This is a genomic window from Catenulispora yoronensis, assembly GCF_039531695.1.
Classification (GTDB): Bacteria; Actinomycetota; Actinomycetes; order Streptomycetales; family Catenulisporaceae; genus Catenulispora; species Catenulispora yoronensis.
Genome location: NZ_BAAAQN010000020.1, coordinates 57672 through 115342, shown reverse-complemented (window position 1 = coordinate 115342; position 57671 = coordinate 57672). Strand labels below are relative to the sequence as shown.

At 71.5% G+C, this 57671-nt stretch carries 44 protein-coding genes (2 of these 44 cut by a window edge); 28 read left to right on the top strand and 16 right to left on the bottom strand.

Annotation, left to right across the window (positions count from 1 at the left end; translation table 11 throughout):
* Positions 1 to 1000, top strand: the 3' portion of a protein-coding gene (gene araD, locus ABD481_RS18540; RefSeq protein ID WP_425559209.1) for an L-arabinonate dehydratase. Its footprint begins 761 nt before the window's first position; the window shows 1000 of its 1761 coding nt (coding positions 762–1761); its start codon lies beyond the left edge, outside the window; the stop codon is at positions 998 to 1000.
* Positions 1001 to 1062: 62 nt separating this feature from the next.
* Here the strand turns inward: araD and ABD481_RS18535 are convergent, their stop codons facing one another.
* The 4 genes from ABD481_RS18535 to ABD481_RS18520 all read right to left on the bottom strand — a co-directional run bounded on the left by ABD481_RS18535 (position 1063) and on the right by ABD481_RS18520 (position 9934).
* Positions 1063 to 2490: a serine hydrolase domain-containing protein gene (locus tag ABD481_RS18535; RefSeq protein ID WP_344666937.1), complete on the bottom strand. Its 1428-nt coding sequence runs from the start codon at positions 2488 to 2490 to the stop codon at positions 1063 to 1065.
* 359 nt (positions 2491 to 2849) lie between these two features.
* A complete protein-coding gene (locus ABD481_RS18530) occupies positions 2850 to 6239 on the bottom strand; it encodes a carbohydrate binding domain-containing protein (protein WP_344666936.1) in 3390 nt (1129 codons plus the stop codon).
* Positions 6240 to 6468: 229 nt separating this feature from the next.
* The gene (locus ABD481_RS18525) at positions 6469 to 8844 is read right to left on the bottom strand and encodes a beta-xylosidase/alpha-l-arabinosidase (protein WP_344666935.1); all 2376 of its coding nucleotides are present in this window, start codon (positions 8842 to 8844) and stop codon (positions 6469 to 6471) included.
* A gap of 61 nt (positions 8845 to 8905) precedes the next feature.
* Complete coding sequence (locus tag ABD481_RS18520) at positions 8906 to 9934, bottom strand: LacI family DNA-binding transcriptional regulator (RefSeq protein WP_344666934.1); 1029 nt, start codon at positions 9932 to 9934, stop codon at positions 8906 to 8908.
* Between the two features lie 141 nt (positions 9935 to 10075).
* On the opposite strand from ABD481_RS18520, the gene ABD481_RS18515 reads away from it, so the two are divergent.
* From ABD481_RS18515 to ABD481_RS18500, 4 genes are read left to right on the top strand one after another with little or no spacing between them, the layout of a single operon-like run.
* Positions 10076 to 11455 carry an extracellular solute-binding protein gene (locus tag ABD481_RS18515; protein WP_344666933.1) on the top strand — a complete coding sequence of 460 codons (1380 nt, stop codon included), beginning with the start codon at positions 10076 to 10078 and terminating at the stop codon, positions 11453 to 11455.
* Positions 11452 to 12369: a carbohydrate ABC transporter permease gene (locus ABD481_RS18510; RefSeq protein WP_344666932.1), complete on the top strand. Its 918-nt coding sequence runs from the start codon at positions 11452 to 11454 to the stop codon at positions 12367 to 12369. Before ABD481_RS18515 ends, ABD481_RS18510 begins: the two co-directional genes overlap by 4 nt.
* Positions 12370 to 12376: 7 nt before the next feature.
* Entirely contained in the window at positions 12377 to 13255 is an 879-nt protein-coding gene (locus ABD481_RS18505; protein ID WP_344666931.1) for a carbohydrate ABC transporter permease, read from the top strand.
* A gap of 17 nt (positions 13256 to 13272) precedes the next feature.
* Positions 13273 to 14811, top strand: coding sequence for an endo-1,4-beta-xylanase (locus ABD481_RS18500; protein WP_344666930.1), 1539 nt, complete (start codon positions 13273 to 13275; stop codon positions 14809 to 14811).
* Between the two features lie 197 nt (positions 14812 to 15008).
* Here the strand turns inward: ABD481_RS18500 and ABD481_RS18495 are convergent, their stop codons facing one another.
* Entirely contained in the window at positions 15009 to 15620 is a 612-nt protein-coding gene (locus ABD481_RS18495) for an FAD-dependent monooxygenase (protein ID WP_344666929.1), read from the bottom strand.
* A gap of 80 nt (positions 15621 to 15700) precedes the next feature.
* On the opposite strand from ABD481_RS18495, the gene ABD481_RS18490 reads away from it, so the two are divergent.
* From ABD481_RS18490 to ABD481_RS18460, 7 genes are all read left to right on the top strand, one after another.
* On the top strand, positions 15701 to 16213 hold the full coding sequence (locus ABD481_RS18490; RefSeq protein WP_344666928.1) for a hypothetical protein: 513 nt from the start codon (positions 15701 to 15703) through the stop codon (positions 16211 to 16213).
* Between the two features lie 117 nt (positions 16214 to 16330).
* Positions 16331 to 17926 carry an iron uptake transporter permease EfeU gene (efeU, locus tag ABD481_RS18485; protein ID WP_344666927.1) on the top strand — a complete coding sequence of 532 codons (1596 nt, stop codon included), beginning with the start codon at positions 16331 to 16333 and terminating at the stop codon, positions 17924 to 17926.
* Between the two features lie 78 nt (positions 17927 to 18004).
* On the top strand, positions 18005 to 19231 hold the full coding sequence (gene efeO / locus ABD481_RS18480; RefSeq protein ID WP_344666926.1) for an iron uptake system protein EfeO: 1227 nt from the start codon (positions 18005 to 18007) through the stop codon (positions 19229 to 19231).
* A 44-nt stretch (positions 19232 to 19275) separates the two neighbouring features.
* On the top strand, positions 19276 to 20757 hold the full coding sequence (gene efeB, locus ABD481_RS18475; protein ID WP_344666925.1) for an iron uptake transporter deferrochelatase/peroxidase subunit: 1482 nt from the start codon (positions 19276 to 19278) through the stop codon (positions 20755 to 20757).
* Between the two features lie 263 nt (positions 20758 to 21020).
* The gene (locus ABD481_RS18470; RefSeq protein WP_344666924.1) at positions 21021 to 22247 is read left to right on the top strand and encodes a cytochrome P450; all 1227 of its coding nucleotides are present in this window, start codon (positions 21021 to 21023) and stop codon (positions 22245 to 22247) included.
* Between the two features lie 5 nt (positions 22248 to 22252).
* Entirely contained in the window at positions 22253 to 22537 is a 285-nt protein-coding gene (locus ABD481_RS18465; RefSeq protein WP_344666923.1) for a ferredoxin, read from the top strand.
* A 139-nt stretch (positions 22538 to 22676) separates the two neighbouring features.
* On the top strand, positions 22677 to 23333 hold the full coding sequence (locus ABD481_RS18460; protein ID WP_344666922.1) for a PRC-barrel domain-containing protein: 657 nt from the start codon (positions 22677 to 22679) through the stop codon (positions 23331 to 23333).
* A gap of 163 nt (positions 23334 to 23496) precedes the next feature.
* On the opposite strand, the gene ABD481_RS18455 is transcribed toward ABD481_RS18460, so the two are convergent.
* Complete coding sequence (locus ABD481_RS18455) at positions 23497 to 24999, bottom strand: NAD-dependent succinate-semialdehyde dehydrogenase (RefSeq protein ID WP_344666921.1); 1503 nt, start codon at positions 24997 to 24999, stop codon at positions 23497 to 23499.
* A 102-nt stretch (positions 25000 to 25101) separates the two neighbouring features.
* A complete protein-coding gene (locus tag ABD481_RS18450; RefSeq protein ID WP_344666975.1) occupies positions 25102 to 26088 on the bottom strand; it encodes an AI-2E family transporter in 987 nt (328 codons plus the stop codon).
* Between the two features lie 776 nt (positions 26089 to 26864).
* On the opposite strand from ABD481_RS18450, the gene ABD481_RS18445 reads away from it, so the two are divergent.
* Positions 26865 to 28067, top strand: coding sequence for an MFS transporter (locus ABD481_RS18445; protein ID WP_344666920.1), 1203 nt, complete (start codon positions 26865 to 26867; stop codon positions 28065 to 28067).
* Between the two features lie 5 nt (positions 28068 to 28072).
* On the opposite strand, the gene ABD481_RS18440 is transcribed toward ABD481_RS18445, so the two are convergent.
* A complete protein-coding gene (locus ABD481_RS18440) occupies positions 28073 to 28801 on the bottom strand; it encodes a helix-turn-helix domain-containing protein (protein ID WP_344666919.1) in 729 nt (242 codons plus the stop codon).
* Positions 28802 to 28973: 172 nt separating this feature from the next.
* On the opposite strand from ABD481_RS18440, the gene ABD481_RS18435 reads away from it, so the two are divergent.
* The 9 genes from ABD481_RS18435 to ABD481_RS18395 all read left to right on the top strand — a co-directional run bounded on the left by ABD481_RS18435 (position 28974) and on the right by ABD481_RS18395 (position 39751).
* Positions 28974 to 31214, top strand: a complete 2241-nt coding sequence (locus ABD481_RS18435; protein WP_344666918.1) for a molybdopterin-binding protein — start codon at positions 28974 to 28976, stop codon at positions 31212 to 31214.
* Positions 31215 to 31230: 16 nt separating this feature from the next.
* On the top strand, positions 31231 to 32514 hold the full coding sequence (locus ABD481_RS18430) for a S53 family peptidase (RefSeq protein ID WP_344666917.1): 1284 nt from the start codon (positions 31231 to 31233) through the stop codon (positions 32512 to 32514).
* Between the two features lie 589 nt (positions 32515 to 33103).
* Positions 33104 to 33979, top strand: coding sequence for a transketolase (locus ABD481_RS18425; RefSeq protein ID WP_344666916.1), 876 nt, complete (start codon positions 33104 to 33106; stop codon positions 33977 to 33979).
* Positions 33976 to 34923 carry a transketolase family protein gene (locus ABD481_RS18420; RefSeq protein ID WP_344666915.1) on the top strand — a complete coding sequence of 316 codons (948 nt, stop codon included), beginning with the start codon at positions 33976 to 33978 and terminating at the stop codon, positions 34921 to 34923. Before ABD481_RS18425 ends, ABD481_RS18420 begins: the two co-directional genes overlap by 4 nt.
* Entirely contained in the window at positions 34920 to 35732 is an 813-nt protein-coding gene (locus ABD481_RS18415; protein ID WP_344666914.1) for a hypothetical protein, read from the top strand. The genes ABD481_RS18420 and ABD481_RS18415 overlap by 4 nt, the downstream gene beginning before the upstream one ends.
* Positions 35729 to 36391: a D-sedoheptulose-7-phosphate isomerase gene (locus ABD481_RS18410; RefSeq protein ID WP_344666913.1), complete on the top strand. Its 663-nt coding sequence runs from the start codon at positions 35729 to 35731 to the stop codon at positions 36389 to 36391. The genes ABD481_RS18415 and ABD481_RS18410 overlap by 4 nt, the downstream gene beginning before the upstream one ends.
* Entirely contained in the window at positions 36388 to 37500 is a 1113-nt protein-coding gene (locus ABD481_RS18405; protein WP_344666912.1) for an MFS transporter, read from the top strand. The genes ABD481_RS18410 and ABD481_RS18405 overlap by 4 nt, the downstream gene beginning before the upstream one ends.
* 29 nt (positions 37501 to 37529) lie before the next feature.
* The gene (locus ABD481_RS18400) at positions 37530 to 38906 is read left to right on the top strand and encodes a glycosyltransferase (RefSeq protein WP_344666911.1); all 1377 of its coding nucleotides are present in this window, start codon (positions 37530 to 37532) and stop codon (positions 38904 to 38906) included.
* Entirely contained in the window at positions 38903 to 39751 is an 849-nt protein-coding gene (locus tag ABD481_RS18395; RefSeq protein ID WP_344666910.1) for a phytanoyl-CoA dioxygenase family protein, read from the top strand. Before ABD481_RS18400 ends, ABD481_RS18395 begins: the two co-directional genes overlap by 4 nt.
* Positions 39752 to 39761: 10 nt before the next feature.
* On the opposite strand, the gene ABD481_RS18390 is transcribed toward ABD481_RS18395, so the two are convergent.
* Complete coding sequence (locus ABD481_RS18390) at positions 39762 to 39935, bottom strand: hypothetical protein (protein WP_344666909.1); 174 nt, start codon at positions 39933 to 39935, stop codon at positions 39762 to 39764.
* Positions 39936 to 40144: 209 nt separating this feature from the next.
* On the opposite strand from ABD481_RS18390, the gene ABD481_RS18385 reads away from it, so the two are divergent.
* Positions 40145 to 40441 carry a hypothetical protein gene (locus ABD481_RS18385; protein ID WP_344666908.1) on the top strand — a complete coding sequence of 99 codons (297 nt, stop codon included), beginning with the start codon at positions 40145 to 40147 and terminating at the stop codon, positions 40439 to 40441.
* Here the strand turns inward: ABD481_RS18385 and ABD481_RS18380 are convergent.
* On the bottom strand, positions 40438 to 42462 hold the full coding sequence (locus ABD481_RS18380) for a serine/threonine-protein kinase (protein ID WP_344666907.1): 2025 nt from the start codon (positions 42460 to 42462) through the stop codon (positions 40438 to 40440). The genes ABD481_RS18385 and ABD481_RS18380 overlap by 4 nt on opposite strands.
* Positions 42463 to 43036: 574 nt before the next feature.
* On the opposite strand from ABD481_RS18380, the gene ABD481_RS18375 reads away from it, so the two are divergent.
* Entirely contained in the window at positions 43037 to 45127 is a 2091-nt protein-coding gene (locus ABD481_RS18375; protein WP_344666906.1) for a putative Ig domain-containing protein, read from the top strand.
* A 726-nt stretch (positions 45128 to 45853) separates the two neighbouring features.
* Entirely contained in the window at positions 45854 to 47881 is a 2028-nt protein-coding gene (locus ABD481_RS18370; RefSeq protein WP_344666905.1) for a putative Ig domain-containing protein, read from the top strand.
* A 91-nt stretch (positions 47882 to 47972) separates the two neighbouring features.
* On the opposite strand, the gene ABD481_RS18365 is transcribed toward ABD481_RS18370, so the two are convergent.
* Both ABD481_RS18365 and ABD481_RS18360 read right to left on the bottom strand, forming a co-directional pair.
* Positions 47973 to 48911, bottom strand: coding sequence for a siderophore-interacting protein (locus tag ABD481_RS18365; protein ID WP_344666904.1), 939 nt, complete (start codon positions 48909 to 48911; stop codon positions 47973 to 47975).
* A 3-nt stretch (positions 48912 to 48914) separates the two neighbouring features.
* Positions 48915 to 49979: an ABC transporter substrate-binding protein gene (locus ABD481_RS18360; protein ID WP_344666903.1), complete on the bottom strand. Its 1065-nt coding sequence runs from the start codon at positions 49977 to 49979 to the stop codon at positions 48915 to 48917.
* Positions 49980 to 50526: 547 nt separating this feature from the next.
* Between ABD481_RS18360 and ABD481_RS18355 the strand changes: the two genes are divergently transcribed.
* From ABD481_RS18355 to ABD481_RS18345, 3 genes are all read left to right on the top strand, one after another.
* Positions 50527 to 51504, top strand: coding sequence for a FecCD family ABC transporter permease (locus tag ABD481_RS18355; RefSeq protein WP_344666902.1), 978 nt, complete (start codon positions 50527 to 50529; stop codon positions 51502 to 51504).
* Between the two features lie 5 nt (positions 51505 to 51509).
* Positions 51510 to 52571 (top strand): FecCD family ABC transporter permease, encoded by a 1062-nt coding sequence (locus ABD481_RS18350; RefSeq protein WP_425559213.1) that lies wholly within the window; start codon positions 51510 to 51512, stop codon positions 52569 to 52571.
* 71 nt (positions 52572 to 52642) lie between these two features.
* Positions 52643 to 53533 carry an ABC transporter ATP-binding protein gene (locus ABD481_RS18345; RefSeq protein WP_344666901.1) on the top strand — a complete coding sequence of 297 codons (891 nt, stop codon included), beginning with the start codon at positions 52643 to 52645 and terminating at the stop codon, positions 53531 to 53533.
* Here the strand turns inward: ABD481_RS18345 and ABD481_RS18340 are convergent.
* The 4 genes from ABD481_RS18340 to modA all read right to left on the bottom strand — a co-directional run.
* Positions 53515 to 54684, bottom strand: a complete 1170-nt coding sequence (locus ABD481_RS18340; protein WP_344666900.1) for a porin PorA family protein — start codon at positions 54682 to 54684, stop codon at positions 53515 to 53517. The genes ABD481_RS18345 and ABD481_RS18340 overlap by 19 nt on opposite strands.
* Before the next feature lie 183 nt (positions 54685 to 54867).
* A complete protein-coding gene (locus tag ABD481_RS18335; protein WP_344666899.1) occupies positions 54868 to 55980 on the bottom strand; it encodes an ABC transporter ATP-binding protein in 1113 nt (370 codons plus the stop codon).
* The gene (locus tag ABD481_RS18330) at positions 55977 to 56957 is read right to left on the bottom strand and encodes an ABC transporter permease (RefSeq protein ID WP_344666898.1); all 981 of its coding nucleotides are present in this window, start codon (positions 56955 to 56957) and stop codon (positions 55977 to 55979) included. Before ABD481_RS18330 ends, ABD481_RS18335 begins: the two co-directional genes overlap by 4 nt.
* A gap of 11 nt (positions 56958 to 56968) precedes the next feature.
* On the bottom strand, positions 56969 to 57671 hold the 3' portion of the coding sequence (modA, locus tag ABD481_RS18325; protein WP_344666897.1) for a molybdate ABC transporter substrate-binding protein. It continues 179 nt past the right edge of the window; the window shows 703 of its 882 coding nt (coding positions 180–882); the start codon falls outside the window, past its right edge; the stop codon is at positions 56969 to 56971.

Below are 57671 nucleotides of genomic sequence, written 5' to 3'. Positions count from 1 at the left end.
GGCCCGGGAGGGGGTCGCCCCGTCCACGATCCTGAGCCGCGAGGCCTTCGAGGACGCGGCGGCCACGGTCCTGGCGCTGGGTGGATCGACCAACGCCCTGATTCACCTGATCGCCATGGCGGGCCGGGCCGGAATCCCGTTGGCGCTGGAGGATTTCGACCGCATCGGCGCCCGGATTCCGGTTCTCGCCAACATACGGCCGGTGGGTCGCTACTTGATGGAGGACTTCTACTACGCCGGCGGCCTGCCCGCCCTGCTGCTCCAGCTCTCCAAGGTGCCGGGGGCGCTGCATCCCGACCGGCCAACGGTGACCGGCAAGCCGTTCGGCGAGTACTACCGCGACGGCGCCACCCACGACAACGACGTCATCCGCACCCCGGACAACCCGGTCGCGCCGACCGGCGGCGTCGCGGTGCTGCACGGGAACCTGGCCCCGGACGGCGCCGTCATCAAGCATCTGGCCGCCGATCCCCGGCTGCTGACCCACACCGGCCCGGCCGTCGTCTTCGACTCCTACGCCGACCTGCGCGAGCGCATCGACGATCCGGAGCTGGACGTCACCGAGGACTCGGTGCTCGTGCTCCGCGAGGCCGGGCCGCTCGGCGGACCGGGCATGCCCGAGTACGGCATGCTGCCGATCCCCGGCCGCCTGCTGGAGAAGGGCGTCACCGACCTGGTCCGGATCTCCGACGCCCGGATGAGCGGCACCAGCTACGGTGCCTGCGTGCTGCACGTCGCCCCGGAGTCGCACACCGGCGGCCCGCTCGCGCTGGTCCGCACCGGCGATCGGATCACCCTCGACGTGCCAGGCCGCCGGCTCGTTCTGGAGGTCGACGACGCCGAGCTGGCGCGCCGCCGAGCCGCCTGGACGCCGCCGGAGCCGCACTTCGAACGCGGATACGGCGCGCTGTACTCGGCGCACATCACACAAGCGAATCAGGGCTGCGACTTCGACTTCCTCGCCCGACCGGGCCGCAACCCGCTCCCGGATCCGCACTAGCGATCTTCGGGGGCTGAGGTTGTGCGCTTGGGTGATGGCGGGCCGCCGTCGACCGCCGGCCCTTACCCGACGTCCGGTCGTGTCATCAGCGGCGAACGCACGTGCGTTTCCAGGTCGGGACCGGTCAGGGGCACGGTGCTCCAGGTCGCCGTCGCGGTCCCCGCCTCGGTGTCGACGGCCAGCCGGACGCGGTGCGGGGTGGTGACGACGTAGAGATCGGCGACGAATGTGCTGCCCTGCCAGGCACCGGACGCGACGATGGGCCGACCGAGCGGGGAACTCTCCCGCCAGACGCCATGGCCGACCTCCACGTCGAGGAGCGACTCGAACCGTACGAGCCATCCGCCGTCAGTGGCATCGACGAGCACCGTCGTTCCGTCGGGCAGGGCCGAGCCCTCGGCGGAGGCGTCGAGCCGCACGCCGGCCGAACGCCCCGGGTCGGCGGAACCCGGCACCGGCAACAGGGATAGTCGCCGCAGCCGATCGGCGAGGATCTCATCATCCTCAGTGCTTCCCGCCTGGCCCACGCCGGGCAGCAGACACTCCCACAGGGCGTCGAGCACCTCCTGAGCCTCCCCTTGGGCGGTCACGGCGACCACGAGATCGTGCGACGGGACCACCACGCACTGCTGTCCGAAGGAGCCATGGCCGTGGTATCCGTGGCGGGACATCCAGAACTGGTAGCCGTAGCCGCAGGAGAAGTCGGCATCGTCGGCCCCGTCCCTGAACGGCACGCTGTCGATGTGCCGACTGGTCGCGAGTTCCACCCAATCGCGCGGGACCAGTTGCCGGTCACCCCACAGGCCGCCGCGCAGCAGCAGTTCGCCGAAGGCTGCGATGGCCTCGGTCGTGAGGTGCAGTCCGTGGAAGCCGAAGGCGGCACCGCTTTTCACCCGGTCCCATTCGGCGTGCTCGACGCCCATCGGCTTGAAGAGGCGCTCGTCGAGGAACTCCGGCAGACCGCGACCCGCTACCCGTTCCACCATCCGGGCCAGGACGAAGCCCGCCGAGTTGTCGTAGACGTGCCGCGTTCCCTCGGCCGCGGCGAACGGCAGGCCCAGGAAGCCCTTCACCAAGTCGTCGGGTTCCAGCTCCCATGCCTCGGCGAGACTGTCCGTGGGATGCCCGGCCGTCATGGACAGCAGGTGGTGAACGGTGATGCGGCGTGCCTGCTCCGAGACGTCGGCCGGGACGTGGTCGGGCAACACCTGCACCACCCGGTCGTCCAGCGAGAGCAGCCCATCGGCGACTGCGAGCCCCACGGCGATCGACATGAACGACTTGGTCAGCGAGTAGAGAAGACGCGGACGCTCGGCCGAGTACGGAGCCCACCAGCCTTCGGCGACGATGTGACCGCGGTGCACGACCATGATGGAGTGACACTCGACCGATCGTGCTTCGAGCCGGTCCAGCAACGCGGCGATCGAACGGGATGAGATACCCGAGGCAGCCGGTGCCGACCGTGGAAGCAGGGCGCGTTGACCAGACATTCCGACTCCCTGACAGATGCACGCGGATCCGGTTCGACCGTGAGTCGGACGTGGATCGATGACAGCGATGCGCACGGAGCTGGGCCTGTCAGCCTGCGTATGCTACGGCGAGGTCGAACGACGGTTCCAAGAGGTTTCTTCACGGGTCGATGGCGGCCAGGAAGGATCGCTGGCGGCCCGCACCACCCCTGGCGAACAGCACCGGGATGCTCGCCGAACCGGACCATTGCCCGGCGAGCATCCCGATCACCGCATGGTCGGCGGATGGGCCGCGACCAGCGACTGGTGACCTGTCAGAGCACTACTCCGACCTGTCAGAGCGCTACTCCCACCTGCCAGGGAACTGCTTCACAGTGTCGCTATTTCAGATACGGACCGTCGGTACCGATCTTCCCCGGTGCCGGATTACCGGGCAGCGACAGGACGTAGACCCTCATATCTCCCTTGGCATTCACGGTCGCCGTGAGGGTGCCGCTCGTCACGGTCTGCACGTCGCCGGTGACCGCGTCCGTGTAGGTGCCGTTGGGAATCCCGGTGAAGGTGGAGGAGCTGGACACCGTCACCAGGGCGAAGCTGTCCACCGATCCGTTGGTGTAGCGGCGTTTGTAGGCGATCGGACCGGTGACGCCGTCCGTCGAGTACTGGCCCATCTCCAGCGCCGGGACCGCGCGGCGGATCAGGTTCAGGCGTTCGACGTGTTTCACCAGCGGCATCGACAACGTCGTCGCCACCGCTCCGCTGGCGCTGCCCACGACGCCGAAGTCGGACGCGGTGACCGTGCCTTCCAAATGGTCGCCGTAGTAAGCGCGACCGGTCGTGGCCAGCGGACAGCTGGGACCGCAGTCGATCGTCTTGCCCGCTTGGAACTCGATCTCGGACCCGTAATAGAGAGTCGGGACGCCGCGGAATGTCCACATCAGATCCATGTTCTCGGCCCAGGCATCGGTGCCGCCGGTGTAGCGGACCGAGGATTTGTTCGGGCCGTAGTCATGCGAGTCGACGTAGACGACGTTGTAGGTGGCGTCGTTCGTACTGTCGTCGGAGTCCTTTCCGTTGCGGAAGGCGTTCCCGGCGTCGCCGAAGTTCATGTGCATCCGCATGTCGATGATGTTCATACCGGAGAACTGGGTGTGGTCCGGCGCGTGGTAGTCGTTGCCGACCAGGAAGGCGTTCGTGCTCGTGGGCTGGTTGCCAGGGCCCTGCTGCTCCTCGTAGTTGTACTGGTCCAGGGCCGCCTGCTGGTCGTCGGTGGTGTAGGTGCGGCGCTCCTTCCAGGTGTAGAACTGCGCCGAGTGGTTCACCGAACCGCGGTTCCACTTGTCGTTGACGAACGCCGCGACCTCGCCGAAGACGAAGAAGTCCTGAGCCTTCGTGGCGCCGTACTTGTCGACCAGGTGCTGCTGGAGCGCCGGCAGGAAGCGGCGGTTCCAGGTCACGCGGGGGATGTGGACCGCGGTGTCGACACGGAATCCGTCGACGCCCATGTCGATGTACTTGTTGTAGGCACCGATCAGGTAGTTCTGCACGACCGGGTTCTCGGTGTTGAAGTCCGCCAGGTCGTCGGCCAGCCAGCAGGAACGCGAGTCCTCACCCTCCCAGTTGCCGATCCAGCACTGGTGGTACAGCGAGGCCGGGAACATGCCGGAGGTCGGGCTCGGCCACTGGCAGTTGTGCAGGGTGAAGCCTTCCGGGCTGTACTGGCCGGTCGGTGTCCCGTAGTTCGCGCAGGTGTTGCCCGGCGGAGCTGTCGTGCTCCACAAATCGCCATTGTAGGGGCGGCCCTGCGCGAGCTGGTTCTGCTGCGGGGTCATCGACGGGTCGTTGCCGTGGAACTCGACCATCGGGTCGTAGGTCTTGCCGGGGACCTTGGTGCTGTACATCCAGTCCCACTGGCCGTCCTTGGCGCCCCAGACGGTCGGGACGAACAGGCCGTTCGCTCCCCAGCGGGAGCTGTGGTTGTAGACGACGTCCTGGTAGATCTTCAGGCCCTTGGCATGGGCGTCATTAATCAGGTCCTGATAGCCGGCGCCGACCGATTCCAGCCGGTCGTCCACCCGGTAGAAGTCCCAGCCGTGGTAGCCGTGGTAGTCGTAGTCGGAACGGTTCAGCACAACCGGCGTGATCCAGATGGCCGAGAATCCCAGAGCCTTGATGTAGTCGAGCTTGTCGATCAGGCCCTTGAAATCGCCGCGGAACATCGGATCGTCGTTCGCGGCGTTGCCTGAGGAGACGTCCTGGCTGCCGCCACGATTGTTGGAGGTGTCGCCGTCGTAGAACCGCGCGGTCAGGACGAAGTAGATGCTGTCCTTGCGTGCGTCGCCGCCGAGCATCGTGCCGCCGGGCGGTACCGGCGGCGTGGTGCCGGTGGTGACGGTGACCGGGGCGCTGGCCGCCGAGAGGTTGCCCGCCGCGTCGACCGCCTTGATCGAGTACGTATACGCGGTCTGCGCAGCCAGGCTGCCGTCGATGTAGGTGTTGTACGCGGTGCTCAGCACCACCGGGCCGCCGGAGCCGCCGGTGCGGGTGATCTGATAGCTGGTCACGCCGCGGTCGTCGGTGGCCGCGGTCCACGCCAGGGTGATGGTGACGTGGTCCGCCGTGCCGGTGACGTTGGCCGGGACCGACGGCGGCGTGGTGTCCGGCGGCGTCGCGGCGCACGGATCGGTGGCGCCGGACTTGACGACGCCGTTGGTGACCGTCGAGGTGCCGGCCGGGATCCGGTAGTTGGTGCCGTTGTTGTTGTCCCAGGCCCCGGAGCCGTTGTTGAACACGGCCTGCATGGCGGTCGCGGAGCCGAGGCTGACGGTCTTCTTCACCCAGCCGGTGCACGCGATCTCGTCCATCGGCACGCCCGGCACGGCGGTCCACGCGTCGCCTTCCGGGGCGTAGTGGATGTTCACCGTGGACCACGTCTTGCCCGTGGTGTTGTAGAACACCGCGGCGCTGTTGCCTCCCGGCGTCGGCGGAACCACCGCGCACGGATCGCCAGTCCCCACCACGCCGTTCCGGACCGTGATGATCCCGGTCCCGGCGCTGTAGTTCTTGCCGTTGTTGTTGTCCCACGTCCCGGAGCCGTTGTTGAACACCAGTTGCAGACCGGTCGCGGAGCCGAGGTCCACGGTGCGGGTATACCAGCCCGCGCACGCGGCAGCCGCCATCGGCACGCCGGGAACAGCGGTCCAGGAGCCGCCGTTCGGCGCGTAGTGGATGTCGACCGTCGTCCACGCCGAGGAGGGATAGTAGAACACTGTCGCGGAGTTGCCGCCGCTCGACGGCGTGCTCGGTGAAGGGCTGGGCGAGGAGCTGGGCGTCGACGTCGGGGAACTGCTCGACGGAGGCGGCGTCGGCGTGCACGGATTGCCCGCGCCGACAACACCGCCGGAGACCGTGACGATGCCGCTGCCGACGGCATAGTTGCGCCCGCCGTTGTTGTCCCAGGTACCCGTGCCGTTGTTGAACACGACCTGCATCCCGGTGGCGGTCCCGAGATCGATCGTCTTGGAGTACCAGCCACTGCACGCCGCGTCCATCGGCACGCCCGGCACGGCGGTCCACGCCCCGCCGTTCGGCGCATAGTGCACATCCACCGCCGACCACGCCGCCGACGGATGGTAGAACACGGTCACGCTGTTGCCCGCCACAGCAGGCCGAGCCAGCGCGGGCAGGATGGTGACCAGCGCGCCGCACAGCGCGGCAACGATCAGCCGCCGCCATGCGCGCAGCCGTCTTTCACGAACGGACCTTGGCATCGAAGTCTCCCGAGCACGGTTGTCAGGGGCCGCATTACGCCGTTGTGACGCGGTGGTGGCTGACAGATTGCGTCCGAAAATTCGGGCTGTCAACGTTCTTGCAAACCGTTGTCCCTGATGAGAGCCCTGATAGCCGTTGACATGCGGAAACTTCTTTCCGGCGCGGCAATTCTTTGCAAAGATCGTGGATCATCAGGGTGTGGAGGATGACGGCCGTGTGTCCGGACAGTCAGCCGGCCAGATGTTCGCGCGGCACTTGCTGGTCTGCCTCCACCTCCGCACTCAGCACCCGATCCGCGCCCACCTCGCGCCGCGCTCCGGTCAGCGTGACCGGCAGCTTCGCCCGGATGTCCGTGCTGGAGGCGCCGACGTGCAGTTCGACGTGGCCGGGTTCGACCAAGCGCGTCATGGAACGCCCGGTGAACGAGGTCAGATCGGCATGCAGGGCGAGCCGGACGGTGCGGGACTCGCCCGGCTCCAGGTCGACCCGGGAGGCCGCGATCAGCCTGCGGACCGGACGGACCACCTCGGCGACCGGATCGTGCAGGTAGACCTGGACGACTTCGCTGGTGGCGCGGTCGGTGTCGTTGCGCAGGGGAACCGTCAGCCGGCACACGCCGTCGGTCGGCCACTCCCCCGCCGACTCCCCCGCCAACCCCCCCGCCAACTCCCCCGCCGCCTCCGCCTCGCCCCACGTCGCGGCGGCGTACGACAGCCCATGGCCGAAGGGGAACAGGGCAGTCGGGTCCACGCTGCTGGACTGGTTCCGCGCCCCCAGTGGCGGCGCGAGGTACGTCGAAGGCTGACTCGCCCCGGCTGCCGGAAAGCTGACCGGCAGCCGCCCGGCCGGATTCGCCTTGCCGGACAACACATCGGCCAGCGCCGAGCCGCCCTCCTCGCCGGGGAAGAACCCGCACACCACAGCCGCGAGCCGATCGATCTGTCGCGAAAGCTCGTAAGGCCGCCCGACCAGCAGCACCAACACCACCGGGGTCCCGGTGCCGAGCACCGCCTCCAGCAGTTCCTCCTGCCGCCCGGGCAACCTCAGGTCGGCGGCATCGCAGCCCTCGCCGGAGGTCCCCGCGCCGAACAGCCCGGCCTCGTCCCCGAGCGCCACCACCGCGACGTCGGCCTCGGCCGCGGCGCGGACCGCCGCCTCAATGCCCTCGTCGTCGCCGCCGAGCACCGGGCAGCCCTGCTGATAGCGCACGTCGAAGTCGGCCAGCGCTTCGAGCAGCGTCGGGATCTCCACTCCCATCGGCAGATCCGGGTGGTTGACCCCGACGTGCCGCGGAAACGAGTAGCACCCGAGCATCGCGCCCGGGTCGTCGGCCCGGGGGCCGATCACCGCGATCCGCCGGCCGGGGGCCAACGGCAGCGTCCCGTCGTTGGCCAGCAGCACGATCGACCGTCGCGCCAGCCGCCCGGCCAGCTCCCGGGCCGAGACGTCGTCGAGCTCCGGCGCGCTCTCCCGCAGGATCGGCGCCTCGGGCGACCACCCGGGATCGAGCAGCCCCAGCTCGAACTTCTGCCGCAGCACCCGCTCCAGCGCCCGGTCCACCAGCGCGACGTCCACCGCCCCGGAGCGCACCGCCTCGATCAGCGGCGCCCGGTAGCAGGCCGCGCTCGGCAGCTCCACATCGATCCCGGCCGTCAGCGCCTTCCCCGCCGCCTGCCCGGCATCGGCGGCGACTCCGTGCTGCGTCTCCAGGAACGAGATCGAGAAGTAGTCCGCGACCACCGTCCCACCGAAACCGAGCCGTCCGCGCAGCAGATCAGTCAGCAGCGCCGGATCGTCCGCGGCCGGCACACCATCAGTGTCGGTATACGCGTTCATCACCGACCGCGCACCGGCTCGCAGCGCCATCTCGAACGGCGGCAGAATCACGTCGGCCAGCTCCCGCGGCCCCATCGACACCGGCGCCATATTGCGTCCGGCCCGCGACGCGGAATAGCCGGCGAAGTGCTTCAGCGTCGCGACGACCCCCGCTGATTCGAGCCCTGCGACATACGCGGACCCGATCGTCCCGACCAGGTACGGATCCTCGCCGATGGTCTCCTCGGTACGCCCCCACCGCGGATCCCGTGCCACGTCCAGCACCGGCGCAAGACCCTGATGTGCGCCGAGCCGGCGCATCGTCGCCCCGATCCGCGCACCCAGTTCGCGCACCAGATCCGGATCGAAGCTCGCGCCCCAGCACAGCGGCGAGGGAAACGCCGAAGCACGCCACGCCGCCAGGCCGGTCAGACACTCCTCGTGCACCTGCGCCGGAATCCCGAACCGCCCGGCGGCCATGATCTGCCGCTGCACCGCCGCCAAACCCCGCGCGCCCTCGACCGGATCGACCGGCGCGGTGCCGTAGACCCGGGTCAGCTGTCCGACACCGGTCGCGATCAGCGTCTCCCACTCCGCCGGCAGCCCGGCGAGCTCGTGCTGGAACGGGGCGACGGTGCCCTCGGCGGAGTCGATGCCGACCCACAGCGCGTACAGCTGCGCGGCCTTCTCCTCCACGGTCATCCGCGCCATCAGGTCCCTGATCCGCTCGGCCACCGGGGCCTGAGGGTCGCGCCAGACCCCGCCGATCGATATGTCCACAGCCGTCATGAGGAGGTCCCTTCAGCCGTGGGCCGCCGGGCGCCGGTGCGCGCCGGGAGCCCGGTGCCGGTCAGTGAGCCGCGCTGAGCCCTCGCGTCGAATTCCGGACGACGAGCCTGGTCGGGAGCATGATGTGGGTCTGTTCCGGCTCGGCCTGCCCGCGCACCAGGCCGATCAGCAGCTCCACCGCCCGCCGCCCCATCTCCCGGATGGGCTGCTCGACGGTGGTGAGCATCGGCGTGCAGCGCGTCGCCTCGGGGATGTCGTCGAAGCCGACCACCGACAGGTCGCGCGGCACCCGCAGGCCCATCCGCCGCGCCACCTCAATGGTCGCTATCGCCGACAGGTCGTTGGCGGCGAACACCGCGGTCGGGCGGTCGGCGGCGCCGAGCAGCCGTTCGGCCTGGTCGGCGGCCAGCCCGGGGTCGTAGGAGCCGAGCCGGACCAGGCGCTCGTCGACGGCCGCGCCGGCCGCCGCCATCGCCTGGCGGAAGCCCTGCTCGCGGAGCTGGGCCGAGAGCAGGTCGGGACGGCCGGTGAGCATCGCGATCCGCCGGTGGCCCAGGCCCAGCAGGTGCTCGGTGGCCGCGCGGGCGCCGGAGAGGTTGTCGGAATCCACGGTCGGGCGGCCGCCGGGGCCGGTGTGCGGGTCCACGGCCACCACCGGCGCCCCGTACCGGAGATCCACCACGGTCGGCGTCACCAACACCGCGCCGTCGACCAGGGTCCCGGACAGCCGCGACAGGTAGCGCCGCTCCCACCCGACCTGGTCCCGGGCCCGGCCGCCGGCCGAGTAGACCACGAGTTCGAACCCTGAGCCGCGCACCGCGTCACCGGCGCCCTTGAGGAGCTCGGCGCTGAAAGGTTCAAGGTCGGCCACCAGGATCCCGAGGACGTTGGTCCGGTGGTTGCGCAGGCTCTGCGCCACCAGACTCGCCTCGTATCCGAGTTCTTCGATCACGGCCTTGACATGCGCGGTGGTGTCCGCGGACACGCCGTAGCGCTCGTTGATGACTTTCGAGACCGTCGCCACCGACACGCCGGCCTGCCGGGCGACGTCCCGGATGGTGACGCGCGAAGCACTGGGATCCGTCTGCACGGGGCCCAGGATAGCGAACAACGAAAACGTTATCGATAACGATTGACACGAGGTTTCGCCGGGCGCAGACTCGGACCCACCCCGGCCCCCATCGCGCAACCCGACTCCCCATCGCCAGGCGTTGTCCAGGAGTGGATCACGATGAGCATCCGCAATTCCCGTATCGCAGCCCTCGTCCTCGCCACCGCCGCCGCGCTGAGCGCGGCCGCCTGCGGCAGCGGTTCGCCGAGCCCCCAGGGCTCGGCCGGCTCGACGAGTTCGAACCCCGCAACGGCCGCGAGCTCCGGCTCGGCCTCGGCCCCGACCCCGGGCACCACCTCGAACGCGGACGCCGCGGCCACCATGACGTGGTGGCACAACGGCACCTCCGACCCGCTGCTGACCGTGTGGCAGCACGCCGCCGACGCCTACCACGCGGCGCACCCGAACGTCACGATCAAGGTCGACCCGATCCAGAACGAGCAGTTCCAGACCAAGGTGCCGCTGGCGTTGCAGGGTTCTGACTTCCCGACCATCTACCAGCAGTGGGGCGGCGGCCAGGAGGCCAGTCAGCTCAGCTCCGGCAAGGTCCTGGACCTGAGCGCGGCCACCTCGGGCTGGGTCTCGCAGCTCGGTCCGGCGGCCGCGGCCTGGCAGGTGAACGGCAAGCAGTACGGCGTCCCCTACGACCTGCACGTCGTCGGGTTCTGGTATCGCAAGGACCTGTTCGCCCAGGCCGGCATCACCGCTCCCCCGGCCACCCTCGACGACCTGAACGCCGACGTGGCCAAGCTCAAGAGCGCCGGCCTGGCCCCGATCTCGATCGGCAGCAAGGACCGCTGGCCCGACGCCTTCTGGTGGGAGTACTTCGCCGTCCGCGAGTGCTCGCTGAACACGCTCAAGACCCAGATACCGGCGCTGAAGCTCACCGACGGCTGCTGGAAGCGGGCCGGCGACGACCTGACGGCGTTCCTGGCCACGAAGCCGTTCCAGGACTCGTTCCTCGGCACCCCGGCCCAGCAGGGCGCCGGCAGCTCCGCGGGCCTGCTGGCCAACGGCAAGGCGGCGATGGAGCTGCAAGGCGACTGGGAGCTCGGCACGATGACGTCGCTGACCTCCGACAAGAACCTGGCCTCCGAGGTCGGCTGGTTCCCGTTCCCCGCGGTCACCGGCGGCCAGGGCGACCCCGGCGTCGCGCTCGGCGGCGGCGACGGCTTCTCCTGCACCGTCGGAGCGCCGGCGGCCTGCGCCGACTTCCTGAAGTACCTCGACGACCAGGACGTCCAGAGCCAGATCGCGGCCCAGGGCATCGGCCTGCCGGTGAACCCGGCGGCGGCCTCGTCGCTGACCGACCCGGCGCTGCAATCGGCTTTCCAGTACAGCCATTCGGCCTCTTACATCCAGACCTACTTCGACATCGCCATGCCGACGAACGTCGGACAGGCGCTGGACTCCGCGGTCGCCGACTTCTTCGCCGGCAAGGGCAGCACGCAGTCGATCATCGACTCGGTGAGCAAGGCGTCCTCGGGCAGCGACAAGTGAGCGTGGGCCGAGCACATCCGGCCCCGCGGCGCCGGGCCGAGCTGCTGGTCCTGCTGAGCCCGGCCACGGTGCTGTTCCTCGCCTTCGTCATCGCGCCGATCGGGATCGCGGTCTACTACAGCCTCTACACCTGGAACGGCTTCGGGCCGCTGAGCGACTTCGTCGGCCTGAAGAACTACACCGACGCGCTCACCGGCTCGGTCTTCCGGACCGCGGTGCGGCACAACCTGGTGCTGGTGGGACTGTCCCTGGTGCTCCAGCTCCCGATCGTGCTGGCGCTGGCGCTGCTGCTGAACCGCCGGATGCGCGGCCGCTCGGTGTTCCGCGTCATCGTCTTCGCGCCGTACCTGCTCTCCGAGGCGACGGCGGCGATCGTCTGGACCCTGATGCTCTCGCCGGACGGCTTCGTGGACCGGACGCTGCGCGCCTTCGGGCTCGGCTCGCTGGTCCACGGCTGGCTGGCCGACCCGGGCATCGTCTTCTACGTCCTGTTCGTGGTGATCACCTGGAAGTACCTCGGGTTCGGCGTCATCCTGCTGCTGGCCGGGCTGCAAGCGGTGCCCGGCGAGCTGCGCGAGGCCGCGGCCATCGACGGCGCCTCGCCGTGGCAGACCACGCGGCTGGTGGTGGTGCCGCTGCTCGGGCCGACGATCCGGATCTGGGTCTTCCTGTCGGTGATCGGCTCGCTGCAACTGTTCGACCTGGTGTGGATCATGACGCTGGGCGGACCGGCGCACGCCTCCACGACCATGGTCACCTACATGATCGACCACGGCTACCGCGGCAACGAGTACGGCTACGGCAGCGCGGTGTCGGTGATCGTGTTCGTGGTCTGTTTCGCCTTCGCCCTGCTGTATCAGCGCTATGTGCTGCGGCGGGACACCGAGGGCGCCCTCACCCGGGCCGCGGGGTGAGGCAGCGGTGGCCACCACGATGCAGGCGGTCCGGTCCCGCGCCGCCGAGACCACCGGACGGCGCCGGCGGCGCTCGGGCGCGACCGTCGCGGCCTACGCCGCGGCCGCCGTCGTCGCCGGCCTGGTCCTGCTCCCGCTGCTGTTCGTGGCCGTCGACGGCTTCCGCAGCACCGCGCAGATCAACGACGACGCCGTGGGCTGGCCGAGCCCGTGGCGGTGGCGGAACTACACCGGCATCCTGGGCGACTCCCAGTTCTGGACGTTCCTCGGCAACAGCGCCCAGGTCGCCGTCACCGCGACCGGGCTGGCCGTGGTCTGCGGCGCGATGGCGGCCTTCGCACTGGCGCGGTACTCCTTCGCCGGACGGGAATGGCTTTACGGCTTCTACGTTCTGGGCCTGCTGCTGCCGCCGGCCGTCGCGGCCCTGCCGCTGCGGCTGTGGATGTCCCACCTGGGCCTGCTGGAGAACGTCTACGGGCTCGGAGTCGCCGAGGCCGCGTTCTCGCTGCCGGTGACGATCGTGATCCTGCGGCCGTTCCTGGCCGCGATCCCCACCGAACTCCAGGACGCCGCCGTGATCGACGGCACCGGCCGCCTCGGCTTCTTCTGGCGGATCGTGCTGCCGCTGTCCGGCCCGGGGCTGGCGACGGTCTCGGTCCTGGCGTTCGTGACGAGTTGGAACAGCTATCTGTTGCCGCTGCTGGTCTTCGACGATCCGCGGCACTTCACCCTGCCGCTGGGAGTGGCCACGTATCAGTCCCAGTATTCCCAGGACACCGCCAAGGTCATGGCGTTCACCGCGCTGTCGATCGTCCCGGCGGTGGTCTTCCTGGCCTTCGCCGAGCGGCGGGTGGTGGGCGGCCTGACCGGGGCCGTCAAGGGTTGAGTGGAAGGAGTGGACACATGCACACCGATCTCAGCGTCCGGAGAAACCCGGATCCGGAACCGGAACCGGAACCGGCGCCGGGCCGGGCCGCGGGTCCAGGCGGCCGGACCCGCTCGCGCAAGCTGGCCGCGGTCACGGCGGTCGTCGCCAGCGCCGCGCTGGCCGGCAGCCTGGCCCTGGTGAAGCCGGCGGCCGCCGCCACCTCGCTGAAGTCCCTGGCCGAGGCCAAGGGCAAGTACTTCGGCACCGCGCTGACCCAGTCGAACCTGAGCAACTCCACGCTCACCAGCGTCGCCAACGCCCAGTTCGACATGATGACGCCGGGCAACGAGATGAAGTGGGACACCACGGAGCCCTCGAACGGCAGCTACAACTTCGGCCCCGGCGACGCCCTGGTCAGCTACGCGGTCGCGCACTCGATGCGGGTGCGCGGGCACAACCTGGTGTGGCACAGCCAGCTGCCGTCGTGGGTGTCGAGCCTGCCGACGAACCAGGTGCAGGCGGCCATGGAGGCGCACATCACCACCGAGGCCACGCACTACAAGGGCCAGGTCTACTCCTGGGACGTGGTCAACGAGCCGTACAACGACGACGGCACGCTGCGGCAGGACGCGTTCTACAACGCCATGGGCTCCGGCTACATCGCCGACGCCCTGCGCACGGCGCACGCCGCCGACCCGAACGCCAAGCTCTATCTGAACGACTACAACATCGAGGGTGAGAACGCCAAGAGCAACGCGCTCTACTCGCTGGTGCAGTCGCTGATCTCGCAGGGGGTGCCGATCAACGGCATCGGCCTGGAAAGCCACTTCATCCTCGGCCAGGTGCCCTCCACGATGCAGGCCAACATGGCCCGCTTCGCCGCGCTCGGCCTGGACGTCGCGGTGACCGAGCTCGACGACCGGATCCAGCTGCCGGCCAGCAGCGCGAACCTGGCGCAGCAGGCCACCGACTTCGCGGCGGTGCAGAACGACTGCCTGGCCGTGACCCGCTGCGTCGGTGTCTCGCAGTGGGGGGTCGGGGACGCGGACTCCTGGATCCCGGGGTTCTTCTCCGGCTACGGCTCGGCGACGATGTACGACCAGAACTACCAGCCGAAGCCCGCCTACAACGCGCTCGTGGCGGCGCTCGGAGGGTCGACGGGTTCGAGTTCGTCGACGCCGACGACGCCGTCGACACCGCCGTCGACCACGCCGTCGACACCGCCGTCGTCCCCGTCGAGCTCCGCGCCGGGCGGCGGGGCGTGCAAGGTGGCGGACGCCGTGAACGCGTGGAACACCGGGCTGACCGAGAGCATCACGATCACCAACACCGGATCCTCGGCGGTGACCGGCTGGAGCCTGGTGTTCCCGCTGGCCGCAGGCCAGACCATCACCAACGGCTGGAACGCCGCCTACAACCCGAGCTCGGGCCAGGTCACCGCGACGAACCTGAGCTACGACGCGACGATTCCGGTCGGCGGGTCGGTGAACATCGGTTTCCAGGCGACCCACACCGGGAACACGGGCGCTCCGACTTCGTTCAGCTTGAACGGTCAGGCGTGCAGCATCGGGTAGCCCGATAGCACTGGACCCGACGAACGAATTCGGTGAAAGCGCGGCGGCTGCGGGGACCGTATCTCCTTGCAGCCGTCGCCTTTCGCTGCGTCAGCTGCTTGCGCTGCGCCACCGGCTCGCATGCATGTACGCATGCACGCATATGCACCCGGTCATCGGCTGAGCAACCGCCTGAGCACCTCCGTCAGCCGGCCGGCCTAGCCGGAGTCCTCGGCGTGCCAACCGACCATGTGGTCCGGCCGGACCAGCAGGGCACCGTCCCCGGCGATGCCGACGCCCCGGCCGAAGGTGCCATACGTATCCTGATAATCACCGCCGAAGCCGATCGAGTGCACCGCCACCTCGAATCCGAGCTCGGCCTCGGCCTTCGCCGCCGCCGCCTTCCAGTCCTGGGCACCGGAAGGACCGGTGAGGACGGTCACCCGGTCGGCCACCTGGGCGGTCACGCCCTCGGCGTCCTGGGCGAAGGTCCGGAACTCGGTGTTGAGCAGCTGGGTGGCGCCGCGCAGCCCGGCCGCCGTCACCAGAATCGGCTCCAGGCGGTCCTGCGGCAGGTCGCAGATGGCGGTGGCGGACGCCAGGTCGTGCTCGGCCTGCCAGGCCGGGTGGGTGTACCAGGTCCGGAGCCGGCCGAACTCCTTGCCGGCGAGGCTGGAGGTCCACACCGTGGTGCCGCCGCTGGTGAGCCAGATTCCGCGGTTCGCGCGGGCGATGGTGGCGATCGGGGAGGCGAGGGCGGCGGAGGTGGCGGAGGCGGCGACGGCCGGGGTGGAGGCTGCGGAGGCGGTAGGCGATCGCGGCTCGCTCAAGTCCGAAGAAGCCTGACTCTCGCCGACTCGGGGGATCCAGAAGCAGTAGTCCCCCACCGCGACAGCCCTACGCTAAGCCCGTGGATGACGACCAGTGGATCGCCCATGTCGCGGCCGGACTCGACGCCGACCAGTTGGCGTTTCTCATCGCGTGGCATGAGCGCATCCGTTCTTGGCCGCGTGATGCTCGTGCCGATCTGCGGCCTGTGGACGAGCATGACGGGTGCCTCGTCGTCTTCGCCGATCTTGTCGACACTGATCACCACTGTTCGCTGCTGACGCTGGCTGCCCACTACGACGGGATCACGGTGCGCGCGGACCGGGTGAGCAGTCAGCACTTCGTCCTGCCGGCGGCTCCGAGTCCGGATCGGCTGACTGCCGGCGGTGCGCCGGAGGAACTCGCCGAGCGCACGGCCTCGTGGTTCGAAGACATACTGCGGCGGCGTGTGCTGCGCGAGGAGTGGGGCGGTCGGCACAAGCGGGTCGCTCGCCGGTGGTTGTTCGCCAGGTCAGGGGACGCGCTCGTGGTCCAGGGTCCGCAGCAGGAGGGGCAGGCGGACTTCATTTACAGCGCGCGTACCGAGTGGTCCTAGACCCCGGTCTTTCCAGTTAGGGAAGGGTTCCCTAACATAGGCATGCCTCACCTTGCCTGAGTCGCGGCGTGCGCGCGCCGCGGCTAGCCCACCGTCCCGGAAAGCTGGACCACACGGATGCTCCCCACCTTCGTCATCGGCCTCCGGGAAGGACTAGAAGCCGCCCTCATAGTCGGCATCATCGCCGCGTTCCTCGGGCAGCAGGGCCGTCGAGACCTGCTCCGCTGGATGTACGCGGGCGTCGCGGCGGCCGTTCTTCTCTGCGTCGCCGTGGGTATCGGCCTGGAGGCCGCCTCCGCCGACCTCCCCCAGAAGCAGCAGGAGGGTCTGGAGACCGTCATCGGCGTCCTCGCCGTCGGCATGGTCACGTACATGGTCGTGTGGATGCGCCGCCACTCCCGCGAGCTCAAGAAGCAACTCGAAGGTCTCGCCGCGCAGGCCCTGGAGCAGGGCACCGCGGGACGCGCCATGGTGCTCATGGCCTTCCTCGCCGTCCTGCGCGAAGGGTTCGAGACGGTCGTCTTCCTCCTCGCCGCCTTCCACGAGTCCGACAACACCGCGCAGGCCGGCGGCGGCGCGGTCGCCGGAATCGCGGTCGCCGTGCTGCTCGGCTACGGCATCTATCGCGGCGGCGTGCGCCTGAACCTGTCGAAGTTCTTCCGCGCCACCGGGATCGTGCTGGTCCTGGTCGCCGCCGGCCTCGTCGCCAGCGCGCTGCGCACCGCGCACGAGGCGGGGTGGCTCAACGCCGGGCAGCAGTCGACCGTCGACCTCAGCAGCGTGGTGCGCCCCGGCTCGGTCCAGTCGGCCCTCCTCACCGGGATGCTCGGGATCCAGAGCCATCCGGCGTTGATCGAGGCGGTCGGCTGGCTGGTGTACCTGGTCCCGATCGGGCTCTACATCGCGTGGCCCCCGCAGCGGACGCCCGCCACCCGGACCCTGATCCGCACCGGGCTGGCGGTCGCCGGAGCCGGGGCCGTCACCACCGCGGTGCTGGCGTTCGCCGCGCCGACGGTCCGGCCGGCCGATCCTCCGGCCGCCACGGCGACGTTCTCGCTGGGCGCCATGGCGACGGACGGTGCGCCTGGCAGCGTGACGGCGCAGCGCAGCGGGACCGAAGACCACAACGGCCTGTCGACGTACGTCTACACCGCCACCAGCACCGCGCCGGCCACCGACCGACCCGCCGAGCTCACCTACGAACAGGCCGCGACGCTCAACGGCGGGCGGCTGCCGCTCGGGGTCCGGGGGGCCAATCAGTCGGGCCAGTCCAACCAGTCCGGCCAGTCCGGCCAGTCCGGCCAGTCCGGGTCTGCCGCTGCGGTCCACGTGACCTACACGAGGACGACAACGACCACGCTCTGGGTCGACCCCCGCACCTCCCGCATCACCGACCTGCGATGGACCGACAGCACCCGCGCCACCTTCGTCGGCACGCCGGTCGGCGATGTGCCGCTCGACAAGCCGGTCGCGGCCGCCGATCACGCCCTCCCCGCCGCCACCGCCCAGGCTGCCGCCGCCGCGGCTCGCCACGACCAGTCCGCCGTGGAGCGCCGGGACGGCTTCGTGACCGGCGCGTGGCTCAGCGCCGCCGTCGCAGGCCTGGCACTCGTTTGGGCGGCCTGGCTCAGCGCGGCGGACCGCCGTAAGCGGGGGCCGCGCGTGACGCACGTCACGGCCGATCCGTCCGTGAGCCCGTCCACGCCGGTGTAACTTAGGCAAGCCTTACCTAACCTGTCTTGCCTGACCTTGCAGGTCGCGTCGTTCCCCGATCCCTATCAGGAGCCAGCCTTGTCCGCCCAGACCGCCCGGACCACCCTCACCGGCCTCGCCGTGACAGCGCTCGCCGCCGCCGCGCTCACCGCTTGCAGCTCGTCGAAGTCCTCGGACTCGAAGCCCTCGGCCTCCGGGTCCTCCTCCCAGCCCGCCGCCGCGGCCGCCGCGTCGTCCTCGGCCGGCGACCCCCACAAGGCGGTCGTCACCGTCACCGCCGCCGGCGGCTGCGCCGTGGACCACACCGAGTTCCCGGCCGGGCAGGTCACGTTCGAGATCACGAACAAGGACGCGACCGCCGTCAGCGAGATCGAGCTGCAGAGCGGCCAGCGGATCATCGGCGAGAAGGAGAACCTGCCGCCCGGGTTCTCCGGCTCGTTCTCGGTCACCGTCGAGGCCGGCTCGTACACGCTGTACTGCCCCGGCTCGGGCCAGCCGACGCGGACCATAACCGTCACCGGCAGCGCCGCCGCCCCGGCCGACGCCGACCTGGCCACGCTACTCGCACAGGGCACGAAGGAGTACGCCACCTACGTCAACACGCAGGTCGGGTACCTGGTGGACACCTCGCAGGCACTGACCGCCTCGCTCAAGGGCGGCGACCTGGCGGCGGCGCAGAAGGCTTACATGAAGGCCCGGCCCTTCTACGAGAAGATCGAGCCGGTCGCCGAGTCCTTCGCGGTGGGCACCGACGACCTCGACAAGGCCATCGACGCGCGCGCCGACGACGTGCCGGCCGCGGAGTGGTCCGGATTCCACCGGATCGAGAAGGGCCTGTTCGAGGACAAGAGCCTGGACGGCCTGGCACCGGTCGGCGACGCCCTGGTGGTGAACCTGAAGAAGCTCCAGAGCCTGACCGCGAACCTGGAGTACAAGCCGTTCGAGCTGGCCAACGGCGCGCAGGAACTGCTCGACGAGGTGTCCAGCACGAAGGTCACCGGCGAGGAGGAGCGCTACTCGCACATCGACCTGCTGGACTTCCAGAACAACGTCGAGGGCTCCGAGCAGGCCTTCGCCGACCTCAAGCCGGCCCTGACGAAGATCGACCCGGCGCTGACCACCCGCATCTCGGACGCGTTCGCCGCGCTGGACAAGCTCGTCGACGGCTACCGCACCGGAGACAACCCCTCGGGCTTCGTGCTGTACACCGCGCTCCAGGACGCCGACAAGCCGAAGCTGGCCGCGGCGGTGAAGGCGGTGCAGGAGCCGCTGTCACAGGTGGCCGCGAAGGTGACGAAGTCCTAGTCCACGACGACGACAGCGGGGTGGGGAACGAGGAGGGAAGCACGGTGAACGAGCAGGGCGCAGGCCAGGGAGCTGCGGACGGGTCGGTCGGCGGCCGTGACGGTCGACGCGGCGCTGGGGAGTCCGGCGGGGTGGGTTCGGGCGGCAGCACTGGCCACGCCGGCGAGGGCGGGTCCAAGAAAACAAGCTCGGATTCTGGTTCTGGTTCAGCCAGCGCCAACAGCTCCCCCGCCAGCCGCCGCCAGCTCCTCGGCCGCGCCCTCGGCATCGCCGCCGGAGCGACCGCCGCCGGTGGCACCGGGTTCGGGATCGCCCGGGCCACCGAGTCCGACGCGGCGCCCGACACAGCGCCCGGCGTCGCCCCGAGCCGCGGCACCACCGCCGGCCAGGGTGCCGCTCCCGCCTCGGCCGTCGTCCCCTTCTACGGCGCCCACCAGGCGGGCATCGCCACTCCGGCTCAGGACCGGCTGGCGTTCGCCGCCTTCGACCTCACCACCACCTCCGTGCAGGACCTCCAGATCCTGCTCGGTACCTGGGCCGCCGCGGCTTCGCAGATGACGCGCGGGCTGCCGGTCGGCGCGGTCGAGACCAGTCCGCAGGCGCCGCCCATCGACACCGGCGAGGCCGAGGGGCTCGGCGCGGCGCGGCTCACCATCACCGTGGGCTTCGGCCCCTCGCTGTTCGATCAGCGGTTCGGGCTGTCCGGCAAGCGGCCGGCGGCGCTGGCCGATCTGCCGACGCTGCCCGGCGACGGCTCGCTGATCCCGGCGCGCGGCGGCGGGGACCTGTGCGTCCAGGCCTGCGCCGACGATCCGGTGGTGGCGTTCCACGCCATCCGCAACTTCGCCCGGCTGGCCCGCGGCAAGGCGGTGATCCGCTGGTCGCAGCTCGGGTTCGGGCGGACCTCGTCGACGTCCGTGGACCAGCAGACCGAGCGCAACCTGCTGGGTTTCAAGGACGGCACCCGCAACATCAAGGCCGAGAGCGGCGCGGACCTGAACGGCTACGTGTGGGTCGGCGCCGAGGGCGAACAGGCGTGGATGCGGGGCGGCAGCTACCTGGTCGCGCGGCGCATCAGGATGCTGATCGAGTCGTGGGACACCGACTACCTCGCCGATCAGGAGAACGTCTTCGGCCGGTTCAAGACCTCCGGCGCGCCGCTCACCGGCAAGGCGGAGTTCGACACGCCGGACTTCGCTGCCCAGGGCGCCGACGGCCGGCCGGTGATTCCGGTCAACGCGCACATCCGCCTGGCCGCTCCGGAGACGAACGACGGCCAGAAGATCCTGCGCCGGGGCTACTCCTACACCGACGGCATCGACGCCACGACCGGTCTGCTCGACGCCGGGCTGTTCTTCATCGCCTACCAGAAGGACCCGCGCAAGCAGTTCGTGCCGATCCAATCCCGGCTCGGGCAGCACGACAACCTCAACGAGTACATCCGCCACACCGGCAGCGCGCTGTTCGCGGTGCCGCCCGGCCTGACGGCCGCCGGGGACTGGTGGGGCAAGGCGCTGTTCGGGTAGCGCGCGGCGCGAAACAGCTCGCGCGCCGCGAAAAACAGCTCGGGCGCCGCGAAACAGCTCGCGCCGCGCGACCGGCCGCCGGGAAGCCCCCGGCGGCCCAGTCCTATATAAGGATACTCACACACTTCTCGCACCGTAATGATTTGTCCTGAACAAATAACGATTCTCCCCTTTATTCGCCACACTGCGCGAGTTAATCTGAACCCTGAGTTAGTTAGCTAGTGAAGCTAACTTCCCGCGCCACAGGGAAAGGGATCAGGCGCATGACTCTCGCCGACCACCCCATCGACCGACCGTTCCACGCCCCGACCGACCTGCTCGCCGTCCCCGCCGCCCGCGGCGGCTGCCCCTTCGACCCGCCTCCCGCCTACGACCGGGCCCGCGAGGAGGCGCCGGTGTCCCGCGTGCGGCTGTGGGACGGCACCACCGCCTGGATGCTCACCCGGCACGAGGACGTCCGCGCCGTGCTGGCCGACAAGCGCTTCAGCGCCGACGCCACCAACCCGGGATTCCCGTTCCTCAGCTCGGGGCGGCGCGTGCTCGCCACGATGAGCGCCAGCTTCATCCGCATGGACGACCCCGAGCACGCCCGGCTGCGGCGGATGCTGACCGGCGACTTCATCGTCAAGCGGGCCGAGGCCCTGCGGCCCCGGATCCGGGTGATCGCCGAGGACCTGCTGGCCGCGATGACCCGGGACCGCGACCACGCGGACCTGGTGCCGGAGTTCGCGCTGCCGCTGCCGTCGCTGGTGATCTGCCTGCTGCTCGGCGTCCCCTACACCGACCACGCCTACTTCCAGCAGCGCAGCAACACCCTGCTGAGCAACACCGCCTCGCTGGAGCAGGTCCAGGCGGCGCGCGCCGATCTCGGCGACTACCTGGCCGAGCTGGTGACGGCCAAGCGGGGGCGCGACGACGACGACATCATCGGCCGCCTGGTCCGCCAGGACGTGCTGACCACCGAAGAGATCGCCGCGATGGGCATGCTGCTGCTGGTGGCCGGGCACGAGACCACCGCCAACATGACCTCGCTGTCGATCCTGACCCTGCTGCGCGATCCGGAGCAGATGGCGCGGCTGCGCGCCGAGCCGGAGCTGATCCGCGGCGCGGTCGAGGAGCTGCTGCGGTATCTGACGATCGTCCACACCGGCGTGGCCCGGGTCGCGCTGGAGGACGCCGAGGTCGGCGGCCGCACCATCCCGGCCGGGGACGGCGTGCTGCTGATGCTCAACAGCGCCAACCGCGACGACCGCGCGTTCCCCGACGGCGACCGGCTGGACGTCGGCCGCGACGCGCGGCACCACGTCGCGTTCGGATTCGGCGTGCACCAGTGCCTGGGGCAGCCGCTGGCGCGGACCGAGCTCCAGGTCGCGTTGGACGTGCTGCTGACCGGGCTGCCGAACCTGCGGCTGGCGGTGCCGTTCGAGGAGATCCCGTTCCGGCACGACATGCTGGTCTACGGCGTGCACAGCCTCCCGGTCGCGTGGTGAGCGCGGTGGCTGTCGAGAACATTCAGGAGAACACTCCGGAGAACTCTCAGGAGACCTCTCAAGAGACCGAGAAGCCGGCCGAGGACGCCGTCTTCCGCGTCCGGGCCGACCGCGCCAAGTGCTGCGGCGCGGGCATGTGCACCCTGAACGCGCCCGAGGTGTTCGACCAGGACCCGGACGAGGGACTGGTCGTCCTGCTCGACCCGGATCCGCTGCCGGAGCAGCACCGCGCCGTGCGCGACGCGGTACGGCTGTGCCCGTCCGGAGCGCTCAGCGTCGAGCAGGGGTGATCTGCCGATCCGGGCTCATGGCGGCCGTCCCAGTGCCGCCATGAGCCCGGATCGGTCTCTCCGCCGCCGCCTCGGACCCCGCTGATGATGTTTGACCTGGCCCGCACCGGTTACCCATGGTCAGACAAGGGAGCAGGTTATGAGGGACACGGTCGAGTTCGTGATCGGGACGGACGTCAGCTGCGCAGGGCAGGAGTGCGGGACGGTGGCGTTCGTCGTCGTCGATCCGGTGGCGCGCAGACTCACCCATTTGGTCGTCCAGCCGGATCCGCCGGGGCTGTCCCGGCTGGTGCCGGTCGAGCTGGCGCGGCTGCGGCCCGGGCAGGTCGACCTGACGTGCACGGTCGAGGAGTTCCAGGCCCTGGAGCCGGCGTTGCAGGAGCGGTTCCTTCCCGGGTCCGAGGACGACTGGGGATACCGCAGCGACCAGGTCCTGGCGTGGCCGTTCTTCGGCCTGGCGCCCGGCGGCGCCGGGATCACCACCATGGAGCCGCCGGCGCTGCCCGAACCGGAGCCGGAGTACCGGCTGCCGGCCGGGGAGGTGCCGATCCATCGGGGCGAGCATGTCCGCGCCGCCGACGGCCGGATCGGCAAGGTACGCGGCCTGGCCGTGGACCGCGCCGACGGCGGGGTGACGCACGTGCTGCTCGACGAGGGCCACCTGTGGGGCCACAAGCTGGTCGCGATCCCGATCGGCGTGGTGGGCGCGGTCGACGAGGACGAGATCGAGGTGCGGCTGACGAAGGAGGAGATCCGGGAGCTGCCGGCGGTCGAGCTCGATGAGGAAGCGGGCTGATTCGCTCGAAGGTCGGGCGGTGCCAGGAGTGACCTCGGTGTGCCCGGACTGACCTGGCTGGACCTGACCTCGCTGGGTCTGACCTCGCTGGACCTGACCTGGCTGGGCCCGGGCTGACCTCGCTGGGCCTGACCTGGCACAGCGAGGTCGGATCCGCGCTGTCTCAAGAATCCTTGTCGAGCCCCGCGAACGGGTCGGCGATCCCCACGTACCGGGTCTCCAAGTACTCCTCGATCCCCTCCAGCCCGCCCTCCCGGCCGATGCCGGACTGCTTGACACCGCCGAACGGCGCCGCCGGGTTCGACACGATGCCGGTGTTGATGCCGACCATGCCGGTGTCGAGGCGCTCGGCCAGGCGCAGGCCGCGGTTCAGGTCCTTGGTGAAGGCGTAGGCGACCAGGCCGTACTCGGTGGAGTTGGCCAGCCGCACCGCTTCGTCCTCGGTGTCGAACACGACGATCGGCGCCACCGGGCCGAAGATCTCCTCGCGCAGGATCTCGGCGTCGGCGGGCAGGTCGGTGAGGACCGTGGGCTGGTAGAAGTAGCCGGGGCCGGGGATCTTGGCGCCGCCGGTCACGACCCGCGCCCCGCCCGCGACGGCGGCCGTGACCAGCCGCTCGACCTTGTCCCTGGTGTCGTCGTCGACGAGCGGCCCGATCTTGGTGTCCGGCAGCGTCCCGCGGCCGACGGTGTGCCGGCTGAACCGCTCGGCCAGGCGGCGGGTGAACTCCTCGGCGACCGAGCGGTGCACCAGCAGGCGGTTGGCCGCGGTGCAGGCCTCGCCGCCGTTGCGGAGCTTGGCCAGCATGGCGCCGTCGACGGCCTGCTCCAGGTCGGCGTCCTCGAACACCAGCAGCGGCGCGTTGCCGCCGAGCTCCATCGACACCCGCAGCACCTGCTCGGCGGAGTCGGCGATCAGCCGGCGGCCGACCTCGGTGGACCCGGTGAAGGACAGCTTGCGCAGCCGGGGGTCGCGGATCAGCGGACCGGTGACGGCGCCGGCGTGCCGGGTCGGGATGACGTTCACGACGCCGTCCGGGACGCCCGCCTCGATCAGGGTCTGGGCCAGCAGCAGCGTGGTGAGCGGAGTCAGCGTGGCGGGCTTGAACACCACGGTGCACCCGGCGGCCAGCGCCGGGCCGATCTTGCGCGTGCCCATCGCCAGCGGGAAGTTCCACGGCGTGATCAGCAGGCTGGGACCGACCGGCCGCTTGGTGACCAGCAGCCGCGCGGCGCCGTCCGGCGCGACCGAGTAGCGGCCGCTGACCCGGTTGGTCTGCTCGGAGAACCAGCGCAGGAACTCGGCGCCGTAGGCGACCTCGGCCCGCGAGTCGGCCAGGGGCTTGCCCATCTCCAGCGTCATGAGCAGCGCGAAGTCGTCGGCGCGCGCCGTGACGAGCTCGAAGGCCTTGCGCAGGATCTCGGCCCGCGCCCGGGGCGCGCTGCGGGCCCACGAAGCCTGCGCGGCGTCGGCAGCGGCCAGCGCCGCCATGCCGTCCTCGGGGGTGGCGCTGGCAATGGTGGCGAGCAGCTCGCCGGTGGAGGGGTCGTGGACGTCGACGGTCCCGCCGTCGCCGGCGGGGCGCCACTGTCCGCGGATGAGCAGGCCCTTGGGGACGGAGTCCACCAGCTGTCGTTCCTGGTCCTGGGAAATGGTCTCGGTCACGACCTCCAGCCGACCACGGACCGCCGGGGATGACAACCACCCGGCGTCCGAACGGCGCCCGACGCCCGACGCCCGACGCCCGAGGCCCGATGCCCGCGAGACTCACGCCCGGTCCCGCGCCGGGAACACCACCTCGTCCAGGACCAGGCTGACAGCCGTCGCGACCGGCACCGCGACCAGCGCCCCGACGATACCCAGCAGCGCACCGCCGATCAGCACCGCGACCATCGTCGCGACCGGATGCAGCCGGACGACGTACCGCATGGTCAGCGGCGTGGTGACGTGGTCCTCGGCGAAGCGGAAGCCGACGTAGAACAGCGCGGTGGCGATCGCGACCGGCCAGGAGACCGTCAGCGCGACCAGCGAGACCACGATCCCGCCGATCGTCGAACCGATGATCGGAATCAGATCCATGATCGCGACGAAGAACCCGAGCAACGTGCCGTAGGGAATGCCGGTGGCCCACGCCCACAACGTGGTGGCGACCCCGGCCAACGCCGACGTGGCGACATTGGCCAGCATGTACCGCCCGACCTGCCGAATGACCTGATCGGTAAGCGCCTCGACCCGCGGCCGCCGCGTGGCCGGCAGCAACCGCAGCACGAACGCCTTGATGGCGGGCAGCCCGATCATGAAATACACGGTCAGCGTGACGACGATGAACACCCCGGTGAACAACCCGAGCAGAACCCGCCCCGCCCCGAGCACCCCCGAAGCCAGCTTGGTACCGAGATCCCCGGAGGACAGCTGCTGCTGCACCTTCTCAATGACGTGGTACCGATCCTCAAGCCGACCGAGCTGCGAGTTGTGGTCGCGCAACTCCTGAAGCCAGACGGGAATCCGAACAGTGAGCTGGTCAACTTCCTTACCGACTGGCGGAATCACAAGCGCGACAAACAACGCGGTCAACGCCACCGCGACGAGCACGACAACCATGACGATGAGCCCACGCGGCATCCGCCGCCGCCGCAACGCCGCCACCACCGGCTCCAGACTGACCGCCGCGAACAGCGCCAGAAGCACGAGGGTGAGGATCTGCGCGGTCTGAAGGAGCGCGCGGCCGAGCGCGTAGGCGGCGAGGAAGCCGATGCCCAGGCCGAAGCCGATGCGGATCCAGGAGCTGGAGGTGGGGCGGGGGCGGGGGCCGGGGGCGGGATCGGGGCCGAAGCCAGAGCCGAGACCCGAACCAGACCCCGAACCAGAACCCGAACCCGGACCTTGGCCAGAGCCGAGACCAGCGCCCGAACCTGGGTCAGAGCCAAGATTGGAACCAGCATCGGAACCGGATCTGAAGCCGGAGCCGGAATCGGAACCAAGGTTGGACCTGGAGCCGGAGCCAGAACCAGGGTCGGATCTGGACCTGGAGCCGGAGCTTGGGCCAGATCCAGAACTGAAGTCAGAGCCGGAACCAAGGTTGGAACTGGAGCCGGAGGTTGAGCCTTGGCCGGAGCTCGGGCTCGGGCCGGAGCTTTGGCTTTGGCTTGGGCCGGAGCTTGGGCTTGGGTCGGAACCGGAACCGGAGCCAGGGCCAAAGTCCGGATCGGCGCCTGGCCGACCCGGATCCGAGCGCTGACCTTCGCCCGAGCCCGGGCCCCGTTCCCAGCCCAGGTCCTGCCTCCGGTGCGCTGCTCGGCGGGGCGCCGGAAGCGCCGGCCGTTTACGACTCACTCACGATCGCCCGTTCGCGTGACCATGCCCACCAGGCAATCGTCGGTGGTTCGGGGTGGTGGGGCATGTTGGGCGCGCCGATCGGCTGATGGGGGTTGGCTGTCAGGGGGCTGATGCGGGGGGTTGTGGGTCTGGTGTGCCTTGACCCTCTTGGGCTATCGTCAAGGCAACATTGACGCTCTGAAGGGGTGCGTGCCTTGAGCCTGCTTCCTGAGTCCCGTAAGTTCCGTCGGTTCTGGGTGGCGCGGGTCGTCTCCTTCGGTGGTGCGCAGGTTGCGCAGGTCGCGCTTGTCGTGTTGGCGGCGGGGCGTGGACCTGGGGCTGTCAGCTTTGTGCTGCTCGCGCTGTCGGTGCCGCGGTTGATCGGGCCGTTGGCCGGGGCGTTGGCCGATTTGGTGGACACCAAGCGGATCATGGTGGTCAGCGAGGTCGGGCAGGCCTGCCTGTTCGGTGTCGTGGCTGTCGCGCCGTTTCGGGTGGGGGTGGATGTGCCGCTCGTCGCGGTGGCGACGGTGTTGAACACGGTCTTTCTGCCTGCTGGGCGGAGTTCGATTCCGCGGATGGTGGCGCCGGGTGATCTGCCGCGTGCGTTCGCGGCGATGGCGATGTGCTTCAACATCGGGTACGCGGCCGGGCCGCTGGTCGGGGGCGCACTGCTCGCGGTGCTGGATCCGAGGCTGGTTCTGGCTGTCGACGTCGCGGCCCTCGGCGGGTCGGTCGTCCTCCTGCTCGGGCTCCGGCTTCCGGCGGCGCGCCGTGAGGAGGACGCGGTGCGCGTCGGCTATTGGGCCACGCTGCGAGCCGGGCTGACGGTGGTCATCCGCGATCCCCGCCTGCGCCTGGTGTCGCTCGGGTTGTTCTTCACAGTCGCGTTCGCATCGTTGTCCACCGCGGCGCTGGTCTTCGTCGCGACAACCACGCTGCGCGGCCCGACCTGGCTGTACGGAGTCCTCATGAGTGCGTACGGCGTCGGCATGATCGCCGGACCGGCGGTCTTCCTCTCCAGGTGGGGACACGCCGCCGATCCGCTGCGGGTCTGGCGTCGCGGCCAGTTCATGTTCGGGGCGGGGACCACGGTGGTCGGCGCGGTTCCATGGGTCGGGGCCGTGCTGCCCGCGCAGCTGGTCGCCGGGGCGGGCAACGGGGTGGAGAACGTCGCCACCGATCTGCTGATCCAGGAGTCGGCGCCGGCCCGCCTGCTGGGGACGATCAGCAGCGTCACCATCGCGGTCCCGTTCCTGGCGAACACGCTGGCCTACAGCGCCGCCCCGCCGCTCCTGCACGCCGGCGGTCCGCGCGTGACGATGCTCGTCGCCGGGCTCGGGGTGCTCACGGTGAGCACGCTGATCGCGCTGCTGCTGGCGGCCAAGAGCCCCGCCGTCGAGGCTCTCAGCAGCTAGCCCCGTCAGATCCACCCCCGGCGCGCCGCCCGCCATCCCAGCTGCGCCCGGCTCCGGGCCCCGGCCAGGGTCATCAGCTCCCTTACTCGCCGCTCGACGCTGCGCGCGCTCAGGTTCAGCAAGCGGTCGGCGGCCGCGTCCACGAGCAGCAGCCGCAGCAGGTGCAGCGCTTCAGCATCCGGTGCCCAGACCCCGCACAACGCGTCGGCGCCGAACTCCCAGCCGAACGGATCGAACGGATCGAACGAATCGCCCGGACCCGCCGGTTCGATCGGCTCGACCGGCTCGTGCGCATCGTGCGCAGCACGCAGACCCGGCAGCCCTGGTCCCGGCAGCCCCGACCCCGACAGCCCTGGCCCCGACGACAGCCCCGGCCCAGACAGCCCTGGCCCTGCCGGCCCCGCCGCCCCCGCCAACCGTCGCGACCCCCGATCGCAGACCTCGCCCAGCCCCCGCTCCCGTTCCAGCTCCCGTTCCAGCCCCCGCCCCCGCTCCCGCACCAGCAGGCCGTCGCCCCGCCCGCCGATCCCCTCCAAGGCCGCGTTCCGGCCCAGCTGCATCCGGTTCACCGAACCGGACCACCCCATCAACTCCCGGATCCGGCGCTGCACGGTCCGCTCACTCACCCCCGTCCGGTGCGCGGTGGCCCGGTCCGTGAAACCGGCCACCAGGTGGATCAAAGTCCTGTCGTATTCCGGCTCCAGCCGCAGCGTCCAGCTCGCCGACGTGAGCATCAGGGCCTTCCATCCTTCTCGGCGCGTCTTATCTGCTTGACGCCGCAGGCCCCGGCCAGGGTTGCAAACCGGCCTTGTCGTATTACCGACAACTAAGAATGCTGACACCCGCATTCGATCCACGCTAGTAACTGGGGTCGACCATGTTTTCCGTACCTCGGAGGAATCGCCCGTGAGATCACGCCGATCCCGAACCGTATCCGCGCTGGCCGCGTTGGTCGCGGCCGCCGCCTTCACCGTCCCGGCGGCCGCCGCCGGGGCCGACGACCCCGGTGCCCCGGCCCTGCCCACCGCGACGCCGGCCGGCTCGGGGGCCGCAGCCGTCGTCCTGCCCACCGGCGACCGCCTGACCGTGGGCACCGGCGTCCGCGCCGGCGCCATCGGCTACGCCCGCGACGCCGGCGGGTCCGACGCCCTGGCGACCTTCCAGGTCGGCCACGAGACCTACGTGGTGCCCGCGGAGGCCGCCCCCTACCTGGGCCGCAGCCTGGACCTGTCGCTGTTCGACGTCACCAGGCTCGCGGCGTCCGCCGACGGCGGCGTGGCCGGGGCCAAGACCCAGGTGCAGCTGCGCTTCGCCGCCGGTGTGACTCCCACGGCGCCGGCCGGTGTCACGCTGACCGCGGTGAGCGGGCAGAGCGCCACCGGGTACCTGACCCCGGCCTCCGGCCACGCGTTCGCGCAGGCGCTGCGGGACGCGATCAAGGCCGACCTCGCCGCCGGCAAGCCGGCCGGCACCGGGACCCTGTTCGGCGGCCTGACCTCGATGGCCGTGCTCGGCGCCTCGACCCCGGTGCAGCCGCACTACCCGCTGCACATCCTCCAGGTGAACACGCTGGACGACACCGGCGCGCCGACCAGTCTGCCGGTCATCCTGGTCGACCTGGACAACCCCGCCGCGTTCACCGGCCAGGTGTTCTCCTACCAGGGCGTGGCGCGGGTCGCGGTCCCGGCCGGGAACTACGCGGCGATCGCCATCAACTTCGCCTTCGACCCCGCGGCCAACACCCAGAAGGTGGAGATCGCCACCCCGGACGGCATCGTCGTGCCGGACACCGGGACGGTGCCGCCGGCCACCGTGGACATGCGGACCGCGACCTCCCCGGTCAAGGTCACCACGCAGCGGCCCTCGACCCTCGCGGGAAGCCTGACCTCGGTGGCGCGCTCCAACGCCAGCGGCACCTTCTCCGCCACGCTGAGCGTCGATGCCGGAGCCGACACCACGGTGCTCCTGGCTCCGGCGCCGAAGCCGGCGGTCGGATCGCTGACCCTCACCGAGAACTGGATCGCCAATGGCCCGGACACCGCGCGCGACCCCTACCGCTACAACGTGGTGCTGACCTCGGACCACATCGACGCGAACCAGAGCTACGCCCCGGCCGACAGCACGCTGGCCACCCAGCGGCACAAGGCCGTCCTGGACCCGGTCTACGGCACCAACCAGGCGCTGCTGGGCAGCGGCCACGTCAGCAACGGCGGCTACGCCCTGCTCGGCCTGCCGATCCCGGCCGGCGGCCTGACCGAGTACGTCACCGGCGGTCTGCAGTGGACCAGCGAGCTGATGCTGCCGCAGATCCCGAACAGCCAGAACTTCAGCTTCGCGTTCCTGGACGACGACATCCGCACGCTCGCGGCCGGCCAGAGCGTCGCCCGCACCTGGGGCCAGGCCCCGCTGGTCGGGAACTTCGGCCAGCACCCGGCCACCACGCTGAACCTGTACGGCTGCCAGGCCTGCGTCTCCGGCACCACCGTCGCGGCCCTGCTGGGCATGCTCGGCGACAGCAACAAGGACACCACCGGCCTGGACTTCACCGCCGCCGGGACCGCGCAGCTGTACTGGAACGGGCAGCTGGTGTCCTCCGACACCAACCGTCTGGGCTACGTGGTGCAGAACGTGCCGGCCGGCCCCGCGAAGATGCGCATGGTGCTGGACTTCGACCGCACCGCCACCGGCGTGGTGCAGTCGGCCAAGACCCACACCGACGTGACCATCCCGATCCCCGGCAAGAGCAACCCGGCGCTGACGCTGCCGGCCGGCACCTACTGCCCGGCCGCCGCCGACCCGACGGCGACCTGCCAGGTGCTCCCCGCGCTGACGCTGAACTACCAGTTCAACGCCCTTTCGGACACCAACACCTCGCACTCGCCGCGGCAGAACCTGGTGCTGCGGGTCGGCCACCTGTCCTACGGCGGCGTCGGCTCGACCGCGCACATCGCCTCGGTGCGGGTGGCGGTGTCCTTCGACCAGGGCGCGACCTGGCAGGACGTCGCGACGCACGGCGGCGACGGGAACTACGACGCCCACTGGTCCAACCCGGCGCCGGGCAGCCACGTCGCGCTGCGGGTCACCGCGACCGACTGCCTCGGCGGATCGATCACCCAGACCGTGACCGACCCCTACACCGTCGGCTGACGCCATGAGGAGCCTGATGAACCCCACCGACTCCCGGACCCCGGCCAAGCCCGTCCGCACCCGGCTGCGGCTGCTGACCGTGCTGGCCGCCGTCACCGCGCTGGCGGCCGGCTTCGCCACCACGGCGAGCGCGGTCAACACCACCGCCGGCGCCAAGGGCGGCCCCGGCAAGGGCAACACCGCCAAGGTCTGCGGCACCGCCAAGGCGCACCAGGTGCGCTGCTTCGCCGAGCTGCGCACCGACGTGCGCGGCGGCAAGGGCGTGCGCGGCGCCGCCGCGGCCGCGGCCGGCAAGGGCCCGGCGGCGGCCGCGCTGCCGCAGGGCCTGGGCCCGGCCGACCTGCACGCCGCCTACAAGCTGCCGACCACCGGCGGCGCGAACCAGACCGTGGCGATCGTCGACGCCGGCGACGACCCCACCGCCGAGGCCGACCTCGCGGTCTACCGCAGCACCTACGGCCTGCCGCCGTGCACCACGGCCAACGGCTGCTTCAAGAAGGTGAACGAGCGCGGCGCGGCGACGCCGCTGCCGCAGGACATGGGCTGGGGCGTGGAGATAGCCCTGGACCTGGACATGGTCTCGGCGGCCTGCCCGCAGTGCAAGATCCTGCTGGTCGAGGGCGACCAGCCGACGATGGACGACCTGGGCGCCTCGGTGAACACCGCGGTCGCGCTCGGCGCCACCGAGGTGTCCAACAGCTACGGCGGCACCGAGGGCGGCGACGTCCTGTCCGGCGCCGCCTACTACACCCACCCGGGCGTGGCGATCGTCGCCTCCAGCGGCGACTACGGCTACGGCGTCCCGAGCGCCCCGGCGGTGTACCCGAGCGTGGTCTCGGTCGGCGGCACCTCGCTGACCAAGGCCGCCGGCACCGCCCGCGGCTGGACCGAGTCGGCCTGGATCGGCGCCGGCAGCGGCTGCTCGGCCTGGATCGACAAGCCGGCCTGGCAGCACGACGCCAACTGCCCGGGCCGGATGGTCGCCGACGTGGCCGCCGACGCCGACCCGCAGACCGGCCCGGCCGTCTACGGCACCACCGACGGCCTCACCGGCTGGGGCGTCGTCGGCGGCACCAGCGCCTCGTCCCCGTTCCTCGCGGGCGTCATCGGGCTGGCCGGCAACCCGCAGAAGTTCCCGAACGCCTCGGCGTTCTACACCAACCACAGCGCGCTGTTCGACGTGACCAGCGGCAACAACATCACCGGCATCGAATGCGGCGGCGACTACCAGTGCAACGGGGTCGCCGGCTACGACGGGCCGACGGGCTGGGGCACGCCGAACGGCATCGGCGGGTTCTGACAAACCCTCGGCAAGACAGTTCGAACCCTGAGACAGTTCGAACGGTAAAATAGTTCGAACCCTGAGACAGGTGACGACCGAGTGGCCCGCTTCGTCCGAAGCGGGCCACTTCGGCGTGCGCCGCTGAACAAACCGTGGGCATCGTGCGGAGCCGCCGCCCTCATCCACACCGCGAGATTCGTTGGGTCCAGTGGGTGAACGCGCGGACATTCTCCGCCCGGAAGGTCTATAAGGGTTCTGATCTGCATGGTCAAGGTGTCGACATGGAGGCAAAGCGGTGGGCAACTCCCCAATCTGCACGGTTGTCCACAAGATGCTCGTTTACAAACCACTCGCCCGGTTTCTAGGGTGGAAGTGTTCCAAGGAGCGGCTACGGCCCGGATCGGCCGTCAGCGAGGTGGCGCGCGCCGCCTGAGCCCTCATCCATCCATCGATCAGATACCGGCGTCCGCCGTCGACGGGCTTGGCCCGCGCCGCGGCGTGCCGTGAAGCAGTGCCGCGAAGGCAGTGTGCCATGAGCCCGTGCCGCGAGCCGTGCAGTGTGCCTGTGCCGGGGACGCCCGACCTCCAACCGGGGAAGTGAGAACCGATGTCCGGCACCATGATTCCTTCTCAGAACCGACGTTCCGCCGCTCCCGGCGGGTCGGCGCAGGACGAGGACCTGCAGCAGGTCGAGGAAGCCTCCCGCCGCATGCGCAGACTCGCCATGGAGATGATCCACCACGCCGGGTCCGGCCACGTGGGGTCGTCGCTGTCGTGCGTCGACATCGTGGCCGTCCTGCGGTTCGACCAGATGCGCTGGTCGGCCTCGCCGCGCGAGCGCGACGTCTTCGTGCTCTCCAAAGGCCACGCGGCGCCCGCGTGGTATTCGGCGCTGATCGCCGGCGGCGATCTGGATCCGGACCTGGTGACCGAGCTGCGGCAGCTCGACAGTCCGTTGCAGGGCCATCCGGACCGGACCCGGTGCGCGTTCGTGGACGTCAGCACCGGGGCGCTCGGCCAGGGGCTGTCGATCGCGCTCGGGCGGGCCCAGGCGCGCCGGGGCGACGCGGCGGACAGCCACGTGTACTGCCTCATCGGCGACGGCGAGTGCCAGGAAGGGCAGGTCTGGGAAGCGCTGCTGTACGCCGGGGCGCGGCGCGTGGACAACCTGACGCTCATCGTCGACGCGAACGGCCGGCAGAGCGACGGCCTGGTGGACGACACCGTGTCCCTGGGCCCGCTGGCGAACAAGCTGGCCGCGTTCGGGTGGCGGGTCGTCGAGGTCGACGGCCATTCGCACCGGGAGCTGCGCGCGGCTCTGAGCGCGGCGCGCCGGAACCGCGGCCGGCCGTCCGCGGTCATCGCGCACACCACGAAGGGCTATCTGGCGCCGGGCCGCGCGGCCCTGGACGGCGCGCACAGCGGCCTGCTCGACGCCGACGCGTTGGACGAGGCCTACGAGCTGATCGGGGCGGCGCGGTGACGGCCCGGGCGACCAGGGACTGGTTCGGCGAGGCGCTGGTCAGTGCCGGGGCGGCGCATCCGCGGGTGGCCGTCGTGGACTGCGACCTGGGCTCGGCGACCAAGACCGGCGCGTTCGCCGAGGCCTTCCCGGACCGTTATTTCCAGTGCGGCATCGCCGAGGCGAACGCCATCGGCGTGGCCTCCGGCCTGGCGCAGGAGGGCATGCGGCCGTTCGTGGCCAGCTTCGGCCACTTCCTCACCGGCAAGTTCCTGGAGATCTTCCAGTCGATCGGGCTGAACGACACCGGCGTGGTGCTGGTCGGCACCCATGCCGGTCTGGCCATCGGCAAGGACGGGCCGACGCAGATGGGTCTGCGCGATCTCGCGCTCATGCGGACGCTGCCGAACATGGAGATCCTGCATCCGGCCGACGGCGCCGAGACGCGGCAGATGGTCGACTACCTCGCCGCGCGGGAGCGCCCGGCGTACCTGCGGCTGTGCCGCCAGCCGTTGGCGGAGGTGCACGACCGGCCGTTCCGTTTCGTCGCGGGTCGGCCGGACATCGTCCGCGCGGGCGCCGACATCGCGGTCGTCACGATGGGCGGCATGGTGCGTGTCGTGCTGGACGCGCTGCCGCCGCTGGCCGAGCAGGGCATCCGGCCCAGTGTGGTCAGCCTGTCCTCGCTACCGGTCGATCCGGACGCTCTGCGCCGGGTCTGCGGCGCGCACCGGACCGTGTTCGTGGTCGAGGACCACTACGTCACCGGCGGCATCGCCGACGAGGTGGCCCGGGCCCTGCTGGAGCTGCCGCACCCGCCGCGCTTCGTCGGCCACGGCGTGCGCGACTACGGCCAGGCCGCCGCCCCGGACGAGTTGTACGCCCGCTACCGCCTCGACAGCCGTTCGATCGGCGAGCAGATCCACGCCCTCGCCGCCGAGATTCCCGTGGGAGCCCTGTCATGACCACTGTTTCCCGTACTCCGTCGAAGGACCTCGTCGACCTGGACGGCGAGCGCCGCTATGTGGCCCTCGAACACCGGTTGGACCCGGGGGCCGAGCAGGACTGGCGGGCCGGCGACGCCGAGCTGCGCACGTTCGTCGTCGTCGAGGGCACCGTCGAGCTGGAAACCGCCGGCTCGGATGACGGCGCGACCGACACGGTCCGGATCGGCACGTTCGACGGCTGGCACGCCGGGCCCGGGAGCGCCTTCCGGGTCCGGAATCCCGGGGCGGCGACGGCGGCCGTGATCGAGGCCGGTGCCGAGGCCGCCGACGCTGCCGACGCTGCCGGCACCGCTGCCGACACCGCTCGTACCGCTCACCCCGGCGCCGACGGCTGCCGTCCGGTGTCCGGCTACCGGGTCGACAAGCCCTGGGGATACGAGCTCTGGTACACCGCGAACCTGGAGGGTGCGGCGTACGCGGTGAAGCAGATCCACATGACCGCGGGCCATCAGTCCTCGCTCCAGTCGCACCGCTACAAGGCCGAGACGAACTACGTGGTCGACGGCGCGGCGACCGTGCTGAACGGGCTTCCGGCGCCCGCCGACACCGGCACCGTCGTCGACGTGGACCGCATCCCGGTCGCGGTGCACGGTCCCGGCGGCGGCTGGACGTCGGCGCCGGGGATCCTGCACCGGGTGATCGCGCGCAGCGACTACACCTCGATCGAGGTCTCCACGCCGGAGCTGGACGACGTCATCCGGTGGCAGGACGACACCGGGCGCGGCGACGGCCGGATCGCCGCCGAGCACTCCGGAGGCGGGCGATGAGCACGGCGGAGCTGATCCGGCTCTATCTGGACGAGCAGCGCGCGGTGCTGGCGGGCTTCCCGGTGGCGACCCTGGACGCGGCCGCGGACCTGCTGTTCCGGACGTACGACGCCGGCGGCACGGTGTTCGGGATGGCCAACGGCGGCAACGCCGGGACGGTCGACCACTTCCTGTGCGACTTCCGGCACCACCCGTTCGTCACCGAGGACAAGGCGAAGCCGCTGCCGGCCGACGTGCCGCGGCTGCGGTTCGTCAATCTGTGCGGATCGGCCTCGGAGCTCACCGGGCTGGCGAACGACCTGGGGCCCGACGAGGTGTTCGCCGCCGCGCTGGCGCCGTTCGTCCGGCCCGGCGATCTGGTGCTGGCGTTCTCCGGCAGCGGCAACTCCCGCAACGTCGTGCGCGCCTTGCAGGTCGCGCGGGACGCGGGCGCGCGCAGCTTCGCGATGACGAAGGGCGACGGCGGCCGGTGCCGGGAGCTCGCGGACCTCTGCCTCGTGGTGCCGGGGACGTCCGCGTTCCCGGGCCAGACCGGCGGGAACGACAACAACTTCCATTTCGAGGACATGGTGCTGTCCGTCAACCACATCCTGGTGGGCCTGCTCAAGCAGCGCGTGGCGGCGCGGGCTCCGGCGGCGCCGGCCGGGTCGGCGCGGTGACGGCGTCGGCCCCCGCTCCGGCCCGCCCCCGGCTGCGCGGCAGCCTCACCGCCAGGCACGAGACCACCGGCGTCTACCTGCTCAGCTTCACCCTGGTGGGGCTGCTCTCGGCCATGCTGGGCCCGTCGATGCTGACGTTCGCCCAGCGCGCGCACAGCGCTCCGGCCGCGCTGGGCCTGCTGTTCTCGGCGGACTCCTTCGGCTCGGTCTGCGGCTCGCTGCTGGCGGGCTGGATGCTGGGCCGGATCGCCACGCACCGGCAGGCGCTGCTGGCGCTGACCGCCATCGCCGGGCTGGTGCTCGCCATCCCGCAGGCGTCCTCGCGGGCGTGGCTGCTGCCGCTGTGGTGGGCCCTGGGGCTGTCGAAGACGTTCCTCATCGTCACCGTCAACACCCTGCTGATCCAGCAACGCCGCGGGGAGCTCGGCCCGTTCATGAACATCGCCGACTTCTTCCTGGGCGGCGGGTCCCTGGTGATGCCGATCCTGATCGCGAAGTCGCTGGAGGCCGGGGCCGGGCTGCGGTGGGCCTACTGGTTCACCGCCGCGTTCACGGTGGCGCTGGGCATCTGGTTCCGGCGGCTGCTGCCGGGCCCGGAGCCGACGGCGCGGTCGGCGACCGGCACCGATACCGACGACGCCAGGCGGTATCGGGTCGTGGCGGTCGTCGCCGCGCTGCTGTTCCTCTACGTGGGCATGGAGATCAGCTTCTCCGGCTGGATCCCGGCCTACGCCGTCTCCCGGGGCATCACCGGCTCCACGGCCGCCGCGGCGTATTTCAGCTCCCTGTTCTGGATCGCGGTCACCGTCGGACGACTGCTGTGGCTGCCGCTGGCCGCGCGCCGGCCGCCCGAGCAGCTGGTGGCGGCCGGGTTCGCCGGCTGCGCCGCCGGTCTGGCGATCACGCTCGGGGCCGGGTCGGCACCGGTGCCGGTGGTGCTGGGCACGATCGTCCTGGGCCTGGCGATGGCGCCGATCTTCCCGTCCGCCTTCACCCTGCTCGAACGGCGTGTGCGGATCACCGGGCAGATCAGCGCCCTGTGCCTGTGCACGGCGAGCGTGGGCGCCATGGTCTTCCCGTGGCTGGTCGGCCGGCTGTTGCTGAGTTGAGCGCTCCCTGGAGAAAGGACTGAACGACCATGCACACCGCACATCCCCGAGGGCTGAGCCCGACCGAGGTCGGGGACTTCCTCGCGCTGATCGGCAAGGAGCGCGAGCAACGGCTGCGAGAGGCCGCCCGGCGGATCCGGAAACAGGTCGGCGCGGGCACCCTGTGGCACGTCAACTCCACCGCGGCCGGCGGCGGCGTCGCGGAGATGCTGCACATCCTGGTGCCGCTGTACCGGCAGCTCGGAATCCCGGTGCGGTGGGCCGTGATCGACGGCGACGACCGCTTCTTCGACGTCACCAAGCGGCTGGGCAACCTGGCCTACGGCAGCGTCGATCCCGCCGACCGCCTGGACCCGGCGGACGTGGACCACTACCTGACCCGGTCGGCGATGGAGGCCAAGGAGCTGCTGGCGCTGGTCGGGACCCGCGACCTGGTCCTGCTGCACGACCACCAGACCGCCGCCCTGGTCCCGGACCTGGCCGGGGCGGTGCGCGGCGTGTTCTGGCGCTGCCACGTGGGCGTCGACGCCCCGACCGCCGGCTCGCGGGCCGCCTGGGACGTGCTGGCGCCGCTGCTGGAGCGGGCCGACGCCGCGATCTTCTCGATCGCGCGGCACATCCCCGAGCGGCTGCCCGACCACCAGGTCGCCGTCATCCCGCCGGTGATCTGGCCCTACTCCCCCAAGAACGAGCCGGTGCCGCGCCGGATGCGCGGCCCCTACCTGGAGCGGGCGGGACTGGGCCGCGAGCGGCCGCCCGGCTACGTCGTCTCCGAGGGCGCCTGGGACCCGGCGCAGCCGCTGGTCGTGCAGGTCTCGCGCTGGGACCGGCTCAAGGACATGCACGCCGTGCTCGCCGGGTTCGTCGAGGGCGTCCCGGACGCCCGCCTGGCGCTGGTCGGCCCGGATCCGACGGCCATCGCCGACGACGTCGAGCAGCGCCGCTGGTTCGAGGTCTGCCGCGCGGCCTGGAGCGAGCTGCCGGACCGGGACCGGACCCGGGTCCGCCTGACCTGCCTGCCCATGGCGAACGGCGACGACAACGCGCGGCTGGTGAACGTCGTGCAGCGCACCGCCGACGTCGTGGTCCAGAAAAGCCTGGCCGAGGGCTTCGGCCTGACCGTCACCGAGGCGATGTGGAAGGGCCGCGCGGTGGTCGGCAGCGCGGTCGGCGGCATCGCGGCCCAGATCGAGCACGGCCGGACCGGACTGCTGCTCGCCGATCCCGGCGACCTGAAGCAGTTCGCGGAGCTGGTCACGCTGGTGACCGAGGGCCAGGTCGACGGCCCCGGACTCGGTGCGCGGGCACGCCGGCACGTCCGGGACACCTATCTGCCCGACGCCGACCTGCTCGCCGTCGACGAGTTGCTCAGTACCCACACGACCGGACAGGAGAGCCCGCGATGACCGTCACCGCGCAAAGCCGGCTGACAGCCGGTGCCCTGGACTTCTACCACGACAACGGCTACATCACGCTGCCGAGGCTGTTCCCGGCTGCCAAGTTCGACGCGCTGCGCCGCCGGTTCGAGGCCGCCCTGGGGGCGCTGCCGGACGACGTGCGCCCCGAGGACATGGACGTGCCGCACTTCACCGATCCGGAGCTGTTCGAATGGCTGCTCGACCCCGGCGTCCTGGACGTCGTGGAGCAGCTCGTCGGCCCGGACATCGCGCTGTTCTCGGCGCACTTCTTCTGCAAGCCGCCCGGCGACGGGAAATCAGTGCCCTGGCACGATGACGCGTACTTCTGGCGCGAGACCATCAGCCCGGCCGAGCGCGCGATCACGGTGTGGCTGGCCCTGGACCCGGTGTCGGAGGAGAACGGCTGCCTGCGCGTCCTCCCCGGCAGCCACCTGCCCGGCGCGCGGACTTACCGCTCCGTCGGCGACCCGGACAGCGTGTTCGCCGAGGAGCTGGACCCGGCCTGCGTCGACGAGGCGGACGCGGTGCCGATCGAGCTGGCGCCCAACGAGTGCAGCATCCACGCCTCGACGCTGATCCACGGCAGCCGCGCGAATGTCAGCAGCCGGAGACGCTGCGGGTTCACGATGCGCTACATCAGCACCGACGTGCGCTTCAACCACGAGGAGGTCGGCGACCGGCACCAGATCTACCTGGCCCGCGGCGTCGACCGCGCCGGGAATCAGTACGCGGATCCGACCGTGCCGAACCCGGCCCTGGTCGCCCATCGCGGCACCGGCCAGAACTACGTCGGCGCGCGGCGACCGGGCGGGGCCCGGCCCGGGAGCGGGTAGGACGCCGCCCTCAGTACGGCAGCAGCCGGCCCGAGGGGGTCCGCAGGTCCAACTCGGGCAGGTCGCGCAGCCGTCGCCCGGAGGACTTGCGGACCCGGATCCGGCGCCGCCCGGCGGCGACCGTCCGGGGGGTGCCGGCAGCTCCCTGGCGGACGCCGGAGCGGTTCTCAGTGCGGCCGTTCATAGTCGCCTCCTCGGCGGTGGGGGACGCGGGGCGCTGCTTACGAGTATCGACACTGTCATCGAGTCTGCCTGGAGCCGCGCGGTGCCCCCCAGATAGACCAGCCTGGGCGGACCGCCCTCGGACCCAGCGGTAAAGATCGATGGGTACCTACCTGGGTCGGCGCGCCGCGAAACACTTTTCGGCGCGCCGAACAACAGCAAGGAGATCCCATGGGCAAGCGCATCGCGGCGACTATCGGCGCCTTGGCGGCAGTGTGCGCGTTCGGAGTGACGAACGCGCAGGCCTCCGCCACGACGTCGACCGACGGGCGCACCGCTGCGCACACCGCCACCCGGATCCATGCCGAGGATCCGCCGGCGGGCTATAGCTACGAAGGCACGTTCTATTGGCACGCGTCGTGCGAGGAGGCCGGCAAGGGCGGCATCCCGCGCGCCTGGTCGGCATATGTCTGCCTCGGCGACGGGATGCCGTGGGACTCCTATGACCTCTACGTGAAGTACAACTAAGCCAGCACCGAGGAGCGGGCGATCTTCCACACTCCGCCGTCCTGGACGAGGGTGAAGCTCGTGCGCTCCTCGGTCGCCTGCCCGCTCTTGGGGTAGTAGGAGATCGTGGCCACGACGGTGTCGGGTGCCTTCGCCTGGACGTCGGAGATCGCGACGCGCTGCATGCCGTTCCAGAAGCTCTTGTAGTTGGCCAAACCCCGCGCCTTGTTCTGCTGGTAGTCCGGGGTGAGATAGCCCCACGCCTGGTCCAGGTTGCCCGGGATCAGGCTGTAGTAGTTGGTGATCGCGGTCGAGAGCTGGGTCGCGACGTCGCCGGTGGGAGAGGTCGTCGGGGTCGCCGGCGTCGTCGGCGTCGTGGACGGCGATGAGGGCGTCGAGGACGGCGGCGCCGAGGAACTGGCGCTGCCCGGCGTGCTGGCCGGCGGCGGGACGGCGGCGCTGGAGGCGGCCGGGGTCGACTGGGCGCGGGTGGCCGGCGCCGACGAGGCCTTCGACGGCGTGGCCGAGGCGTGCGGCGACGTGCTGGACTGGGCCGCCTGGGTCGAGGGCGACTCGCTGCCGCCGCCGCTGCTGAAGGCCACGATGATCGCCGCGACGACGACGATCGCGCCGACGCCTCCGCCGGCGAGGATCAGGCGTTTGCGGGACTGGTCACGCGCGGCCAGGTCCGTGGTGTTCCAGGAGTCTCGTCCGCCGCCGCCCGATATCGCGCCGGTGTCGCCGACCGGTGACATCGCAGACGTCGAAGAAGCCGAAGGCATCGCGGACGTCGGGCTCGGGCTCGGGGCCGGGCTCGGGGCCGGGCGCTGAGTCGCGCTCGGGGTCGCGCTCGGGATCGGGCTCAACGGGGAGGCCGCCGGCGTGGGGTTCGGAGTCGGAGCCGGAGTCGATATCGGCCCCGACTCCTCGGACCGCGGCTGCGCCTTGGGCGTCGCCTGCGGTCCGAGCGTGATCGTCGGATCGGGCTTCGGCGCCGCGCTCGTCGCGCTCGCCCCGGGCCCTGCGGGAACCGCGCCGGCCGGCGGTATCGCCCCCGACGCCGCCTGCGGGGCCGAATCAGGGGCCGGATCAGGCGCCGAGGCCGGTATCGGCATCGCGTCGAACGCCAGCGCCTCGGTCACATCGCGGGCCCCCGGCGGCGCGGACAGCTCGGCGACCGGCAAGGGCCCGGTCCCCAGCGCCGCCAGCGTCTGCGCGACGTCCCGCATCGTCGGCCGGTCCACGGGCTCGGGGCTGAGCATCCGCAGGACGGTGTCGGTCAGGATCCCGGTGCGGCGCGGCGCGCGCAGCTCGTTGCGGACCACGCGCAGCAGCACGGCCATGGCGTTGACCTCGTCGCCGAACGGCGGCGTGCCCTCCACGGCCGCGTACAGCGTGGCGCCGAGGGAGAACACGTCGGCCGGGGAGTCCACGTCGTGGCCCTGCGCGACCTCGGGCGCGGTGTAGGCGGGGGTGCCGAGGATCTCGCCGGTGGCGGTGACCGTCGCGTCGCCGGTGGCGCGGGAGATGCCGAAGTCGGTGAGCTTCACGGTGCCGTCGGCGGTCATCAGGACATTGCCGGGCTTGATGTCCCGGTGCACGATCCCGACCGCGTGCGCGGCGGCCAGCGCCGAGGCCAGCTGCGCGCCGATCCGGGCCACCTCGTCCGGCGCCATGACGGTGCCGGTGCCGAGGATGTCGGCCAGGGTGCTGGACGGCACGTACTCCATGATCAGGTAGGGCCGGCCCTCGTGTTCGGCCACGTCGAAGATGGTGACCGCGTTCGGGTGCTGCAACCGGGCGGCGATCCGGCCCTCCCGGCGCGCCCGCAGGTGCGACTGCCGCACCTGGGCGCCGCTCATCCCGGTGTCCGGGCGCAGCTGCTTGACCGCGACGTCCCGGCCGAGCACCTCGTCGCGGGCCCGCCAGACCACGCCCATCGCCCCGCCGCCCAATTCGGAGAGCAGGCGGTACCGGCCGGCGACCAGCCCCTCCCCGTCGTTCGCCGCGCGCGGCTGCCCCTGGTCGGGGTCGGCAGTCATGGCAGTTCCCTTACTCATCCCCCGGGGCCCGGGCGCACAGTGGGTCGGCGCGGATCACGGCCGATCCGGCGCTCGGAAGGTTCAACCCTACCGCGTGGGCGGGCCGCGCAGCGCCCCACCGGCCCGGAGCTGCGCCGTTCCCCGACGGCGCGCAGCACCCCGCGGCGGCCCCGGAGCGGATCGCCTGCAAACCCCTGACATGCCCTCGTGACCAACCGTTGACCGCACAACTTCGCAGCGCTAACTTCCTGACGAGGCCTCAGCAACCGGACGTTCGGTCGACAACGAGCGATCCGATCGCGCACTCGCAGCACGACGGTGAAGCATCACGGTACGCACCGGTCCGGGACGCACCATCCCCACCGCGACGGACGGCCACGGCTCCTTGCCCCAGGGGCGCCTTGCCTGTCCCGTCGTGCCCCGCGGTCCGCAGGTCCGCGGGTCCGCACCTTTTCACGAGCGCCGCCCCCGGCGCCCGCTCCCGATGCCGCGCGCACCGATCTCACCACCCCACCGGCGGGTGGCCGACGTCGTGGTCGGCCGCCTCCCCATCACCGAGAGGGGCAACACCCCAGTGAGTATCAGTTCACGCCTGCGCGCTTTCACGTCCCTGGCCGCGGCCGTCGCGCTCGGCGGCGCGCTGTCGGTCGGCGCGGCTTCCGGCGCCACGGCGTCGGCGGCGCCGTCCGCCACCGCCAACGCGGTGACGAACCTCATCGCCGCCACCGCGGCGGGTTCGGCCCACGCCTCGCAGCCCGCCGCGACCGCGGCCAACCAGGGCTCCTCGCACGCCTGCCCGGCGGTGATCGTGGTCGGGCACAAGTCCTGCTTCGCGTTGAAGCGCGACGGGGTCCGGCCGCTGGCGGCGGCGGTGTCGCCGAACGCCATCCCCTCCGGCGTCGGCTACGGCCCGGCGCAGTTGCAGTCGGCCTACAACCTGACCTCGGCCTCGGCGGCCAACGGCGCCGGGCGCACCATCGCCCTGGTCGACGCCTTCGACTACCCCAGCGCGGCCGGCGACCTGGCCGCCTACCGCTCGGCGGCCGGACTGCCGGCGGCGACCTTCAGCAAGGTCAACCAGAACGGCGCGACCTCGCCCCTGCCCTCGCCCGCCTCGGCCAGCGACGACTGGACCGTGGAGGCCGCGCTGGACATGGACATGGCCTCGGCGATCTGTCCGCTGTGCAACATCGTGCTGGTGGAGGCCCAGGACGACAGCAGCGACGGCCTCTACATCGCGCAGAACACCGCGGCGTCGCTGGCCGGCTACATCTCCAACTCGTGGGGCGGGACCGAGGACTCGACCGCGACCAGCTATGACAGCAGCTACTTCACCCACGCCTCGGGGATCGTGACCACGGTCTCGGCCGGCGACTCCGACTACGGCGTCAGCTACCCGGCGACCTCGCCGAAGGTGGTCTCGGTCGGCGGCACCGCGCTGTCCACGGCCTCGAACAGCCGCGGCTGGACCGAGTCGGTGTGGAACACCACCACCGGTTCGGAGGGCACCGGCTCGGGCTGCTCGGGCTTCGAGGCCCAGCCCGCCTGGCAGACCGCCCTGGGCCTGCCGTCCGGCTGCTCCAAGCGGATCGACAACGACGTCGCCGCGGACGCCGACCCGGCGACCGGCGTGGCCGTCTACGACACCTACAACAGCAACGGCGGCTGGAACGAGGTCGGCGGCACCAGCGCCTCCTCCCCGATGATCGCGGCGATGTACGCGCTGGCCGGGAACGGCGGCGCCACCCCGGCGCAGGACGTCTACCAGCACACCGCCAACTTCTACGACGTCACCACCGGCAAGGACGCCAGCAGCTGCAGCCCGTCCTACCTGTGCACGGCCGGGACCGGCTACGACGGTCCGACCGGCATCGGCACCCCGAACGGCATCGCGGGCCTGCAGGCCGGGACCAGCGCCGAGACGGTGACGGTCGGCAACCCGGGCAGCCAGAGCTCGACGGTCGGCACGGCGATCGGCACCTTGCAGATCTCGGCGTCCGACTCGGCCGGCAAGGCGCTGACCTACTCGGCGACCGGCCTGCCCGCCGGTCTGTCGATCAGCAGCTCCGGCGCCATCACCGGCACCCCGACCACCGCCGGCACCTCCAGCGTCACGGTGACGGCCTCCTCCGGAACCGCCACCGGCTCCACCACCTTCAGTTGGACCGTGAACCCGGTGGGCGGCGGCTGCACAGCCTCGCAGCTGCTGGGCAACCCCGGTTTCGAGACCGGTAGCGCCGCGCCGTGGACCTCCACCGCCGCCGTCATCGACAACAGCTCCTCCGAGCCGGCCCACAGCGGCAGCTGGAAGGCCTGGCTGGACGGCTACGGCACCACCCACACCGACACCCTGGCCCAGAAGGTGACGATCCCGTCGACCTGCAGGACGGCGACGTTCTCCTTCTTCGAGCACATCGACACCTCGGAGACCACCACCACGGTGGCCTACGACAAGTTGAACGTCCAGGTCCTGAACTCCGCCGGAACCGTGGTCGCGACCCTGGCCACCTACAGCAACCTGAACAAGGCCAGCGGGTACGTGTCGCACTCGTTCAGCCTGAACAGCTACATCGGCCAGACCATCAGCCTGAAGTTCACCGGCACCGAGGACAGCTCCTTGCAGACGTCCTTCGTGATCGACGACACCGCGCTGAACGTGAGCTGACCGCCGACAAAGCCGGTGTCGGGTCCGACCTGGGCCGGCGCCAGGTCGGGCCCGGCACCACCTCCGCCTGACTGAACGCACTGACAGTACGCACCCGACAGTGCGCACCCGCCAGTACGCATCCGCCAGGACACACCCGACAGAACGCCACCGAAACCACCCGCCACCGAGCAGCCACGAAGATCCCACTGACACGAAGACCGCCCGGCACCCCCCGCCCGGCGGTCTTCGTGTCCTGCTCGTATTTAGCACGCGCCGCAGCCTGGTGATCCCCTGTTGGGGTTTGACAGGAGTAAAGCAAGGGTCGAGTTCCGGCCAGGGAGGGCCGCGACGAGGCCAAGTCAAGGAGAGGCCCAGGGCACGGACACGTTGTCTAGACCTCTGGGGGCTAATACGGTGCCGCTGAGCGGGGCGGCCGGCCACACCCACTGGTCGGCCGCCGATTCCCATTCCAGGACGCAGCAGGCTCGCGGTGCGCCGCGGGTCTCTGGTCCCCTGCCACGGAAAGGAGTCCGAGTGGACAACCTTCGCTCGGCGTCACGCGGACGGTCCCCCTGGACCGCCCGGCTGTTGGCCCTGGGGGCCGCAGCCGCTTTGGCGTGGGGTGGTGTCTCTACCTCGGCTTCGGCCGCGTCGAGCGCCCCTTCCGTCACCTCTCCCACCAGCACCACCTCCTCCCACCCGACCACCGAGCGCTCTTGTGCCGCACCCACGCGGCCGGGGCAGATGGCGTGTCTGGCGCTGAAGCGCACAGACCTGCCGTCGGGCCTGTCCCCCGCGCTCGCGGTCTCCGGCTACGGTCCCTCGGACCTGGCCAGCGCGTACAACCTGCCGTCCGGCGGCTCGGGCCAGACCGTGGCCATCGTCGACGCGCAGGACGACCCGAACGCCGAGAGCGACCTGGCGAAGTACCGGTCGAACTACGGACTGCCGGCGTGCACCACGGCGAACGGCTGCTTCCGCAAGGTCGACCAGAACGGCGGCAGCAGCTACCCGTCGCCGGACACCGGCTGGGCCGGGGAGATCTCCCTGGACCTGGACATGGTCTCGGCGACCTGCCCGCAGTGCCACATCCTGCTGGTCGAGGCCAGCACCGCGGACATGACCAACCTGGGCGCCGCGGTGAACACCGCGGTGTCGCTGGGCGCGAAGTACGTGTCCAACAGCTACGGCGGTTCGGAGGAGTCGGCGGACACGTCCTACGACTCCTCCTACTTCAACCACCCGGGCGTGGCCATCACGGCCAGCACCGGCGACTCGGCCTACGGCTCGGAGTACCCGGCGACGTCGCAGTACGTGACGGCGGTCGGCGGCACCTCGCTGAACCGGGGCGGCGGAACGCGCGGGTGGACCGAGTCGGTGTGGTACACCTCCGCCTCGGAGGGCACCGGCTCGGGCTGCTCGTCGTACGACCCGAAGCCGTCGTGGCAGACCGACACGGGCTGCTCGCGCCGGATGGAGGCGGACGTCTCGGCGGTCGCCGACCCGGCCACCGGCGTCGCGGTCTACCAGACCTACGGCGGCAGCGGCTGGTCGGTGTACGGCGGCACCTCGGCGTCGTCCCCGATCATCGCCTCGGTGTGGGCGCTGGCCGGGGCGCCGAACGCGGGCGACCGCGCGGCGCAGTACCCGTACAAGCACACGAGCAGCTTCAACGACGTGACCAGCGGCCGCAACGGCAGCTGCTCGCCGGCCTACTTCTGCACCGCGGGGACGGGGTATGACGGGCCGACCGGCTGGGGCACGCCCAACGGCACCAGCGGCTTCACCCCGGGCACGGCCGCCGAGACCGTCTCGGTGACCAACCCCGGCAGCCAGAGCGGGACGGTCGGCACGGCGGCGTCGCTGCAGATCCGGGCGACGGACTCGGCCGGCAAGACGCTGACCTACTCCGCCACCGGCCTGCCGGCCGGGCTGTCGATCAACTCCGCCAGCGGGCTGATCTCCGGCACCCCGACCACGGCCGGGACGTACTCGGTCACGGTGACCGCCTCCTCGGGCACCGCCAGCGGATCGGCCGGCTTCAGCTGGACGGTCACCGGCGGGACCAGCGAGACGGTGACCATGTCCACGCCGGACGACCAGGCCGGGACCGTCGGCACGGCGACGTCGCTGCCCTTGAAGGCGACCGACTCGGCCGGCAAGACGCTGACCTTCTCCGCGACCGGCCTGCCGGCCGGGCTGTCGGTCAACTCGGCCAGCGGGCTGATCTCCGGCACCCCGACCACCGCGGGCACCTACGCGGTGACGGCGTCGGCGTCCTCGGGCACCGCCTCGGCGTCGGTCAACTTCACGTGGACGATCACCGGCGGGACCGGCAACGAGACCGTCTCGGTGACCAACCCGGGGAGCCAGACCGGGACCGTCGGCACCGCGCTGTCGCTGCAGATCAACGCCACGGACTCGGCCGGCAACGCGCTGACCTACTCCGCGACCGGCCTGCCGGCCGGGCTGTCGATCAACGCCTCGACCGGGTTGATCTCCGGGACGCCGACCACCGCCGCCACGTATTCGGTGACGGTGACCGCGTCCTCGGGCACCGCCAGCGGTTCGGCCAGCTTCAGCTGGACGATCAGCGGCGGGGGCAGTGGCGGCTGCACGAACCTGACGCCGTGGAGCGCGACGAAGGCGTACGTGCCGGGCGACGTGGTGTCCTACAACGGGCACAAGTACACGTCGACCTGGTACTCGACCGGGGCCACCCCGGGCGCGCCGCAGTCGTGGGCCGTGTGGACGGACAACGGGGCCTGCTGAAGCTGGCAGATCCCGATGAGTGAGTGAACTCCGGGGGCGTCGCGGATTCCGCGGCGCCCCCGGGGCTTTTCCGGTGCCGCTGCGGGGTGTGTCAGCCCTCTGTTTCGCGTTCGACGCGGAGCTGCTCCTCGGAGGCGCCGAGACGCCAGTAGCCGACGAAGGCCACGCGGGAACGGTGCAGGCCGAGGTCCCGGACGAAGTGGCGACGCAGGGTTTTGACGAGGGTGGACTCGCCGGCGATCCAGACGTAGAGGCCGGGGTCGGGTTCGGTGGACGCTGGTTCGGCGGGTGGTGGTTCGGTGGACGCTGGTTCGGCGGGTGCTGGTTCGGCGGCGCGGATCGCGTCGACGACAGCGGTGCCGGGACGTCGGCCAGGTTGGCGCACCAACCACTCGATGTGGACGTCGGCGGCGGTCTCGATGGTCTGGAGGTCGCGCACGTCGGGGACCTCGACCCAGGCCTGGACCTTCGCCCCGGCCGGAAGCCATTCGAGGATGCCGCCGACCGCCGGGAGCGCTGTTTCGTCGGCGGCCAGGATGATCCGCGTCGCGTCGGGCGGCGGGAGGAAGGCGACGCTGCGGTTGTCGGCGAGCGCCGGGCCGAGGAGGGTGACGCGGTCGCCGGGGACGGCGCGCGCGGCCCAGGCCGCGGCCGGGCCGACGGGGTGCGAAGCCTGGCCGTCGACGCCGTGCAGCACGAAGTCGATGTCCAGCTCGTGGCTGACCGGGTCCTGGGAGCGCACGGTGTAGGAGCGCATGATGGCGCGCCGGTCGTGCGGCAGCGCGCGCCAGCGGGTGTACCACTCGGCGTCGAACTCCGGCGGCACCAGCGGGGTGTCTTCGCCGGGGCGCGGAAGGAACAGCGTGAGGCTCTGGTCCCGACCGCCGCTGCTCAGGCCCCGGAGTTCCTCGCCGCCGAAGGTGATCCGCATCAGCGAGGGGCTGATCCGAACAGCGCGGCTCACGACCGCTTCGACGATGCGGTACTGCGCGCCGAGATCAGGCTCGGTCTGGACTTGCGCTTGGGGCATGACTCACGCCACCTTCTTCGCACTCTGGATCGCGGTGGCGAGTCGCTCCAGCAGCGGGGCGGCGCCGGCGTAGGAGAAGCGCGGCACCGTGTCCCAGGGGGTGACCTGGTTCGCCTTCACGGCCGGCAGGGCGGCCCAGCCGGGCTTGGCGGCGAGGTCCTTGGGCTGCAACGAGATGGTGCGGCTGTCGAGCAGGATCAGGTCGGCCTGGTACTTGTCGGCGTTCTCCCAGCTCAGGCTCTCGTAGTAGTCGCCGGCGTCGAGCTTGGTCGGGACGATGATGTCGACGCCGAGTTCGGTGAAGTACATCAGGTCGGTGCTGATGCCGGGGTTGGAGGCGTAGAAGACGTCGGGGCTGCCGGAGGCGGCGAGTACGCGGAGGCCGTTGGCGGCCTTGGCGGCCTGGCGCAGGCTCTCGGCGGCGGCCTCGAACCGGGCCTTGGCGTCGAGCACGGGCTTGGCGTTCAGGTCCGCGCCGAGCGAGGCGGCGAGCTCGGTGTAGCGGCGGATCGGGGTGGGCAGCGAGACCTTGGCGACCTCGATGCCGACGCTCGGCGCGAGCTTGAGGATCTTGTCCTTGCTCTCGTCCGGGACGTACCAGAGCGCGCCGGCGTCGTACATGTGCGTGACGAGCACCTCGGGCCGCAGCGCGGCGTACTTCTCGACGTTGAACTCGCCCCAGGCGTTGCCCAGAACGGTGACCTTGCCGACGTCCAGCGCACCGGCCTCGGGCAGCGCCTTGCCGTCGGCACCGAGGGTCTCGCCGAACACGCCGACGATGCGGTCGCCGAGACCGAGGTCGACGAGCGCCGCGGCGGTGCCGGTGTAGGCGACGATGCGGGCCGGGGCGCTCTTGGCGGCGGCGGGCTGCTTGCGGTCGTCGGTGAAGCTCCACGGCCCGGACGAGGTGGCCGCGGCGGAGGCGGGCTTCGCGCCGTCGGACTTGCCGCTCTTGTCGCTGCCGCACGCGGCGAGGAACGCCCCGGCGCCGAGCGCGCCGACCGCCGCTCCCCCACGGGTCAGGAGGCGGCGACGGGACAGGGAGCGAGCAGGGCGTTCGTACGGCATCGGATATCGCTTTCTTGTCAAGGGATGAGGGTGGTGGCGGAAGCGCGCGGGAGTTAGGTTAGCCTAACCTCCATTCGATCCCGCAAGGGGGGAGCCCGCCCGCATGCCGATCCGGAGCCAGGACTTGACCGCTATCGCCGCTTCGCCGGAAAAACTCGACCCGCCGGGGACCTCGCATCCCTCGGGCATGACAGAACCCTCGGGAAAGGCAGAACCCTCGGGAGAGTCGGGAGAGACAGAGCACGTGGGAGGGACAGAGCACTCGGGCCGGACAGCACCCTCGCCGACCCCGGGCACCGCCGCTCCCCCCGGCCCGCCAGGCTTCCAGAACCGCTCGGCCCCCTCGGCTTCCTCAACCCATTCGGCCCGCTCGGCTTCCTCAACCGGCTCGGCGCCCCCAACCCGCTCGGCCCGCTCGGCTCCTCCCTCAACCCATTCGGCCCGCTCGGCGCCCTCAGCCCCCGCAGCTCCCTCAACCCGCTCGGCCCGCTCGGCTCCTCCCTCAGCCCATTCGGCCCCCTCGGCCCCCTCAACACACTCGGCCCGCGTGACCGGCCTCGCCCTCGCCGCCCTGCTGCTGGCACTGGCGCTCGTGCTGAGCATCGGCCTCGGGGCCCGGGCGCTGTCGCCGTCCGAGGTCTGGCGCGGGCTGACCGATCCGGCGTCCCCCGCCTACCCGGTCGTGCACCGTATGCGGCTGCCGCGCACTGTGCTCGGGCTGCTGGTCGGGACCGCCATCGGGCTGGCGGGTGCGATGCTCCAGACCGTGACCCGCAATCCGCTGGCCGATCCGGGGCTGCTCGGCGTCAACGCCGGGGCGGCGGCCGCGGTCGCGACGGCGACGTGGGTGTTCGGCGTCACCGACTTCGGCGGCTACATCTGGCCGGCGCTGCTCGGCGCGGGCGTCGTGACGGCCGCCGGGTACGTTGTCGGCGGCGGCCGGTCGGCCACTCCGGCGCGGCTGGCGCTGGCCGGGGCCGCGTTGAACGCCGCGCTGTTCTCCTACGTCAGTGCCGTGATGCTGCTGGACTCGAAATCGTTGGAGGCCATGCGGTTCTGGACCACCGGGTCCCTGGCCAGTGCCGCACCGGCGACCGTCACCTCGGTGCTGCCGTTCATCGGCGCCGGGATCGTGGCGGCGCTGGTGCTGGCGCGGCCGCTGAACGCCCTCGCGCTCGGCGACGACGCGGCGCGGGCGCTGGGTTCGCGGCCCGCGGTGATCCGCGCGGCGTCGATCGGGGTCGTGACGCTGCTGTGCGGGGCGGCCACGGCGGCGTGCGGACCGATCGTGTTCGTGGGGCTGACCGTCCCGCACATCGTGCGCTCGCTCACCGGGCCGGACCTGCGGTGGGTGCTGCCCTACTGCGCGATCCTGGCCCCGGTGCTGCTGCTGGGGGCCGATGTGCTGGGACGGGTCGTGGCCCGGCCGGGCGAGGTCCAGGTCGGCGTGGTGACCAGCGTCGTGGGCGGACCGGTGTTCCTGTACTTCCTGCTGCGGCGGCGCGGAAAGGCGGTGCGGCTGTGAGCGGCGTGGGCACTGTCGAGGTCGGCGATCTGCGTTCCCCGCGTCAGAGAAGCAGGACCGGGCCCCGCGGGCGGCGGCGGGCCCGCACCGGCACCGTGTGCCTGGCCCTGGCGCTGACGGCGGTCGCCGCGGCGGTCTTCGCGCTGGGCAGCGGCGACTACCACATCGCGGCCACCGACGTGATCAAGGCCCTGACCGGCGGCGGCGACGCGGGCGACCGGCTGGTGGTCCGGGAGCTGCGCCTGCCCCGGGTGGCCACGGCCCTGGCCGCCGGCGCGGCGTTGGCGCTGGCCGGCGCGATATCGCAGTCGATGGTCCGCAACCCGCTGGGCAGCCCGGACATGCTCGGCTTCACCCAGGGGGCGTCGACCGGGGCGCTGGTCGTCGTGGTCGTCGCCGGGGGCGGCAGCGCGGCGCTGGCCGGCGGCGCGGTCGTGGGCGGCGCGGCGGCCGGGATACTGATCTTCGCGCTGGCCCGGCACGGCGGTATGCACGGCAACCGGCTGGTGATGGTCGGCATCGGCGTCACCGCGATCCTGACCGGGGTGAACAGCTATCTGCTGACCAAGGCCCAGCTCACCGACGCGGCCCGGGCCATGCTGTGGCTGACCGGCAGCCTGGACGGCCGCGGCTGGAACGACGCGGCGCCGGTGCTGGTCGGCCTGGCGCTGGCGACGCCGGCGGCGGCGCTGGGACTGTCGCGGTCGCTGCGGATGCTGGAGCTCGGGGACGACGCGGCGCACGCACTCGGCGTCCGGACCGCGGGCACCCGGATCCTCGCGCTGACGTGCACGGTACTGCTGTCGGCGCTCGCCGCGGCCGCCGCCGGACCTGTGGCGTTCGTCGCGCTGACGGCGCCCCAGCTCGCGCGGCGGCTGACGCGGGCACCGGGTCCGAACCTGCTGCCGTCCGCGCTGCTGGGCTCGGCGCTGCTGGTGGTGTCGGACTGGCTGGCGCAGCACGCGGTGCCGGGCCGACAGGTGCCGGCGGGCGTGGTGACCGGGTTGTTCGGGGGCTGCTACCTGATCTGGCTGCTGGCGGTCGGACAGGACCGGCGGCGGACGTGAGCCGACCCGGGACCAAGCCGCTCTCTCCTTCGCCTCCGCAATCACCCCCACCATCCAAGGATTCGGATTCCATGACCACCACCGACGGCCCGCGACCGGCCACCGCCGCCCCCTCGCGCCTCGCCGCCCACGGCGTCACCCTCGCCTACGACCACCGCGTCGTCGCCGAGGAGCTGACCATAGCGATCCCGGACAACTCGTTCACCGTCATCATCGGCCCCAACGGCTGCGGCAAGTCGACCCTGCTGCGCGCGCTCGCCCGCCTGCTGCGCCCGGCCGCCGGGTCCGTGCTTTTGGACGGCGCCGCCATCGCCTCGCTCCCGACCCGCCAGGTGGCCCGCACCGTCGGGCTGCTGCCCCAGTCCCCCACCGCGCCGGACGGCATCACGGTCGCCGAACTCGTCGCCTGCGGCCGGCATCCGCACCAAGGGCTGCTGCGGCGATGGTCGGAGGCTGACGAGCGGGCCACGGCCGAGGCGATGGCGGCCACCGGAGTGGCGGCGCTCGCCGAGCGTGCCGTCGACGAGCTGTCGGGCGGGCAGCGGCAGCGGGTCTGGGCCGCGATGGCGCTGGCGCAGGAGACACCGCTGCTGCTGCTCGACGAGCCGACCACCTATCTCGACATCGCGCATCAGGTCGAGTTCCTGGACCTCTGCGCGCGCCTGCACGAGGAGCAGGGCCGGACGCTGGTGGCGGTGCTGCACGACCTGAACCAGGCCGCGCGCTACGCCGACCACCTCATCGTCCTCCACGAGGGCGAGGTCGCCGCCGCCGGGCCGCCCGGCGAGGTGGTCACCGCCGAACTGGTGACCGAGGTCTTCGGGCTGCCGTGCGTGATCATCGAGTGCCCGGAGACCGGCGGGCCGCTGATCGTGCCCCGCGCGCGGGACCGGATCGGCGGCTCCGACCGGCTGCCTGTGGGGGTCCGGCTGCCTGTGGGGGTTCAGTCCTCAGCGGTCTGAGCCGACCCATCCTCGGCCGAGCCCGCCGGCGCCGAATCGTCGTCCCCTTCCTCGCCGGACGCCGAACCACCCTCCCGCGGCTCGGTCCGGCCCGGCGCCGGTGCCACCGGACCGCCCTCGACCGCCGGCGTCAGCGGCTGTGCCTTCGGATTGCGCCGCAGGAAGGCGACGACCAGCAGCAGCACGCCGAGGGCGACCACGGCGATCGGGATGACGAGCTTGACCAGCGTCAGTTCCGTCGCCGTGGTCTTCGCCTTGTCCACGAGGTATTGCTGGGAGTCCGGGGTCAGCGTGAGGTCCGTGGTCAGCACCGGCATCAGCGCGACCGGCGGCTGGCCGGGCAGCGCGACGTTCAGGATCACCTTCTGCTGGAGGTGCTGCTGGATCGGGAAGCCGACCCGCTTGTCCGCCGCGCCGTCCGCCACCGTGGTGGCCGTGTAGGTCAGCGGGATGGTGTCCGGCAGCGCGGCGACCACGTCGGGGGTCAGCAGCGCCTGGGCCTCCTTGGGCAGGATCGGCAGCGGCGAGGCGGCGAGCGCCTGCGCCACGCTCTTGGGCAGCGCCTGCGGCAGCGTCGCCAGCAGCGTCTTGTCCTTCACCGGGTTCGCGGCGGAGCTGCTGTGGAACGTCAGGGCGCTGCGTCCCTTGACGCTGGCGTCACCGGTGAAGGTGAAGTCCGACGACGTCTGCGTCGTGGGGTCGTAGTAGCGGTAGTCGCCCTGGGGATCGGGCGAGAGCGGCCAGCCGATGGGTATGCCCGAGGCCGGATCGGCGGTCTTGCCGGCCGGCGCGGGACCGGCTTCCAGCGTCTTGCGGTTGAGCGCGTAGACGTGGTTGTCCGGCATCGGCGTGCCGGCGATGGTCAGCGTCTGGTCGTCGGCCACGATGGCGGTGTCGCCGTCGGTGGCGGTGACGTGGATGCGGCGGTCCAGCGTCAGCGGCTGGTTGTTCTTGAACGCGCCGAGCAGATCGCCCTTGGCCACCGCGGCCTGGTCGATGAGGTTCGCGGTGCCGGAGTAGTGCACGGTCATGTCAGTGTTCGAGGGCAGCTTGCTCACCATGGGCGAGACCACCGGTTCGAACAGCGCCCCCACCGCCACCACGACAATCCCGAACACGCCGAGCACGACGGCCGATCGACGAAAAGTCATGGTTCTCCTTGGAGCACTAGAGGGATTGGGACGGCTCGCGGCGAAGGTATCAGTGTCCGTCGACAGTGCCTAGCCGTCCGGTCGAACGGGGGATTTGAGGAAGGCCCGCCCGGCGGTCCGCGGTCAGCAGTCGGCGGGCAGTCAGCGCTCAGCGGTCAGTGGTCAGTGGTCAGCGCTCAGCGCTCAGCGGGCTTGGTCCTGGTCCCCGCCGTCCGGATACACGCGCGTCTCAGTGGCCTTCAACGCCGCCCACACTTCCGACCCGGTCTCCAACCGCAGTGCCGCCGCGGCCGCCGGCGTGATGTCAGCGGTCGTGTTCAACGGTCCGGCCAGCTGAACCCGCAGATGGTCCCCGTGCCGCTGCAATCCGGCCACCGTCGCGGCCCACACGTTGCGCGGGCTGCCCTCCGGGCGCCGCGGGTGCAGGGCCAGGGCCGTCGGCGGGAAGGCGACGAAGGCGGGACCGTCGCAGGGTTCGGAGGTGGTGAGCGTGAAGCCGTCCGCCAGCGTGACCGTGTCGCCGACGGCCCGGCCGCGGAACAGGTTCAGGCCGACCAGGCGGGCGACATAGTCGGTTCGCGGGCGCGCGGTGATGGTGGCCGCGTCGCCTTCCTGCACCACGCGCCCGGCCTCCAGGATGACCAGGCGGTCGGCCAGGATCAGCGCGTCCAGCGGATCATGGGTGACGATCAGCGTGCCGCCCGGATGGTCGGCGAGGTGGTGGTGCAGGTGCGCGCGGGTGTCCATGCGGGTGCCGGCGTCGAGCGCGGACAGCGGCTCGTCCAGCAGCAGCAGATCGGGGCCGACCGCCAGGGCCCGGGCCAGCGCGACGCGCTGGGCCTGCCCGCCGGACAGCCGCCGCGGTTTGGCGTGCGCGTGCTCGGCGAGCCCGACGCGCTCCAGCCATTCGGCGGCGATCGCGCGGGACTTGGCTCGCGACGCGCCCTGGCAGCGCGGGCCGAAGGCGACGTTGTCGAGCGCCGACAGGTGCGGAAAGAGCAGGTAGTCCTGGAACACCACGCCGACGCTGCGCTTGTCCGCCGGGACGAACACCCGCGCCGCCGCGTCGTCGAGGCGGCGGCCCCGGACGGTGACGTGGCCACCGGACACCGGCAGCAGCCCGGCCAGCGCGCGCAGCGCGGTGGTCTTGCCCGCGCCGTTGGGGCCGAGCAGTGCGACGACCTCGCCGGGGGCGATCCGGAGGGCGGCGTCCAGGCGGAAGGAGTCGCGGTCGACGACCAGGTGGGCGTCCAGGGCCGGGGCCTGGTCCCGGGCAGCCGCGTCCGGAGTCGTCATGGCGCCGCGATCCACCGGTCGCGCAGGCTCGTCAGGATCACGACCGACACCACCAGCAGGATCAGGCTCAGCACGATCGCCGACGGCAGGTCCTGCTCCAGCGCGAGGTAGACGGCCAGCGGCATCGTCTGCGTCCGGCCGGGGAAGTTGCCCGCGAACGTGATCGTCGCCCCGAACTCGCCGAGCGCCCGGGCCCAGCACAGCACCGCCCCGGCGACGACGCCCGGCGCGATCAGCGGCAGCGTCACCCGGCGGAACACCGTCCAGCGGCCCGCACCGAGCGTCGCGGCGGCCTCCTCGTAGCGGACGTCGGCCCCGCGCAACGCTCCCTCCACCGCGATGACCAGGAACGGCATCGCGACGAAGGCCTCTGCGACGACCACACCGGCCGTCGTGAACGGCAGCGTGATCCCGAAGGTCGACTCCAGCCACGGACCCAGCAACCCCCGCCGCCCGAACGCCAGCAGCAGCGCCACGCCGCCGACCACCGGGGGCAGCACCAGCGGCACCGTCACCAGGGCTCGAACCACTGCCCGGCCGGGGAAGTCGACGCGCGCCAGCAGCCACGCGAGCGGCACGCCGAAGACCACGCAGAGCGCGGTGGCCAGGGAGGCCGTGAGGAGCGAGAGCTTCAGCGCGTCGAGGATCCCGGGCGCGCCGAGGCGGGTGAGCAGCGTGGACCAGGGGGTGCGGACCAGGAGCCCGGCGAGCGGCAGGACGAGGAAAGCCAGGCCGATGAGGGCCGGCAGCAGGAGGCCGAGCGGCACTCCGCCACCGCCGCCCGGCCGGATCCGCCGCCGGGTACCGCCGGCGGGGCCGGGTCCGGGTCCGGGTCCGGCTCCGGGTCCGGGTCCGGGTCCGGCTCCGGGTCCGCCGGCCCGGCTGACGCGGCCGAAGCCGCCGCCCCGACCACGCCCCGACGGCCGGGGCGCCTCGGCGTCCCCGGCCGTCGCGGCATCAGGTGCGGACCCGCTCATCGATTACGGCCTCACGGCTTCTGGAACCCTGCGGCCGTCAGCACGGAGATCTCCGGCGCGGACTGGACGAACTCCACGAACGCCTGCGCCGCGGTGAGGTTGCCGGAGTGCGCCAGCGCCGCGATCGGGTAGTCGTTGATCGCCTGCGCCGACTCCGGGAACTCCACCCCGTCGGCCTTGTCCTTCACCGACAGCGCGTCGGTCCGGTAGACGAGCGCCGCGTCGGCCTCGCCGAGCGTCAGCTTGGCCAGCGTCGACTTCACGTCGGCCTCCAGGCTCACCGGGGTCAGCTTCACATTGGCCGCCGCGAGCGCCTTGGTCGCGGCCGCGCCGCAGGGCACCTGCGCCGCGCACTCCACGACCTTCACTCCGGGCTTGGTCAGGTCGGCCAGCGAGGTGATCCCCTTGGGGTTGCCCTTCGGCACGGCGATCACCAGCTGGTTGCGCACGAACGTGACCGGCGTGCCGGACCCGTCGCCGGCGTCGGTGACCTGCTTCATGTTGGTCGGCGCCGCCGAGGCGAAGACGTCGGCCGGGGCGCCCTGGATGATCTGCTGCGCGAGGGTGGAGCTGGCGCCGAAGCTGAAGGTCACCTTCACCCCGGGGTGCGCCGCCTCGAAGTCCTTGCCGATCTGGGTGAAGGTGCCGGTCAGCGACGCGGCGGCCAGCACCGTCAGGGTGCCGCTCACCGCTCCGGCGCTGCCCGACGCGCTC

Bases quoted from the DNA above. Each gene is read 5' to 3' on its own strand.
- ABD481_RS18535 (WP_344666937.1), bottom strand. From the start codon at position 2,490: ATGTCTGGTCAACGCGCCCTGCTTCCACGGTCGGCACCGGCTGCCTCG.
- ABD481_RS18530 (WP_344666936.1), bottom strand. From the start codon at position 6,239: ATGCCAAGGTCCGTTCGTGAAAGACGGCTGCGCGCATGGCGGCGGCTG.
- ABD481_RS18525 (WP_344666935.1), bottom strand. From the start codon at position 8,844: ATGACGGCTGTGGACATATCGATCGGCGGGGTCTGGCGCGACCCTCAG.
- ABD481_RS18515 (WP_344666933.1), top strand. From the start codon at position 10,076: ATGAGCATCCGCAATTCCCGTATCGCAGCCCTCGTCCTCGCCACCGCC.
- ABD481_RS18500 (WP_344666930.1), top strand. From the start codon at position 13,273: ATGCACACCGATCTCAGCGTCCGGAGAAACCCGGATCCGGAACCGGAA.
- efeU (WP_344666927.1), top strand. From the start codon at position 16,331: ATGCTCCCCACCTTCGTCATCGGCCTCCGGGAAGGACTAGAAGCCGCC.
- ABD481_RS18470 (WP_344666924.1), top strand. From the start codon at position 21,021: ATGACTCTCGCCGACCACCCCATCGACCGACCGTTCCACGCCCCGACC.
- ABD481_RS18460 (WP_344666922.1), top strand. From the start codon at position 22,677: ATGAGGGACACGGTCGAGTTCGTGATCGGGACGGACGTCAGCTGCGCA.
- ABD481_RS18440 (WP_344666919.1), bottom strand. From the start codon at position 28,801: ATGCTCACGTCGGCGAGCTGGACGCTGCGGCTGGAGCCGGAATACGAC.
- ABD481_RS18430 (WP_344666917.1), top strand. From the start codon at position 31,231: ATGAACCCCACCGACTCCCGGACCCCGGCCAAGCCCGTCCGCACCCGG.
- ABD481_RS18425 (WP_344666916.1), top strand. From the start codon at position 33,104: ATGTCCGGCACCATGATTCCTTCTCAGAACCGACGTTCCGCCGCTCCC.
- ABD481_RS18415 (WP_344666914.1), top strand. From the start codon at position 34,920: ATGACCACTGTTTCCCGTACTCCGTCGAAGGACCTCGTCGACCTGGAC.
- ABD481_RS18410 (WP_344666913.1), top strand. From the start codon at position 35,729: ATGAGCACGGCGGAGCTGATCCGGCTCTATCTGGACGAGCAGCGCGCG.
- ABD481_RS18400 (WP_344666911.1), top strand. From the start codon at position 37,530: ATGCACACCGCACATCCCCGAGGGCTGAGCCCGACCGAGGTCGGGGAC.
- ABD481_RS18395 (WP_344666910.1), top strand. From the start codon at position 38,903: ATGACCGTCACCGCGCAAAGCCGGCTGACAGCCGGTGCCCTGGACTTC.
- ABD481_RS18390 (WP_344666909.1), bottom strand. From the start codon at position 39,935: ATGAACGGCCGCACTGAGAACCGCTCCGGCGTCCGCCAGGGAGCTGCC.
- ABD481_RS18385 (WP_344666908.1), top strand. From the start codon at position 40,145: ATGGGCAAGCGCATCGCGGCGACTATCGGCGCCTTGGCGGCAGTGTGC.
- ABD481_RS18380 (WP_344666907.1), bottom strand. From the start codon at position 42,462: ATGACTGCCGACCCCGACCAGGGGCAGCCGCGCGCGGCGAACGACGGG.
- ABD481_RS18370 (WP_344666905.1), top strand. From the start codon at position 45,854: ATGGCGTGTCTGGCGCTGAAGCGCACAGACCTGCCGTCGGGCCTGTCC.
- ABD481_RS18365 (WP_344666904.1), bottom strand. From the start codon at position 48,911: ATGCCCCAAGCGCAAGTCCAGACCGAGCCTGATCTCGGCGCGCAGTAC.
- ABD481_RS18360 (WP_344666903.1), bottom strand. From the start codon at position 49,979: ATGCCGTACGAACGCCCTGCTCGCTCCCTGTCCCGTCGCCGCCTCCTG.
- ABD481_RS18345 (WP_344666901.1), top strand. From the start codon at position 52,643: ATGACCACCACCGACGGCCCGCGACCGGCCACCGCCGCCCCCTCGCGC.
- ABD481_RS18340 (WP_344666900.1), bottom strand. From the start codon at position 54,684: ATGACTTTTCGTCGATCGGCCGTCGTGCTCGGCGTGTTCGGGATTGTC.
- ABD481_RS18335 (WP_344666899.1), bottom strand. From the start codon at position 55,980: ATGACGACTCCGGACGCGGCTGCCCGGGACCAGGCCCCGGCCCTGGAC.
- ABD481_RS18330 (WP_344666898.1), bottom strand. From the start codon at position 56,957: ATGAGCGGGTCCGCACCTGATGCCGCGACGGCCGGGGACGCCGAGGCG.